Origin of the sequence: Oscillibacter sp. 1-3 (assembly GCF_000403435.2) — a bacterium.
In the GTDB taxonomy this organism is placed as follows: Bacteria; Bacillota; Clostridia; order Oscillospirales; family Oscillospiraceae; genus Oscillibacter.
This window is the reverse complement of sequence record NZ_KE159708.1, coordinates 301,295-358,131: the sequence shown is the minus strand read 5'-3', so window position 1 is coordinate 358,131 and position 56,837 is coordinate 301,295. Positions and strand designations below refer to the sequence as shown.

Below are 56,837 nucleotides of genomic sequence, written 5' to 3'. Positions count from 1 at the left end.
GGTAAGTGGGACCCTCTATAACAGCAATGTCATCTTTGAACCGGATGGAACGTACAAAATACATCGTAAGCTCAAGCCCACCGGAGCCGAAAGGACCGTCTGGGGAGATGCAAATAAAGACTATTTCCCTGTAACGGAGACTCCATGGGGACCAATTGGAAGCATGATCTGTTGGGAGAGCTACATGCCCCTCGCAAGAGTTGCCCTCTATCAAAAGGGTATCACGATATACATCTCGCCAAATACCAATGACAATCCCGAATGGCAGGCGACGATCCAGCATATTGCAATCGAAGGCAAGTGTTATTTTATCAATGCGGATATGATCGTACGAAAATCATCATATCCCTCTAACCTAAATGAATCGGAAACGATCAGTCAGCAGCCGGAGATGGTATGTCGGGGCGGCAGTTGTATCGTTGACCCTTACGGACATTATGTGACCGAGCCAGTCTGGGATCAGGAGTCCATCATCTATGCGGAACTCGATATGAGTTTACCCGCAGCTTGCAAAATGGAGCACGATGCCGTGGGACATTATGCAAGACCAGATGTTCTGGAATTAATCGTTAACGAGAGATAGGCCGGAGTCCATCGCGCTCTCCTGCCGGCGTGCGTTCCTTGATAGTTTCCTAACGGTACACAGTATAAAAGGCAATGCAGGCCATCGCGGTCTGCATTGCCTTTTATTTCTCTATGAGGCCTTGCCCCAGGCGCCGGAGCTCTTACATTGTCTATGCGCTTCCGCAGGCCCATTCCAGCCCGCAGTCATGTCACTCCGCGTCTCCCGCGCTCTTCTGTTCTGCGGCCCCCGGGTTATCCGGCTCCGGCTCCTGGTTGGGAGAGGTGTGGTTCAGCTGATCCCAGAGGAAATTCACATCCTCCATACAGGTAAAGTAGATATTGGTAATCACCTGGTTAGGAATCCCCAGCTCCTCAGCATAGGCGGTGATGGCATTCCAGTTGGCCGTCTCATAGCTCAGGACCAGTTGATAGAGCTTTCCGCACCGCCCCTCCTTGCGGGTCAGGGCCGCCTTGATCTCGTCCGCCACGGGCACCTCTTCCAGAATCTCCTCCAGCGGCGCGTCCACCAGGTAGTTCAGCGTGGAGAACATACCCATCAAGTAGGCCTCCGACCGGCTGATGGGCATATCCTTGGCGTGCTTCATCAGCTCACTGCAGAAGTTGGCCCGGATGAAGGAGAGCTTCAAAAACTCCTCCGTGCCGCTGATATCCGTGTTATCCATATTGCTGGCGCTCAGCAGATAGATCCACTGTTTCAGCTGTCCCATACCCAGGGTCATGATGGCCTGATGGATGGTCGTGGCCCGGTGCCGCAGGGCGAAATAGGCGGAGTTGGCCATCTTCAAAAGGCCGAAGGTCAGGCTGGCGTCCATGGAGATCAACCGCTCGATCTCCTCCACGTCCGGCTCATCCTTTGTCACCGCCACCATCAGCTGGAAGAAGCTGCTCTGGAGATAGGCGCTGTTGTGGACAGCCGTGGTCACACGCTCCGCCACATAAGTTCCCTCCAGGGCGTCCGCCCCCATGTTCACCGCCTGCTGATAGCATGCCTCGTCCTCAATGTTGGTGACGATGCACTTTTTGTTCATGCTGTGGGCGATCTCGATGGTGTTGCGCATGGATGCCGGAGCAATGGCCTCGACGTTAATCTTGATGTAGTCAATGTCGTCCATCAGCGTCAGATAGCGGGGGGCAAACTCAAACTCGTTGACCGCGATTTTGTACCCCTCCTTGGCAAACTGCTCCACAAACCGCATGGAGAGAGGATGGATAATCACGCTGTCGTCGATCTGAATCACCAGCTCCGACCGGTCGAACAGACGGGGCGTCTTCCGCATCAGAAGCGCAGTGGTAAAGGTCATGAAATTCAAGGAGCCTTTCAGGGCCTTGGTGCTGTTCTGTGTCAAAAAGCTGTACACCGTGTCAGCGGAGGCAAAATCGCCGGCGGAGGAATTGTCCGCGCTGAAAGCCTGGTTCTCCCCGTGATACAGAATCTCGTAGCCCAGAATCTTTCCGCTGACATCCTTGATCGGCTGCCTTACAATATATTTACTAGCCATGGGGTTCCCTTCTTTACCGTTGTTACTTGGCCTTTACATCCAGCAAATGGTCAATGACCCGCACCAGATGGCCGATCTCCGGCTTGCTCATCTGCTCGTCCGCGCCCAGCTCCTTGCCCTTGCGGCGCATCTCCTCGGTAATCAGGGAGGAGAAAATAATCAGCGGCAGATGGGTAAACTCCTTGTCGTCCTTGATCAGCTTGGTCAGCCGGTGGCCGTCCATCTGGGGCATCTCAATATCCGTGATAACCAGGGACACATTTTTGTCCAGCTTCTCGCCGCGGATGGTGTTGAGATAGTGCCACAGCTCCTGCCCGTCGGGGAACATCCGGGTGTTGACATATCCGGACTTGTGAAGGGCCTCCTCAATCATCTTGCTCAAAAGCACGGAGTCCTCCGCCACCAGGATGGCTGCGTCGCTGCGCTGGCGCTCGCCCAGCTGGTCGATCTCCGACATCTGGATGGTGGTCTCCGGTGCGATCTCCGCCACGATCTTCTCAAAGTCCAGGATGGTGACAAGGTCGCTGCCGCACTGGGCAATGCCGGTGGCCACACCCTCGTTTCCGCCGGACACCGTCTTGTCGGGCTTTTGGATGTCCTTCCAGGAGATGCGGCTGATGCCCACCACTGTGTGGACCCGGAAGGCAATATTCATCTTGTTGAAATTAGTGACAATGAACAGGTCCTTGGGGCCCTTTTCCGTCTCCACACCCAACAGGTATCTGGGCAGATCCACCACCGTGATCACAAGGTCCCGGGGCTTGAAGATGCCCTCCACCGCCGGGTGGGCGTGAGGCATGCTCTTCACCGGCGCAGAGACGATGATCTCCTTGACCTTTGCGACGTTGATGCCGTACAGGCTGTTGTTGATGGTGAACTGCATGACCTCGATCTCGTTTGTGCCGGACTCCAGCAAAATGCCCCTTTTATCCTCTTCCAACATGTTCCGAACACTCCTTCCAATGGTTGTATTTGGGATAGACGCCGCGTCAGTCCCCGCGTGCGGTCGGCCCTCTCTTTAGAAAATGCGCTCCGGCTTGCCATAGCAGCGGACACAGCCCAGACCAGTGCCCACGTCGAACAGCAGCGTGCGGGCCACTGTGCCGCCCACATCCTCCTGCAAAAGTTTGACGCCCTCCCGTTTCAGGGTGTTGTGTACGCTCTCAATATTTCGCTGTCCGATGTTGGACAGCGACCCGCCTTTAATCTCAAACATCTTGGCGCCGCCCGCGATCTTGGCGGTGATGCGGCTGCGGGAGGCTCCTTTGGCCTCCATCATCTTTAATGTCTCACGGATTCCCGTGTCGGCATACTTCATTGTATTCTTGCGGCCCGGCTCCATGTTCAGCGGCAGCATGATGTGGATCAATGCCCCCAGCTTGATCTTTTGGTCGTACAAACAGATCCCGATACAGGACCCCAGCGCATAGGTGATCAGCATTCCGCTGTTCTGTGCCATTTTCATATCCGCGATGCCGATTGTAATCTTACTCTCCACTGTCTACTCCCAGCTTCCTCAGCAAAAAGTTTAGAGACCGGATGTCCGGTGATAACAACAGGCGGCAGGGAATCTCCTTCCCGTTGCAGATGAAATTCCCGCCAATGGTCATGATATAGTCGGACTGCCCGCCGTACTCCGCCATGGGCACCGCCATGATGGCGCCCTGCATATCCACGGTAAAGGCGGGAACCGTCAGCTCGATGTCAATGCCGGCCAGTCCGCTCAGCGCGTTGATGAAGGTGGAGATCATGATGTTGCCCACCTCGGTCAGGGCCGAGCTCTCCAGCTCCTGGAGCTCCATGTAATCCTCCACAGATCTGTCCAGCACCAGATTCACAAATTCCAGCTGCTGCACAGAGAGCATGATGCCGCTGATCTGCCCGCTCATGCCCACCAGCACGCCGGCGGTAATCTCCTCCGGGCCGCCGATCCACTCGATGGCCTCATTGTAGCCCATGATGCGGACCTCCGGCGTCTGAATGCGCACCGGCTTTCCGATCAGGGCGGACAGGGACGTAGCGGCGTTTCCGGTGCCGATGCTGCCGATTTCCTTTAGCGTGTCCAGCTCCAGGGAACTCAGCTCGTCATAATTTTTAATCGTCATTAGCCCCTCCTATCTCAGCTGCTCAGGCTGTTGATGGTGCTCTCGATCTCGTCGGAGGTCTGCACCATTTTCAATGCCATACCGTAGGCCCGCTGGGTCTCAATCACCTTCGTGAGCTCCTCCGCCAAATCGGCATTGGACTGCTCCACCACGCCCTGAACGACCTGGCTGTCGCTCAGGCGGATTCCGCCGTTCTTGTCCACGGCCAGAAACCGGGTGCCGTCGATATGTTCCATGCCGCTGTAATTGATGTAGTCGAACACACCCACCGGCTGTTCCTCATGCTGGTCGTCCACCTCAATCATGCCGCCGTTGCGGCTGAGGACAAAACGCCCCTGGTTGTCCGAGAGGTAGTAGACCGTCTCCATAATGGGCACGCCCTCATCGTCCAGCTCGCCGCTGGCGCGCTGCAGCTCAGAGACCACAAAGGCGCCGTTTCGGGTGAGGGAGACCTCATTGCTGGCCAAATCAACCACAGCGAAGAATCCGTCTCCCACGATCATATAGTCCTGATCCCGCTCCGTGATGACGGGAGAGCCGGTGGAGAAATCCGTATCCGTGACCCACAGGGCGGAGCCCACGCCGGAGGGCAGCTCATCGTTCTCAACGGCCCGGATATTGTCGTACATCAGAGCGGTGAAGCGGCTTTTCTCCGCCTTGAAGCCGTATGTGTTGACGTTGGCGATGTTGTTGCTGTGAACGGTCAGCCGTTTCAGCTGCTGGTGGGCGCCCACTGCGCCGATGAAAAAAGATTGATTCATATCTTGGCAGCCTCCTCAGTCAAATCAGACTATCCGGCCCACGTCACTGGCGCTTCTGGTCATCAGCTCGTTGTAGATCTTGCTGATCTGGGCAGCGCTCTGGAGCGCCCGCTGGTAGGTAATCATCTCCGTCATCTGCTTAATCATATCCGTGTTGGACCGCTCCAGGTATCCGTTCCAGACCTCGAAGTTCTCCGCGGCCTGGGCGCCCTCGCCGGTGAAAAGGCCCATATCGTTGTGGACCAGCTGCTCGTTGTCCTCGAAGACATAGACGCCCAGTCTGCCGATCAGGCCGCCGCCGTCGTAGTAGATCAGTCCCTGCTCCGTGGCTGTGACCTTATCCGTCCCCAGGTAGATGGGCTGACCCTCCGGGTCCAGGACCTGACCGTAGCCCGGGAGACACAGGTATCCCTCGTTGTTCAAAGTGAAGTTGCCCATTCTGGTATAGGCGATCTCGCCGTCCGCATCCTGCACGGCGAAAAAGCCGTCGCCGTTGATGGCGAAGTCCAGCGGCAGCCCCGTGGGCTCCTGAATGCCCTGGGTGTAATCCGTGTAGATCTGGCTGGGGGCCCGAATATAGCTCTGGCGGCCGATCTCCTCACCAATGTTGTAAATGTTGCCCACCCGGCTGTACATCACGTCGTCAAAGGTGCTGGCCGTGTACCGCTGCTGCTTATAGCCGGCTGTGGAGATGTTCACCATATTGTTGCCGATCACATTGAGGTTCTGCTGGTGAGTCAGCATGGCGGAGGTGAGATTGTAAAAGCCCTTATACATATATGTTACCCCTTCTTCCTCCTGGCGCTGGGGACTTCCCCATCGTCATTCATGTATGCTTCCATATAGCTTCGCAGCTTCTGAATGGCCCGGGTGTGAATCTGGGAGATCCGGGGCTCGCTGAGCTCCATCACTTGGGCAATCTCCTTCAGATGCAGGTTTTTCTCATAGTAGAGGGAGAGGACGATCTGCTCGTTCTTCCGCAGCGTGGCAATCCCCGCCGCCAGGGCCCGCTGCATCTCCCGCTCCTGGAGCGCCGTCTCCGGCTGGCTCTGGCTGTCGCTGGAGGGGATCTCCAGCTGGTAGCCGTCCTCCCGGGTGTCCATCAGCATATCCAGGGAGAGGATATTGCTCAGCGCCACGTTGGCGGCGTCCTTCTGGTACCGCTCCGGCGTCACCCCCAGCCGCTCGGCCATCTCCCCCTCCGTGGGGTAGCGCCCCAGCTCCGAGGAGAGCTCCGCTGCAGCTATGTCGATCTCCCGGGCCCGCTGGCGGACGTTTCGCGGCATCCAGTCCTGCTTTCGGGCCAGGTCGATGACCATGCCCCGAATGCGCTTGGAGACATAGGTCTCAAACTTGACCCCCTTGTCGGGGTCATATTTGTCAATGGCCCACAGCAGCGTCAAAATGCCCTCGTTGATGATGTCGTCAATCTGGGCAAAGCTGCTGTAAACCCCTCGAATCTGCATGGCGGCGTTCTTAATCAGTCCCTCGTACCGCAGAACCAGGGGCCATTTCAGCTCCTCGTTGCCGGTCTCCTTGTAGAGGCGCAGCAGATCCTGGGTCTCCATGGCCTCGATCTCCCGCTCGGTATACTGCCTGACGGCCGCGGCCTCGCTCATGTTCCCACCGCCCTTCTGTCCCGGGCGGGGGCGTCCAGCGTGATGTTGCCCAGGGCCTGGATCTGCACGTTGCTGGTGATCTCATTGAAGGAGAGCACATAGACGTTGGGATAGAACTGGGTAATCATCTTGCTGAAATACCCGCGGATCACCTGGCTCACCAGAATGATGGGAGTCTGGGAGAGGTCGCTGAACTTGTGCATCTGCTCCGCCAGCTGTCCCACAATCTGCTGCATGAGGTCCGGCCCCATAGCCAGATACACGCCCTGCTCGTTTCGGGTCAGGGAGGCAATGATCTTCTTCTCCACCTCCGCGTCCAGGGTGACCACCCGGAGCTGTCCGTCCTCGCAGAAGCGGCGGGTGATGGTGCGGGCCAGGGCGCCGCGGACCTGCTCCGTGGCGGCGTCGATGTCCCGCCCCTGGGAAAGACTGTCCACCAGGGTCTCCAGGATGATGCCCAGGTCCTTGATGGGCACGCCCTCCCGCAGGAGGTTCCGCAAAACCTTTTCCAGCGTGGCGTAGGTAACGACGTTGGGGATGGCCTCCTCCACCAGGTCCGGCTCCGTGCGCTTCAGGTTCTCCACCAACTGCATGGTCTCCGCCCGGTTCAAAAGCTCGTGGGCATACTTGCGGATGGTCTCCGACAGGTGGGTCAGCATGACGGACAGGGGATCGATAACGTTGTAGCCGTAGATCTCCGCCATCTCCTTGTTCTCCGGCAGAATCCACCGGGAGGGGATGCCGTAAGCGGGCTCGATGGTCTCGATGCCGTCCACCTCCCCCAGGGGATTGGCCGGCTCCAGGGCCAGATAATAGTCCACCAGGATTTCGCCCCGGGCAACCTCCTCGCCCCGAATCCGGATGACGTACTGGTTTGTCCCCAGGGACGAGGCGTCATGGAGGCGGATGGAGGGGAACACAAAGCCCATGTCCTGGGCGTACTGCCGCCGGAAGATGACAATGCGGCTGATGAGCTTGCCGCCGTGGCTCTCGTCCACCATAGGGATCAGGCTGTAGCCGAACTCCATCTCCACGGGCTCCACGGACAGCAGGGAGTAGACATTGTTGATGTCCTTGTAGTAATCGGTCTCGCTGGGCGCCGCGGCCTCCGGCTGGACCTCCGCGCTTTGGGCGGCGGCCTCCTCGGCGATCCGCTCCTGCTCCATGCGGCGGCTGATGAACACGCCGCCGCCCACCAGTACGCCGCCGCCCATAGCCAGAGCCAGATGGGGCGTATTGGGAATCACCGCCAAAAACCACAAAATAATGCCGGTGGTTATAATGGCTCTGGGCTGGGCCTTGAACTGCTTGATGACATCCTTGTTCAGGCTGCCCTCGGACACCGACCGGGTGACGATCATGCCGGTGGCGGTGGAGATCATCAGCGCCGGCAGCTGTGATACCAGACCGTCGCCGATGGTGACGATTGAATAGCGGGTCAGAGCGCTGGCAAACTCGCCGTGGTTGATGAGGATCTCAATAATCACGCCGCCCAGGAAGTTGATCATGGTGATCAGCAGCGACATGATGGCATCGCCCTTGACGATCTTGGTGGCGCCGTCCATAGCGCCGTAGAAGTCGGCCTCCTTCTGGATCTTATGGCGCCGCTCCCGGGCGTCCTGCTCGTTGATGAGGCCGGAGCTGAGGTCGGCGTCAATAGCCATCTGCTTGCCGGGCATGGCGTCCAGGGTAAAGCGGGCGGCCACCTCGGCCACGCGCTCGGCGCCCTTGGTAATGACGATGAACTGCACCAGCACGATGATCAGAAAGATGACCACGCCGATGACGATATTGCCGCCGGTGATCAGGTTACCGAAATTCTGAATGACCTCGCCGGCATAACCCTGACGGAGAATCTGCCGGGTGGTGGACACGTTCAGTCCCAATCGGAACAGCGTGGTAACCAGCAGCAGGGACGGGAAGATGGAAAACTCCAGCGCGTCCGAAATGTTCATAGTGATCATGAGGATCATGATCGAAAGGCCGATGTTGATAATCAGCAGAAAGTCCAGCAGCTGGGTCGGCAGCGGGATGATCAAAAACAAAACGATGACCACGACACCGAGGGATATTGCATTGTTCAGTACCCGCTTCACGCGCCGGTCACCTCCCGCTCCGTAGGTTCCTTTCCGCCGCCGGACCGGGCCTCATGCCCGGCCTCTCCGCCCTGCGGCGCAGCGGCCCCGTTATTTTACCAGTCGTTTATCTTTATTCAGCCGGAAGATGTAGACCAGCACCTCCGCCACCGGGCCATAGAGCTCGGGGGGGATCTCCTGATCCAGCTCCGTGGAGGCGTAGAGGGAACGGGCCAGCGGCACGTTCTCGATCACCGCCACCTTATGCTCTTCCGCAACCTTCACAATTCGCAGCGCCAGCTCATCCTGGCCCTTGGCCAGAACGATGGGGGCGGCATCCTGCTCCGGTTTGTACCGCAGCGCCACCGCGAAGTGGGTGGGGTTTCGGATAACCACATCGGCAGAGGGCACCTGCTGCATCATGCGCCGCTGGGCCCGCTCCCGCTGGATCTGCTTGATCTTTCCCTTTACCTGGGGATCGCCTTCCGTCTGCTTATACTCTTCTTTAATCTCCTGCTTGCTCATTTTCAGCTGCCGCTCGTAGTCCCACCACTGGTACATGAAATCCAGTGCAGCCACGGCGATGAAGGCGACGGCGATTCGAATCACCATGCTCTTCGCGCTGTCAAAGAGGTGGCCGCAGGCCGCAGGCAAGTCCGTATAGAGATACTTATAGCTCTCCAGGACCATGTCCTCCAGACTGATGTAGATAATTACCAGCAGCAAGATGATTTTGATAATCCCCTTCAAAGCGTCGATCACACTTTTCAGGGAAAACAGCCGCTTAAGCCCCTGCAGGGGATTGATCCGGCTGAATTTGGGCCGCAGCAGCTCGCCACTGACCAAAAGCCTCGTCTGGGCAAAGGTGGCCGCGACGGCACAGACGGCTGTGACCAGGAGCAGCGGCAGCACGGTTCTTACCAGCAGCAAAATTCCCTGGTACTCCAATTCCGCCACCTGATCTCCCACAGGGAGACCCGCGCCGCAGGCCTCAAGGCACGCGGTCATAAAAGCGGATACCTGCCGAATAATATTTCCGGCCATCAGCCACAGCGCGGCGCAGGAGCCCAGCAGCGTCGTAACCGCCACTGCGTCCTGACTGAGGAAGACGTTGCCTTTCTTTCGCTCGTCCCGTCGTTTTTTAGGTGTCGCCTTTTCGGTCTTGGAACCTTCGGCCAACGCTCATCCCCCCTTGGGCCTGTCGTCAATTCCCGCGGCCTTCCTAAAGGAGGCCCAGCAGAGTGTGCATGCTGTCCAGCATAGTACGCTCCGCCTCTATCAGAAATTCGCTGAAAGGCGCCATCAGCAGCAAAAGCAATGCCAAACCGATTAACACTTTCAGCTCGATATTGATGGAAAACACGTTGATCTGGGGAATCACCTTCATCAAAACGCCCATACCCAGCTGCCCGATCAGCTCCGCCGCCAGAATAGGCATACAAAGCTTTACCGCCAGCAGGGTGCATTCCATAAAGAGCTCCAGCAGGGCGTTAACCGCGTCCGTTCCAAACGTGACGGCGCCGAAGGGCACAACCTCATGGGACGTCAGCATCAGCCGCAGCAGGGTGTGATGACCGCCTGCGGTAAAAAACAGCAGCGTCATCAAGGTGTTGAGCAGTATGCTGGTCACCGACAGGTTTGCCTGCGCGCTGGCGTCGTAGACTTGGTTCATGGTCATGCCCATCTGGGTGTCAATGGCATGCCCTGCCAGCTGAGGGATATAGAAGAAAAAGTTCATCACCAGTCCCAGCAGATACCCCAGCGCCAGCTCCAGCAGAATACGAAACGCCATCTCGATCAGACTGGCGGGAACGCGCACAGTGTCTGGCGCCGCAAAGGAGATCACAAACACCGACAGCACCAGCACAAAACCGCTGCGAAAGATCCCGGGGATATTCCGCCGTCCCAAAACGGGATTGAAGAGCACAAAACCGCTGATACGGACCGTGATATATATAAAGAGCGTGAGCTCAGCCCAATCAATCATATCCCATCTCCGTCAGGAGGCAATCAGGGCGAAGAGCTCCCTGGTATACTCCTGCAGGGATTCCAGCATCCAGCCGCCGCCGATCAGGAGGACGGAGACAATGACCACTACCTTGAGAATGAAACCGATGGTCTGCTCATGAATCTGGGTCACGGCCTGAAAGATGGCCACTACGACGCCCACCAGCATACTCAGCACCAGCATGGGGCCGCCCAGCTTGATGACCAGGCCCACAGCGTCCCGCATCAGATCCGACACAGCAGCCGTATCTATCATCTCTCAGACCTCCCTCCGCTAGCGGAATCCCTGTACCAGGTTGGAAAACAGAAGCTCCCAGCCGTTCAGGGTCACAAACAGCAGCAGCTTGAACGGCGCGGAGATCATGGACGGCGGCAGCATAATCATACCCATGGACATCAGCGTACAGGAAACCACGATGTCGATCAGCATGAAGGGGATATACAGCAGCAGTCCGATGGTAAAGGCCCGCTGGAGCTCCGTGGTCATAAACGAGGGGATGATGATCCGCATAGGCAGCTCCATAGCGGCCGGATCACTGATATCCGGCATATCCACATGGGCCAGGTCACAGAACATCCGCATGGTGTTCTCCCGGGTGTTGCGGAGCATGAACTCTTTCAGCGGCACAGAGGCCAGCTCCAAAAACTCCTCCTGGCTGATTTCCTCCGCCACATAGGGGTCGTAGGCCTCGGTCTTGATTTGGGAAAGGGTGGGCGCCATGGTAAAATAGGTCAGGATCAGCGCCAGTCCCACCAGCACCATGTTGGGCGGTGTCTGCTGGGTGCCCATGGCCGTGCGCAAAAAGGAAAAGGAGATGATATACCGGGCAAAGGAGGTCGTCATCACCAGAAGCGATGGCAAAAGCGTAATCATGGTGGTCAGGAACAAAATTTCCAGCACCTGCACGCTGTCGCCGTTGATACTAATCAAGCCCTCTGGCAGCAATTTCCTCACCTCCGCCCTTTCTGGCGCAAAACCGTGTCCAGCGCCTCGCGGAAGCTGGGCGTCTCTCTCTTTTCCGCTGTTCCGGCCTGCTCCTGCCAAAGGGCGGCCTCCTCCGCTGTGAACTCCGCCAGCATGGAGATCTCCGTGGCGGTAACACCCAGGAGGAAGAACCGACCTCCCGCCTGCGTCACAATCAGCTTTTGATCCCGTCCCAGGGGCAGCTGGGCCAGAACTTTCAGACCCCCGCCCGCCTTCAACGGGCCAAAGGCGCCCAGCCCCCCCCGGCCGGCCACATATTTGGTAAACCAGTAGGCCAGGCCAATGATTACAATGACGCTGACAATCATCCACAGGAGGGAGAAGAAGGGATTCCCTCCCAGCATTTCAGGCTCCTCCCCCAGCATTTCAATCAGGGCTCGCCCAGGATGTTGGTCACGGTTTTCAGCACCCGGTCAGGCTTAAAGGGCTTGACGATGAAATCCTTGGCGCCGGAGCGGACCGCGTCCATGACCATGCTCTCCTGGCCCATGGCGGAGCACATGACCACATTGGCGCCGCCGTCCTTAGCGCGGATGGCTTTGAGGGCCTCCAGGCCGTCCATGTTGGGCATAGTGATGTCCATAATCACCAGATCGGGGCCGATCTCACCGAATTTCTCCACCGCGTCCGCGCCGTCCACAGCCTCGAACAGTTCGGTATACCCGTTCTTGCTCAGGGTATCCTTGATCATCTTCCGCATGAATGCGGCATCGTCGACCAGCAAAATCTTCTTAGCCATTGTCGTATCCATCCTTTTCAATCTTAGTAATTTGCATATTTCGTTTGATTATCCCTGCATTCGTGTCCTATTTCTTCTTGGGAAGCTCGAAACCAGGGTTCTGCACAATCTCTGTGACCCGAACGCCGAAATTATCGTCGATGACCACCACGTCGCCCCGGGCAATGCACTTGCCGTTGACAAACAGGTCCACCTGATCGCCGGCCAGCTTATCCAGCACCACCAGGGAGCCCTTGGAGAAGGCCAGGATCTCCTGCACCTTCCGCTGGGTGCGGCCAATTTCCACCGACACCTGCAAAGGCACCTCCATAATGAGGTCCAGATTCTGAGCCTGTTCCTTGCCAAGAACCTCCGTCACGTCCATCTCCTCCATAGGCATCGGCCTGGTGTTGATGACCTTCGGGTCCGGCTGCTTCGGCACGGCGGCCGGTGCGGGGGCGTTGTTGGCCATAGCCGTTGTCATAGCTGTCATCATAGCCGCCATCATGCTCCCCAGATCCGCCGCCGTCGCGGGCTGGGCCGCCGCGGCAGCGGGCTGAGGCGCTGGAGCAGCTTGAGGCGCAGGAGCGGGCTGAGGCGCAGGGGAGGGTGCGGCGGCTCCGCCGCCTGACAGCATCCGCTCGATCTCCTCCTGGCTCATCATATGGCTGCCGCCGCCGGAGGGCTCCGGCGCAGGGGGCGGTGCGGATTCTCCGCCGCCTGACAGCATCCGCTCGATCTCCTCCTGGCTCATCATACGGCTGCCGCCGCCGGAGGGCTCCGGCGCGGGGGCCGATGCGGATTCTCCGCCGCCTGACAGCATCCGCTCGATCTCCTCCTGGCTCATCATATGGCTGCCGCCGGAGGGTTCCGGCGCTGGGGCCGGAGCGGGGGCCGGAGCCGGCGCTGGGGCCGCCTCCTCTTCTCCGTCGTCACTCAGGCCAAGTCCTTTCAGCAGCTCCTTGGCCAGCTTGACGGTGATGACATTCATAAACTCGCTCTCCAGCGCGTCCTCGATCTTCAAGGCGAACCGCACCACCACCAGGGTGTCCTCCCCCTTGGGCAGGTGGTTTTCCTTAAAGGCCTGGAGATCCTCCAGCTCAAAGGGCTTGGGGGTGGAAATGTCCACCGGGAAGCCCAGAAAATCGCTCATAGCCGTGGCGGCCGCGCCCATCATCTGGTTCATGACCTCGCACACGGCACTGATGGTCAGATCATTGAGCTCGAACTCCTCGTCCGGCGTCTCCGAGCCCATCAGGATGTCAACAATGACCTTGATGTCCCGGCGGCGCAGGAGCATGATGTTGCTTCCCTCCAGGCCCTCCACATATTTGATCTCAACGCCCATGGCGGGCTCCAGGTTGCCGATGGTAAACTCTTCCGTGGGTACCACCGTCACCTTGGGCGTGGTGATGTCAACCCGGTGGTCCAGCAAATTGGAAACCGCTGTCGCAGAGGAGCCGAGGCTGATATTCATCATCTCGCCGAGGGCGTCAATATCCATCGGACTGAATAACTGTTTCTCCATACCGTCTATTCGCTCCTTTGCTCGGCCTGATAGCATACGTCATCTATCTTCACAGCCATATTTTTCTTATGGGTCCCCATGCGGCCCGTAAACCAGTGGTAGCCACCGATCTCCAGATAAATGGGGGAGTCCTTGGAGTACCCCAGATCGATGACGTCGCCCACATTCAAATGGTAAATATCGCTGAGAAACAGCTGTGTATCCGCCATTTCCGCCACGATCTCCAAACTGGAGTCCTGCAAACTGTCAAAGATTTCGTCCGACTTATCCTCAACCGCCACTTTCCGCACGGGGTTCTCCCGGCTGATCTCCGCGAAAACGGCCATCAGCATATCCCCCGGGAAACAGATGCTCATGCGGCCCGAAAGATTGGTGAACTGCATCTTCAAATCCACAATCACCACGGTTTCATCCACGCCCAGCAGCTGGCTCAGCGTGGGGTTTGCATCCGTGTGGTTATAGGTAAATCGAATGGGAACGTAGTTTTCCCAGCTGACGCCCAAAACGGAGATGATGTCCTGCACCAGATCCTCGTACAGCCTGAGCTCCAGCTCCGTGTAGCTGTACTCCGAGTCCAGGTCGTCGTCCACCGCGCCCTCGCCGCCCATCAGGCGGTCCATCATGCTCAGGGCCGTGGCGGTGGAGAGGTAAAACATCACCGGCTGCTCCTGCGGGGCTTCCTTGATGTCCACATCCGCCAGCGCCAGCACGTCTCCCTCAGTCAGCGCGTTGGAGAACTCGTAGTAGTGCTGTTCCTCCACACTCTCCACCGTAATCTCGCAGCTCGCCCGGAGACGGGCGTTCAGGCGGGAGCCGATTACCCGGGAGTAGTTCTCAAAGATGCCGTTCAACATCTTGATCCGGTCCTTGGTAAACTTCCGCGGACTGGCAAAGTCGTATTTTGCGTATTTTTTCTCCTGCTCAGCGGGCGACTTCTCCAAATCCTTCTCGCCGCTGCGGACAGAATTCAGCAAAGCGTCTATTTGAGCTTGTGATAATACATCTGCCATAAGTCCCCCTGCCTGTGCTGGTCTGTAAAACGCCGCGCACCGCCCTGGGGCGGCCCGGCTCCGTACAGACGGATTTACTGGGTCGTGTAGCTCGTTGTGTAATAGGTGGTGACGCCCTCGGCCTCCATCTGGAGGTCCCGGCCGCTGATAATCATCTCCACCCGGCGGTTCTGGGCCCGGCCCTCCGAGGTGTCGTTGGTGGCCACCGGCCGCCACTGGCCAATGCCCTCGCTGATGAGCTTCACCGGATCGATGACGTTCTTCTCCTGAATAAAAATCACCACATTGGTCGCCCGTTCGCTGGACAGTGTCCGGTCTCTTTGGACCGTGTTGGGTTCTCCGGGCGTGCCCTGGGCGGTATGGCCCAAGACACGCACCTCGCTTATGGACTCAGAGGCTGCGCCCAGCATCTCGCTGACCGCGTCCAGCACCGGCTCAGCCTCCGGCCTCAGATACGAGCTCTCACCGGAGAAAAACACTGTGTTGCCAAAGGATATATAGATCTTTCCTCCGTCCATGGCGGCGGTGATGGTGCTTTGCTGGTTGCTCTGCTGGATATAGCCCTGAATGGCCTGAAACAGCTCCTCAATGTCCTCGTCGATCTCCGCCTGCGCCTCCATGACGCCGCCTTCGTCGGCGTCGGCGCTGGGGCCTTCGCCGCCCGGGGTCTCCGTCATATTCTTGGCCGCCATGGGATTGAAGCTCATGACGATGGCCTGCCACTTGGATGAGTCAATGGTGGACATGGAGTAAAGCAGCACGAAGAAGCACAGTAGCAGCGTCACCATGTCGCCGTATGTATCCATCCAGTTGGCGCCGCCGCCTCCGCCGCTTTTTTTCTTTAGGGCCACTGCTTCTCACCTCTCCTCATGTCTGTCACTCTCCGCCGCCCTTGGTGTCGCCCATCTCACGCTCACGCTGAGCCATGTAGGTCAAAAGACGCTCTTTCAGGGCCTTGGGGTTCTCGCCGGCCTGAATGGCCATCACGCCCTCCACAATAATCTGCTTGCAGAGGACCTCCTCCTCGTCCCGGCCGCGCAGCAGCTGGGCCACAGGACCGAAGACCATGTGGGCCATGATACAGCCGTACAGCGTGGTAATCAGAGCGGTACCCATGGCGCCGCCCAGGTCGCCCGCGCCGCCTTCCACGTCCATGGACTTGAGCATGTTGATCAGGCCCACCAGCGTACCCACCATGCCGAAGGCCGGTGCCACGCTGGACGCCTTGTCGTACATGGCTGCCGCGTCCTCATGGCGGGCGTTCATGCACTCGATGTCGTTCTCCAGAATGGCCCGCACCTTATCCTGGTCGTTGGCGTCCACGATCAGCATGATGGCCTGCTTGAAAAACGGGTCCGTCTGCTCGTTGGCCTTCTCCTCCAGGGACAGCAGGCCGTTCTTACGGGCGATCTGCGCCAGCTCCACCAGCTGCTCGATGTAGTGCATGGGATCAAAGACCTTGGTTTTCAGGATGATCCCGAAGTGCTTTGGCATGGCCTTCAGCATGGAGCCGGGGAAGCTGGCTGCCACGATGAACAGCGTACACCCGATGACGATCAGAATACTGGCCGCGTCGAAGAAGTTCCACAGGTTGTCGATGTTGACCGAAAAGCTGAATTCCGGATACACCGTCAACGAGGTAATACAGCCGAATAGGAACACAGCCAAGGCGCCTACCAAACCAATGATATAGTTGATATTCATGTCATGGTACACCCTTTCGCCCGGGCGGTCAAGTCCGGGCCGCAAATTTTCTATCTATTCAACGCTTGTCCGTCACCGAGATCTCCCGGTGAATGTCCTGAACCTTGGCGTTGTAGACGGCGATTTTATCGATGATCTCCTCCACACTTTCGCGGACGAGGTAATAGTCGTGGTTCATCATGGTAATTTTGGACTCGGGGATACACTCGATGTGCTCGATCTGCAGGTGGTTGACCAGGAATTTCTCATGGTTCCTCTTTGTCAGAAGGATCATAGCATACCGTCCTTTCCGGCGTGTCCGCCGGGGCGCCTCACGCGCCCCGGCGGACCGCGCAGTCAAATCTCAGGTCTTGGGATTAGCGCTTCATGTTGACCAGTTCCTCCAGCATGGAGTCGGTCACGGTGATGATACGGGTGTTGGCCTGATAGCCGCGCTGGGTGGTGATAAGCTCGGAGATCTCAGTAGCCAGGTCCACGTTGGGGGCCTCCAGGAAGCCGGTCATCAGCGTGGTGCTGCCGGCGCTGTTGAGCTGGGACTCCTCCGGCAGGTCGTTCTCGCTGACCGGGTCGTTGGCGTTGCCCTGGTTCTCCGTCCGGTAGAGGCTCTGGATGCTGCCGTTGACGTAGTGCATGCCCACAACCTCTTTGCCCTGGGCGTCAATGGTGGTGATCTCCTTGGCCACGCCGCCCAGCATGGTAACGTTCAGGTCGCCGGCGCCGGCGCCTGCGGTATAGTAAGAGCTGCCGATGTGGCTGACGCCGTTGGGGTTGGTTACGCTGCCGATGGCGATATAGCCCAGCACGATCTCCTCTTTGGTGTCCTTGGTGGTGCCGGAGATGCAGCCCGTCTTCTCGTCGATGCTGATGCCGTCGATGGTGGCGGGGGGCAGGGGCTCCGTAGTGGCGGTGTCGCCGGTTCCCACCTTTTTCACGGCGTCCTGGAGCTTGATATTTGTGGTGGTGTTCGTTGTGCCGCCGCCGGTGCCGCCGCCAGTGCCGCCGGCGTTCTCGTTTTTATACTGGGGCCAGCGAATCACGTTGCGGTACTCCCAGTCCGTGCCCTCCACGCCGGCGGTAGCATCCGGCTTGCCGGTAGTGGCGTCCACCGCGACCTCTTCGCCGGTCTTGATATTCACCGGCACCTTCTCCATACGGGGCACCCGCAGGGGCACCAGCTGGTCGCTGATGATGGGCTCGCCGCTCGCGCTGACACCCACGCACAAAAAGCCGTAGACACACTGTCCGGTGCCGTCCACAAAGTAGCCGTTGGCATCCTGGTGGAAATCGCCCACGCGGCTGAGGTTCAGGCTCTTGAAGCTGGTGGGGTTGGTGGGGTCGATGATGTTGGCCACATCCTTGTCGCCCACCAGGAAGAATCCGTCGCCCACGATGGCGCAGTCCGTGGAGTTGCCGGGGTTGTAGGTGGCGGAGGTCATATCCAGGTCGATACTGGCCACCATGGAGCCGTAGCCCAGCTGGGAGGGGTTCTTGCCGCCCACCACCTGCGTGCCGTCGGAACCGCTGCGGTACATGCTGTACACGCTGTCCCGGAACACGGTGCGCTGGGTTTTATAGCCCTGGGTGTTGACGTTTGCCACATTGTTGCCGATGACGCTCAGCTTCTGCATATGCGCCTTCAGGCCTCCAATGGATGCGTACATTGATCCAGTCATAGGGAATAATTGTCTCCTTTCGATTTCTGGCGCCGTCCGCGCCCCGTCAGTCGGGCGGGGTGCAAAGGCCTCCGAAAAACCGGTCCTGCCCTCTGTAGAATTTACAGGAACACGGCGCCGTCAATGTTGGTAAATACGCTGTCTTTCATCTCGTCCTGGGTGATGGCCGTGATGACCTTGGCGTTGGGCACGTTGATGATGAATGCCTTCTCGGAATCCATGGCCAGGATATTCGTGGCGCCCTTGGCCTGAGCCCGCACCATGCTGCCCCGGATCTGGTCCATCAGGCTGGGGGTAATCTCGATGCCCCGCTCCTCAGCGCGGCTCATGGCGTGCTTGGAAAACGCCACCTCCGGGGCCGGGGCCGCCTTTTGCAGCTCCTGCTGGAGAAGGCCCTGGAAACCGGCTCCCTGCCGCGCCCTCTGGGCCGCCGCGGACACCGGCTGCTGGACTTGTCTTGATACCCGTTCGATCATCTCGCATTACACCCCCCGATCGTTGGGTGTGCCGTTCTCGCCGCTGTACTCCGGGTCGCTCCCGTCGGGCTGCTGGGTTTCATCCGGCGGCTGGGTCTCGCCGGGGTTCTCGATCTCGTCCGGCTCCTCTGTTTCATCGGGCTTCTCGGTCCCGTCCGGCTTCTCCGTCCCATCGGGCTTTTCGGTCTCTCCGGGCTTCTCCGTGTCCTCAACCTTGTCGTCGCCCTCCTCCTTCTTGGGAGGCAGCTTGCCCACGGCCAGAATCTCGCTCATCTGGTAGTACTCGTCGTTCACAAAGATCACCTGGTTGCCGTTCATGGTGCCGGTGCCGGTGACGGTGCCGTAGATCTCCTGGAGGTTGCCCTCAGAGTCGAACTTGCCGACGGTAACGTCCTTGCCCACCAGAGATGCCGCGTAGCTCATGACGGAGGCGTCGGTCAGCGTGGCGATGGTCTCCACCATCTGCATCTGGATCATCTGATTCAGCATGTCGGAGGTATCCACCGTCTCGTCAATGCCCTGGTTGGTGAGCTGGGTAATCATCAGCTGGATAAAGTCGGTCATATCCAAATCCAGGTTGGAACCCTTCTTCTGGATATTGAGGTTTTTGTTGGCTACTTGGCTGCTGCCATAGATGCTGCCAAGATCGCTTGATGAAAAATCTGCCATTGTCTCACTTCCTTTCTGGTGTGTCTCATTCCCCGTCCCCGGGGATCAATCCCAGCCGCAGCTGGTGGAGGAAGTCCTCTCCGCCCTGCCGCTCCTGGCGGTGCTCCTGCTGCTGCTGGCGTTCCTGGCGCTCGCGGCCCTGCTGGCCGTCGTAGAAGTTCTGCTGCTGGCTCTCCTGCTGGCGGGGAACCTCCACCTGCACCTCCTGCCGCGCATCTCTGCCCAGCATGGCCATCAGGTTGTCGGCGCTCCGCTCCAAAAGGCCGCGGGTCTGACTGTTCTCGGCGTGAAGGGCCACATGCAGCGTCCCGTCCTCCCGGATGGTCACTTCCACAGTCACCTTGCCCAGGCTGTCAGGGGCCAGCTGAATCTCCACACGGGTATCTCCGGCCTTCAGCGCCTCGGCCAGCTTAGGGCCGATCTGGTCCTCCACAGGGGTCTCCAGGGTCTCCTCCGTCGCGGAGGCCTCGCCCACCTTCACGGGGATCTCCCGCACGTCCTGGAACACCGGGGTCTCCGCCATTCCCTCCTCGGGGGTATCCTGGGTATCGCTCTCCTGTTCGGTTCCGCTGGCCTCACCGGTAGTCACCTTGACCTCCAGCTCCGCGCCGGTATCCTCCGCTGTCCGGGTCTCAACCTCCACGGGCTTCGCCTGCTCCTGGGGCAGCTGCTCCACAGCCGCCTCCGCGCCCTCCTCGGGCACGATCTCCGCCGCGTCAGCCGTCACGGGGGCTGTCACCGACGGGGCGTCCGCTGTCTCAACGACGATCTCCACATCGGATACCTCTGTCACCGCCGTCTCCTCCGGGGCCGTCACCTGCTCCACCGGAACCACCGGGTTCTGCATTACCGCCATAGCCGCCAGGGCCATCTGCTTTTCCAGCTCCTGGGGGTCCTCCGTCACGGCCGGGCCCTCCTGGGTCTGGTCCTGGGCAGCGGTCTCGGTCTTGGTCTCCGTCTTGCCGGAGGCCTGCTCCATCTGCTTCTGGAAGCCGTCCTTCTCCTGGGACTGGGCGGGCTGCTTTACCGCGGGGCGCTCCGCCGGAACCTGCGCCATATACAGCATGCTGTTGTATACCTGATCCATCTCTCTTTCACCTCCTTCCGAATACCATATCTATATTCCAAACGGCGGTTTTATGCGCCGTATTGGACCTTTCATCATAGGAGATCTGCCGGGACAATTCATCAGGCGTTGGCGGCGTTGACCCGCATGGTGCTGACGAACTCCTCGATAAAGGCCTCCTCGCTCTTGGCCTCCGCCTTGTGATAGGCGTCCAGCTTCTTCTCCCGCAGCTTCTCGATGGAGGAGGTGTCCTTCTTGGCCTCCACCACCTTTTCCCGCCGCTTCTCCTCTTCCGCCCGAAGCTCCTCCAGGCGCCGGGTCTCCCGCTGAATCTCCTGCTCGGCGGCCCGCAGGCCGTTTTGGTACATCAGCGCCTCGGTGAGAGGCAGACCCTCCTCCGCCCGCCGGCGGTACTCCGCGTTGTAATCCCGGTACTGTTTCCAGAGATTCTCCAGCAGCGCCTCCTGCTCCCGCACCGCCGCCAGAGCCAGGGCGTGCTCGCCCTGGAGCGCCTCCAGCACCTGCTGCTTGTAGGAGAGGACCGTGTCCAAAGAGAATTTGAACTTCTTCAAACGGTTTCAGCCTCTTTTCTCTTGTTTGGTAAACTCTATTTCAATATGGCCCGCATCCTGGCGATGCACTGGTCATAGCTGAACGCCTCGTTGACATCCTGGGTCAAAAACTCGTTGACTGCGTCAATTTTCGACAACGCGTAGTCAAGGTTGCGGTTGGTCCCCGGCTTGTAGGCGCCGATGGCCACCAGATCTGCGTTTTTCTCATACACGCTCATAATATCCCGAATCCGGGAGGCCAGCTTCCGGTGCTCCGGGTCCACAATCTCCACCATCAGACGGGAGATGCTGGCGGAGACGTCAATGGCCGGGTAGTGGTTGCTGTTGGCCAGGGCGCGGGAGAGGACGATGTGCCCGTCCAGAATGCCCCGGACCGTGTCGGCGATGGGCTCGTTGGTGTCGTCGCCCTCCACCAGTACAGTATATACGCCGGTGATGGAGCCCTTGTCAAAATTTCCGCTGCGCTCCAAAAGCTTGGGCATCTCCGCGTACATGGAGGGGGTGTAGCCTCTGGAGACCGGCGGCTCGCCGATGGCAAGGCCGATCTCCCGCTGGGCCATAGCGAACCGGGTCAGGGAGTCCATCATCAGGAGCACGTCGTACCCCTGGTCCCGGAAGTACTCCGCGATGCCCGTGGCCACGCTGGGGCACTTCATCCGCAGCATGGCGGGCTGGTCGCTGGTGGCAACCACCAGCACAGAGCGGCGCATCCCCTCCTCGCCCAGATCCTTCTGGACGAACTCCAGGACCTCGCGGCCCCGCTCGCCCACCAGGGCGATGACGTTGATGTCCGCCTTCACGTTTTTGGCAATCATGCCCATCAGCGTGGACTTGCCCACGCCGGAGCCGGCGAAGATGCCGATTCTCTGACCCTTGCCGATGGTAATCATGCCGTCTATGGCTTTTACGCCGAACTCCATGCGCTCCCGGATGGGGGGGCGCTGGAGGGGGTTGACATAGGAGCCGCTGACGCAGTAGGGGTCGCCGCCGTCAAAGGGGCCCTTGCCGTCAATGGGCTGGCCCATGGCGTTGATAATGCGGCCCCGGAGGAACTCCCCCACCCGCAGCGTCAGCTGCCGTCCGGTGTTCCGGACGAAATTTCCGGCGGAGATGCCGTTCATGTCCGAGTAGGGCATCAGCAGGATGTGGTCGTTCTTGAAGCCCACTACCTCCGCGGTGACCTGTCCGCCGGAGTCGCCGTTGTAGATCCGGCAGATGTCCCCCACGGCCGCGTGGCCGCCGGAGGCCTCAATGGACATGCCCACGATATTCTCGATCTTTCCTGTCAGGCTGTACGTCTCCGCGTTATAGACCTGGCGGATCATCTGTCGGAACATGAAACCCTCCGCCTAAATTCAGATTGGTGTCCATTCCGCCGGTGGACGTGTCGGACAACATGGTTCGGATATTGTTCAGCTGGGTGGCCGCGCTGGCGTCGATGATCTCGTCCGGCATCTCAATGATGCAGGTGCCGGCCTCGTCATCCGCCATAGGGATGATGCGCACCCGCCCGGACAGGGCGGACAGCGCCGCCGTCAGGGACTGGGGAAGCTTCACCAGCTGCTTTGCGTCGCACTCGGCGATATAGATGTGGACCCACTCCCGCCGCTTGCGCTTGTCGATGGCGGCCTGGATCATCCGGCAGATGACCTCGGAGCTGCTTTTGAGGCTGACGCTCACCACCTTCTCGGCGATGGCCAGGGCCAGATCCCGCAGCTCCTCCACATTGTCATCCATCTGGCGGTCCAGCGCCTGGCCGGCCCGCTCCAGAAATTGGGCCACCTCGGCCCCCTGGGTCTGGGCCTGACGCTCCCGGGCCTCGCGGCCCTCCTCCAGCGCCTGCTGGACGCCCAGGGCGACGCCCTCAGCCCGTCCGGCCTCCAGGCCCGCCCGGCGGCTCTCCTCCAGGATGGACTCGGACTGCTCCCGGGCCTCCCGCCGGGCGTTTTCCAGAATCTCCGCCGCCCGGCGTTCCGCGTCCCGCAGAATCTCATCCGCCTGAATCTGGGCGTAGCTGACGGGGTCCTGGGGCTCTTCCGCCTCCGGCTCCGCAGCCTCCGTCTCGATCTCTGCCTCCGGCTCCGCCGCCTCGCCGGGAGGAGGCGGCTCCAGGATGGGCTCCGCGGTCTGAGGCGTCAGCTCCTCGGCCTCGGGGAAGCGATAGGGCTCTGCCTTTGGGCGGGATATGAATTTCCATACATTAGGCAATGATATCGTCCTTTCCGCCCTTCAGGATAATGATCTCTCCCTTTTCCTCCAGACTGCGGATGATTCCCACGATCCGCTGCTGGGCCTCCTCCACGTCCTTCATGCGGACATTGGATGTAATCTCCAGGTCGTCCTTGATGTTCTGCGCTGTACGGCTGGACATGTTCGTAAACAGCTTGTTGGCGACGTCGGCGTTGGCCGCCTTGAGGGCCAGCACCAGGTCTCTGGGGTCGCAATCCCGCAGAAAGCGCTGGACCGACCGGTCGTCCATGGTGATGATGTCCTCGAAGACGAACATCCGCTTGCGGATCTCGTCCGCCAGCTCCTGGTCGTAGTCGGACAGGCCGTCGAAGATGTTCTTCTCGCTGGTGCGGTCCAGGTTGTTCATGACGCTGGCCACGTAGTCCACGCCGCCGACCTTGATATTGGAGGTGACCATGATATTGTCGAACTGGCCACGCAGCTGGTTTTCGATGATCCTCACGGCGGTGGGGGACACGCCCTCCAGCTTCGCCATGCTCTTGACCACCTGCACCTGCCGGCCCTCGTCCAGGCTGGCCAGCACATCTGCGGCCTTGTCGGGGTCCACGTGGGCCAGCACCAGGGCAATGGTCTGGGGCCGCTCGTTGCGCAGGGTGGATACCATGGATTTCACGTCCACCTTATCCATAAAGGAGAAGGGCCGGTGCTTCAGGGACTTGGTGACCTTGCCCAGCATCTCCTCCGCCGCCTGAGGACCGTAGGCCTTCTCCAGGACCGCTCTGGCATATTCCAGACCGCCCTCGGTGACCGCCTTGTTGCTCAGGCACATCATATAGAACTCGTTGAGAATCTCCTCGGTAATCTCCGAGTCCAGGATTCCCAGCCGGGCCACCTCAAGGGTCAGCTGCTCGACCTCCTCAGGTTCCATAAACCGGTACAGCAGGGACGCCTTCTCCGCGCCCAGGGCGACGACCACTGCCGCGGCCTTCTGTGCGCTGGTGAGCTCCACCTTGGGCTTTTGCTTTTGCTTCGCGGCGGGTTTCGCCTGCGCTGCCGCTGCCGCCTCAGCCATCGTCGTCCCCTCCTCTCAGCCAGTTTCGGACCATCTGCGCCGCAATCTCCGGATTCTCGCTGGCAAACTGCCGGATGTCCTTGCGCAGCTGCATGCTCTGTTCGGTCTGGATCTCCATCACGTCGGCGCCGTTGCCGTCGGTGGCCTGGCCGCCCAGACCCACCGCCGCCAGCAGGGCGTCCACCTCGCTGGCCTGGGCCTCGGCCTCCTCGGCCTCCAGTCTCTTCCGGCGGCGCCGGCGGGCCACCAGAATGACCACCAGCAGGATAATGAACAGCAGCAGTCCGCCCGCCGCCGCGATGAATACCCACATAGGAATGCCGGCGATCTCAATGTCGAAGATACCGGGAACAGGCGCGGGAGGCTCTTCACGGAAGAAGGGATAGGAGATGACGGAGATGCGCCCGTCCAGAATCTCCAGGCCGGTCTCCTCGTCCACCTCGCCGTAGATGCCCGCCGCACGGGCCACGTGCTCCTGCCACTCCGCCGTGTCCACGTTGCCGGCGGTGGTGGAATTGATGCTCACCGCCACCGAGCAGTCCTTCAAATAGCCGGCGGTGGTGACGATATGCTTCTCACTGCGGGAGTTGTCGTAGTCGATCTGTCCGCTGGCGTCCGCCGCAGACTCCGTCCCGTCCAGATTGGGCTTATTCTCCATGTACTGGGAGAAGTCCGGGTTGGGGATGTTGGAGTTGGACTCCGTGCCCACAACGCCGCCGACGGTCTCGTCGCCGTCGCGGTTATAGGACCACTGATAAATCAAAGAACCGATGATGCCCCGGCCGTTGGTCTCGCCGTTCTGGGCGTACTCCGGCAGGTACACGTCCACCCGGTTCTCGGTGACGTTGCCCACCTCTACCACGCAGTTGACGGCCACGTCCACATTTTCCTCGCCGAAGGCGGGCGCCAGCACCTGCATGATCTGAGTGCGGATCTTGTTGGACTGCTCCTCCTCCAGCTGCATTTTCAGGGCGGAGGCGTCGCTGTCGGCGGTGAGGCTTCCGCCGCTGTATGTATTTCCGTAGTCGTCCGTGATGCTGACCCGGCTGATCTCCAGCCCCTGGAGGGAGTTGCTCACAAACTCTCGGATGGCCGCGGCCTGCTGGGTGGTGAGCTTCTTGCCGTCCCGCATGGACACCTTCACGGCGGCGGTCGCATTGACTACGTTGCCGCTGTCCAGGACATAGCCCCGGTCCTCGCCGGGCGTCAGGTTGACAACGGCGTCCTGCACGTTATCAAAGCTGCGAATGGTCGCCCGCAGCTTTTCCTCCAGGTCCATCAGGGTGGCGGCGTTCCGCTCCTGATTGGTGGACAGGGCGCTGAGATTGTCAAAATACTTGGCCTGGCCGGACTGAAACACGTTCTCCATGAGCACCCGGGCCTGCAGCTGACTCTGCTGGCTCTCCGGCACCAGAATCGTGTCCCCGTTCTCCACCTTGTAATCCCGGACGCCCCAGGCGTCCAGGAGCTGCAGCACGCTGGACATCTCGTCCATGCTCACGCCGGTGACCAGCGTGGAGTACGGCTTGTTGTTCAGAACGATTACCAGGATAACGGCGAGAACCACCAGCGCCGCGGCGGCCGCGATGTAAATCTTCTTGGAGATCTTTTTCAGCCGCTCCCAGACCTTGCCCCAAATGGCCTTGGCCTTGTCAACCACCTTGTTCAAACGCCGTCACCTCCTTCTCCTGTCTTGTTTGTCTCATCTCTCCATAATCCTGTGCCGTTTAAGATCCCGTTCAGAATCCGCGGCAACTACTCAAGCACGACAAATAGGGGGAGGCCTTCCCCCTATTCGTTCAATATCAGAGACTGATCCTCGTCAGCTCGGAGTAGGCGTCCAGCGCCTTGTTGCGCAGCTGGATCAAAAGGTCCAGCGCAATGGATTCCTTCTCGGCGGCGATGGTCACCGCGGAAGGGTTATCCAGCTGTCCCGTGGACAGCAGATATTGGGCCTCCCGCACCTCCATATCGGTCTGCTTCACATTGTCAATGGCGGACTGAAACACCGCCCCAAACAAGCTCTGGTCCCCCCGGACCGTCTCTACAGGCTTTGCGCTCTTGACTCCGGAAATCGGCTCCAGCTGTTCAATGGGTGTAATCATAGCTCAATTCCTCCCTGCGCTTACTTTCCGATCTCCAGCCCCTGGGCGATCACAGTTTTTAAGGTATTAAAGGCCGTCACGTTGGAGGCGTAGGCCTGGGCGGCCGCCATGGCGTCCGTCATCTCCTTGACCATGTCCACGTTGGGCATCTCCACATACCCCTCCTCGTTGGCGTCGGGGTGGGTGGGGTCATAGACCAGGGGCAGGTCGGAGGGGTCCTCCAAAATGTTCGTCACCCGCACGCCACCGGCGGTGGTCTTCCCGCTGGCAGGAGCCAGGCCGTAGGCCGCCCGGGCCATGGCGGCCCGGAAGCCGTCCTTGCCCGTCTCGGCCTCAAACACCACCACCTTGCGGCGGTAGGGGCCCTCCCCGTTCTCCACCCGGGTGGTGGTGGAGTTGGTCACGTTCTCCGCAATAATATCCAGCCGCAGCTGCTGGGCCGTCAGGCCGGAGCCCACGATATTCATGGTGCTCAAAAAACCCATAACGCTCTCCATTTCCCGCCGGACGGCAGTCCGGCGTACAATCAACTCGCTTCTATTTTACAGGGCCGCCCTGAAATGTTTCTGAAATCATCCCCGGACCGCCGCATGCAGCAGCTTGAGGTCGCTGTTGATGGCGTTGAGCACATAGCGCATCTGGTAGGCGTTGCGCATGGCCTCCACGCTTTGGGCGGTGACGTTGATGCCGTTCTCGTCCATGCGGGCGGAGTCCAGGTGCTCGGTTACGGCGAACTCCGACTCCTCCAGCACCTGCCGCGCGGTCTGCCGGGGCTTCACGCCGGAGCGGGCCGTCTCCAGCTTGGAGCGGACCGTCTCCTCAAATGTAACCACCTTGGCTTTGTAGTTGGGCGTTTCGGCGTTGGCGATGTTGTCCAGAATGGCCGCCTGCTTCGTCCACAAAAAGCCCAGGGACTTCTCCATCAGCAAAAAGGAGTTGGTCGACAGAAAATCCAATTGAATCCCTCCTAAAAAAGCGATAAAAAGGATGAAAAAGATATAGTGTCCCATCTCGCGGCCGGTTTGGGCCCCTGCCGCATGGTACACTATACAGTACTCTTCCAAATAAGAATGACACCCCCACCGGAGCACCTCGCGCACCGCCGGCTCCAAACAGCCCCCGCGGTGGGAGAATACACATATGTACAGAATGTTTTTCCGTTGTCCATTATAGTACGAACCACCTGGAAAATGCAAGAGGTTTTTCCGCATTTCCGCCTTCCATATTTTTGCTCACCCAAAATTTGAACGCAATATGGTTCTATTTTCAACGTATTTTAATTCTGTTTTTTGTAATTTTCACAAAAAACCTCGCTTTTCCTGCGGCATTTCAGGTCTTTCGCTTTTTCCTCTTATTCATTTTTTGTATACTCCGCCACATATTCGTTTGTCCGCGGCGCATCTTTCGGCAAAACGTCAGTTTCTGGTTCTCGTTTGCCATTTTACCCAAAATGAGCACCGGCTCTCTAATTTTTCACCCTTTCCCCGATACAACTGCTTGCCAGCTTCTGTTTTTTATGCTAAGATAGGAATGGACTTTTATCCTTCCACAACGTCCCGCCGGCGGCGGGCGCCACGCTTATTTAAGGATGTGATCCCACGCGTATGAAAAAGACCCGAAAAGAGAAAATCCTGATTGTTGACGACTCTGAGCTGAACCGGGCGATCCTCGCCGACATGCTGGGAGAGGAATACGACATTGTAGAGGCGGAAAACGGCCTGGAGGGCGTCGGCATTCTTCAAAAGATGGGTACGGAGCTCTCCCTGGTGCTGCTGGACATCGTCATGCCGGAGATGGACGGCTTCGGCGTGCTGGACACCATGCACCAGAACCACTGGATCGACGACATCCCCGTCATCATGATCTCCGCCGAAAGCGGCTCCAGCCACATCGAGCGGGCCTATGAGCTGGGGGTCACGGACTTCATTGCCCGTCCCTTTGACGCGCTGATCGTCCACCGCCGGGTGGTGAACACCCTCCTGCTCTACGCCAAGCAGAAAAAGCTGGTGGGCATGGTTGCGGACCAGATCTATGAGAAGGAGCGCCAGGGCAACCTGATGATCGACATTCTCAGCCACATCGTGGAATTCCGCAACGGCGAGAGCGGCCTCCACGTGCTCCATGTCCGCACACTGACGGAACTGCTGCTGCACAGGCTCTCCCAGAAGACGGACCGCTACCGCCTCACCCCCGGGGATATCTCCATCATCACCACCGCCTCCTCCCTCCACGACATCGGCAAGATCGCCATTGACGAGAACATCCTCAACAAGCCCGGCAAGCTGACGGAGGAGGAGTTCACCGTGATGAAAACCCACACCACCGTAGGCGCGGATATGCTGGAAAACCTTCCCATCCACCAGCATGATCCGCTGGTGAAGGTGGCCTATCAGATCTGCCGCTGGCATCACGAGCGCTATGACGGCCGGGGCTATCCCGACGGGCTGCAGGGAGACGACATCCCCATCTCCGCCCAGGTGGTGGCCCTGGCGGACGTGTACGACGCCCTCACCAGCGTCCGCGTATACAAGCCGCCCTTCCCCCACGACGAGGCTGTCCAGATGATTCTGGACGGCAAGTGCGGAACCTTTAATCCCCTGCTGCTGGAATGTCTCCAGGAGAATTCCGAAATCATCCGCTCCGGCCTTACCGGCGACACGCAGGCCCAGAGGGACCAGAGGGAGATGCGGAATATCTCCCAGGAGATGCACCGCTATGAGGAGCTCACCGCCTCGGAGCGCACCCTGCAGCTGCTGGAGCATGAGCGGATGAAGTACAGCTTCTTCGCCGCCATGACTCAGGAGATTCAGTTTGAGTACACCGCCTCCCCCGCCATGGTAACCATCTCCGCCTGGGGCGCGGAGAAGCTGGGCCTGGGGGAGACCGTCATGGACCCGCTTCACAATGAAGGCGTTCTGGCCCTGATGGACCCCGAGTGGGTCCAGGGCCTGTCCAACGCCCTGCACAGCACCTGCCCGGACCAGCCGGTGGTGTCCTATGACTGCCAGCTGAACCTCAACGGCGAGACGCGCTGGTACAGAATTGTGGCCCGGGCCATCTGGTCCGCCGACGAGCCCGCCCGCTACACCGGCGCCATCGGAAAGGCCATCGACATCCACGACTCCCGGATGAAGCTCCACGCCCTGGAGCAGATGGCCTCCCATGACACGCTCACCGGCCTTTTGAACCACGCCTACGCCAAAAAGCGCATCCTGGAGCGAATCGAAGGCCGGCCCACCGCCAGCTTCGCCCTGGCCATCTTCGATCTGGACCACTTCAAGTCCGCCAACGACACCTACGGCCACTCCTTCGGCGACCATGTTCTGACATATGTGGCGGAGAAGCTGCGCCAGAGCATCCGCGGCGGCGACATTGCCGCCCGTGTGGGCGGGGACGAGTTCCTCATCTTCCTGGAGCACAAGGGGGACGTAGAGCCGGTGGTGTCCCGGATCTTTGAATCCCTCTGCGGTACATACGAGGATTTCACCATCTCCGTCAGCATGGGCATCGCCCCGACGGCCCTGGTGGGCTGCGACTATGACACGCTGTTCCACGCGGCGGACCAGGCCCTGTACACCGTAAAGCGCGGCGGACGCGGCCGGTACCGCTTCTACGACGAAACCATGAAACAAATGCTCTCCGTCATCTCCCCCATCGACGACGGCGGCGGGGATGCGGAGACCGCTTCGGCGGATCAGAAAGGAGACGGGCAGATATGACACTGCAGGAGTGCTACGCCGCCATGGGCGGCAACTATGACGAGGTCCTCGGCCGCCTTCGCAGCGACCGTCTGATTCAGAAATTTGTGCTCAAATTTGTGGACGACGGCAGCTACCAGCTGCTGCTGGACTCCATGTCCTCCCAAAACTACGAGGAGGCCTTCCGGGCCGCCCACACCATCAAGGGCGTGTGCCAGAACCTGGGCCTCACCCGGCTGCTGAACTCCAGCAGCCAGCTCAGCGAGGCCCTGCGCCACGGCTATACTCCGGAGGCGGACGGCCTTGCGGAGCAGGTGGGCCGGGACTATCAGGACACCGTCGGCGCCATTCGGGCCTTTCAGGCCGCCGCCGGGACATGACGCAGGATACCGTCATCCGCGGACACGGAGGTACTGACAGATGAACAACAACAAAAAAACGCTTCGCTTTCTGATGGTGAGCCTGATCGCCGTCTCAATCCTCTGCGTCTGCATCTTCTCCTTTCTGGCTTTCTATATGAACCAGCGGAGCGGGGAGACGATCAACAGTGTGGGCAAGATCTATATGTCCGGCATGAGCCAGCAGATCTCCAAGCACTTTGAGACTACCATGGATCTGCGGCTGAGCCAGTTGGAGGCCCTGGTGGAGACCAACCTCCCCGGCAGCGTAAACCGGGACGCCCTGACGGAAAACCTGGTTTACAGCGCCAGGGCGCGGGGCTTTGAGCACCTGGCCCTCTGTTCCGCAGACGGCGGCTTTGAAACCCTCTACGGCAGCGACCTGACCGTGACCGATCCGGAGCCCTTCCTGAGCTCCCTGAATGCCGGCGAGAAAAAGATCGCCGTAGGCACCGATCCGGCCGGAAACCGCGTGGTCCTGATGGGGGTCCCCTGCGCTTATCCCATGTCCGGCGGAGGGACGTGCGCCGCCCTGGTGGCAGCCCTGCCGGTGGATTACATCAGCGACACCCTCTCCCTTGACGACGAGGACGGCATGATGTACTCCCATATCATCCGGCAGGACGGCTCCTTCGTCATCCGCAACGGCGAGGCCTACCGGGACAACTACTTTGACCGGATCTACGCCATCTATGACGAACTGGGTGGCCGCGACGCCGGTCAGCACGTCCAGGAGCTCCAGGCCGCCATGGATGCGGGGGAGGATTACTCCACCGTGCTGGTCATCGGCAAGGAACGGCGCCACCTGCTGTGCACCAAGCTGTCCTACTCGGAGTGGTATCTGGTGGTGGTCATGCCCTACGGCACTTTGAACGAGGAGATCGCCCATCTCAGCCACCAGTGGAGTTCTATGGCCATCGCCGGGTGCGTGGTGGTGCTGGCGGCGCTGCTGCTGATCTTCTTCCGCTACATTCAGATCACCAAGCAGCAGCTGGCCGAGCTGGAGCAGGCCCGGCAGGACGCAGTCTCCGCCAACAAGGCCAAAAGCGAGTTCCTCTCCAACATGAGCCATGACATCCGCACGCCCATGAACGCCATCGTGGGCATGACGGCCATCGCCACAGCCAATATCGAAAACCAGCAGCAGGTACAGCACTGCCTGAAAAAAATCGCCCTGTCCAGCAAGCACCTGCTGAACCTCATCAACGACGTGCTGGACATGTCCAAGATCGAGAGCGGAAAGATGACGCTGAACATCGACCAGCTCTCTCTGCGGGAGATGATGGACGGCATTGTCAACATCGTCCAGCCCCAAGTGCACGCCAAGCAGCAGCAGTTTGACATCTTCATCCATGACATTGTGTCGGAGAACGTGTGTTGCGACAGCGTGCGGCTGAACCAGGTGGTTCTGAACCTCCTGTCCAATGCCGTGAAGTTCACGCCGGTGGAGGGCCGCATCCACATCGCCCTGTACCAGGAGCCCTCCCCCAAGGGAGAGGACTTCATCCGCACCCATCTGCTGGTGAAGGACAGCGGCATCGGCATGTCCCCGGAGTTCCAGGCAAAGATCTTCGACTCCTTCTCCCGGGAGGACAGCCGCCGCGTCCAGCGGACCGAGGGCACCGGCCTGGGCATGGCCATCACCAAATTCATTGTGGACGCCATGGGCGGCACCATCCAGCTCCACAGCGAACAGGGCAAGGGCTCTGAGTTCCACGTGACGCTGGACCTGGAGAAATCCACCGTGCAGGAGGCGGACATGGTCCTGCCGAACTGGAACATGCTGGTAGTGGACGACGACAGGGAGCTGTGCGAGAGCACGGTGGCCTCCCTGAAATCCATCGGCCTCCACGCCGAGTGGACCCTGGACGGCGAGAGCGCCGTCCGCATGGCGGAGGAGCGCTTCCTGCGGCACGACGGCTATCACATCATACTGTTGGACTGGAAGCTGCCCAGAATGGACGGCATCGAAACCGCCCGGGAGCTGCGCCGCCGTTTGGGGGAGAATATCCCCATCCTGCTGATCTCCGCCTATGACTGGGGGGACATTGAAGCAGAGGCCAAGAGCGTCGGCATCAACGGCTTTATCTCCAAGCCCCTGTTCAAATCCACCCTCTTCTACGGCCTGCGTCCCTTTGTGGATACCGGCGAGACCGTGCCGGAGAACCTGCCCCAGGAGCATGTGGCGGATTTCAGCGGCAGGCGCATCCTGCTGGCGGAGGACAACGAGCTCAACTGGGAGATCGCCGACGAGCTGCTCACCAGCCTGGGGCTGGAGCTGGACTGGGCGGAAAACGGCAAGATCTGTGTGGAGAAGTTCAGCGCCGCCGCTCCAGGCTATTACGACGCGGTCCTCATGGACCTGCGGATGCCCATCATGACAGGCTACGAGGCCACCCAGGCCATCCGAGCCCTGGACCGCCCCGACGCCTCCCTCCCCATCATCGCCATGACCGCCGACGCCTTCTCCGAGGACATCCAGCGGTGCCTGGACGCGGGCATGAACGCCCATATCTCCAAGCCCATCGACCTGCGGGAGGTCTCCCGGCTGCTGGAAAAATATCTGGACCAATAAGCGCCGCAGGGCGGACAGAAATCTTTTCTACATATGGAGTTTTCCGACAAACTGAGGCGGCGGGCATTGCCCGCCGTCCTTCCTCATGCGCTTCTTTCCGACAAATTTTGATAAAATTCGACAAAAACTTGTTTTTCTTCTCTTTTTTTGCTATTCTGTTACCGTCGCAGGCAGTGTTTTCCATGGTTTTTCATTCCGTCCCCGGCAAATGCTACTGCCAACGCCCAGACCGTGTCTCAGCCGCCTGAAAGGAGCTTGCCATGGAATCACGTCAAATACAGCCTGAATCCCTGTTTCCCGCCATTGCCGCCCAAATCCGGGGGGCTCTCAGCACCTTTCATCTCGCGGCCGTACAGGCGGTTCCGCCGGAGGCCCGGGAGAAAGATCCGGACCTGGACCGCAAAGCCGCCGTTATGGACCAGAGCTATTACAGGCTGCTGCGGCTGGTAAACCTCCTCTCTGCCGCCGCCCTTCCGGAGGACGCACCCCTGTCCCTCCAGAACCGGGATCTGACGGAGCTCGTGGGGGAGATCTGCGACCGGGCCGGAGATCTGGCCCAATCTCTGGGGCTGGAGGTTCGGTTTTCCTGCGCCCTTTCCCGCCATGTCTGCGCGGTGGACCCCCAGATGCTGGAGCAGCTGCTGTTTCATCTGCTCTCCAACGCCTTCAAGTTCACCCCGCCCGGCGGCTCCGTCACCGTAGAGCTGCGGGTTCAGGCCAGGCGGGTGCTTCTCTCCGTCACTGACACCGGCCAGGGCATTCCCCCGGAACGCCTGGCCTCTCTGTTTGACGGCTATCTCCACATGGAGCGGCAGGCGCCCGCCCCCTGCGGCATGGGGCTGGGACTGTCCCTGTGCCGCAAAATCGCAGAGCGCCACGGCGGCATGCTGATGGCGGAATCCCAGGTGGACAAGGGCAGCCGCTTTACGCTCTCTCTGCCGGACCGGCGGGTGGAGGGCTCCGTATCCGACGTCCCCTTCGACTATGCCGGAGGCTTTAACCGCACCCTGCTGGCCCTGGCGGACGCCCTGCCCGTTCAGGCGTTTCGTATCCGCAGCCAAAGCTGACTCTCCTTCCCACAGCGGCGAGCGGCCTCTTTTCCCGAGCGGAGCTGGCACAGCGGAACATATACAATTATATATACGCTTATAGCAAACGTCAAAGTTCCTGACAAACGGACTGCCCCCTACAGGCAATGCGCAGGGGCGGCCGCCCGTTGTCAGCAATTTTGAAGATTGCTGCAGGCCCTGTTTGATAAATGGCAAAATCCTCAGCGGCGAGAGATTGATTTGCCGATAAGGCGATTTGACGCCGTCATACTCTTGTATGGCAAGGAAACCCAGCGCGGAGCGGGGGGGGGAAATCCATCGCTTGGGCGTTGTGGCATATTTCAAACAAGGCTTGGTCTGTGACTGAGCAGGCCCCATATTTTAGAAGCTGTACCAATAGGCGGCACATATTTTGGCACCGCTTCTCAACATTTTCAAGCAGAACCCACATTCCGGCTCCTCTGCCGCGGACCGGAATGTTTTTCTTTTCTTTTTTTCCATTATGGACTACAATATTTCTATACCCTGATTGAGAGGAGCGACCATATGTCTTTTAAGCGTGTCTGCGTGGCGATGAGCGGCGGTGTGGACAGCACCGGCGCCGCCCTTTTGCTGCTGCGGCAGGGATACGACGTCTTCGGCGTCACTCTGCGCCTGCGGTCGGACGATCCCCGCGCCCAGGAACCGGAGATTGAGGCCGCCCGGGCCGCCGCCGGCGTGCTGGGCATCTCCCACACGGTGCTGGACCTGCGGGACCTGTTCCGGACGGCGGTCATAGACCGCTTCGTCTCCGAGTACGCCCAAGGGCGCACCCCCAACCCCTGCCTGGACTGCAACCGGGCCGTCAAATTCGGCGCCATGCTGGACTGGGCGCTGGAGCAGGGGGCCGACGCCCTGGCCACCGGCCACTACGCAGGCGTCGCCTTTGACGACGTCTCCGGCCGCTGGCAGCTTCTGCGGGGCCGGGACCGCAGGAAGGACCAGAGCTACTTCCTCTACCAGCTGACCCAGCGCCAGCTCTCCCATCTGCTTCTGCCGGTGGGAGAATACGAAAAGCCCGCCTTGCGGGCCCTGGCGGAGAAGGCGGGCCTTGCCAACGCCCACCGGGCGGACAGTCAGGACATCTGCTTCATCCCGGAGGGGGAGTATGTGGCGTTTCTGGAGCGTCACAGCGGTGCGGAACTGGTCCCCGGCGACTTCGTGGATCAGGCGGGCCGCGTTCTGGGCCGTCACAGGGGGCTGCCCTGCTACACCACCGGCCAGCGGAAGGGCCTGGGCGTCAGCGCAGACACGCCGCTGTACGTGCTGGATAAGGACCCCGCCACCAACACCGTGACCCTGGGACCCGACAGCGCCCTGTACACCCGGGAGCTGAGGGCAAAGCGGCTGAACTGGATCTCCATTCCCGCCCTGGAGGCGCCCATGGCCGTCACCGCCAGAACCCGGCACAGCCAGCGGGAGGCCGCCGCCGTGGCGGAGCCCCTGCCGGACGGCCATGTTCTAGTGACCTTCCAGGAGCCCCAGCGGGCCGTCACACCAGGCCAGGCCGTGGTGTTCTACAGCGGCGAGTCGGTGGTGGGCGGCGGTACCATCGTAAAATGAAAAGGGACGCCTCATAGAGGCGTCCCTTTTACCGGTCGCTGGTCAGCCAGCAGTCCTGAAAGATCAGATCATCCACGTCTCCGGGGATGTCATTCCGCAAAAAAATCACAATCATATCCTCCCTTGCATTTGCGCTTCCCGCCAGTATATGCTCCTGGGAGAAAAAAGATACACGAAATCTGGGACGCCGGAAAAATAATTCCCAGCCTTTCGCAAAAGATACTCGGCAGGCCAGGACAGGCGGCCCCGGTGCGGGGCCGCCTGTCTCTTTGCTTATAGGAACTCCTCTATGGTCTTCTGCACCTCCGCCACGTCCATAGGCTTTGCCAGATGGGCATTCATCCCGCTCTCGGCGGATCTGCGCAGGTCGCTCTCAAACACATTGGCTGACAGCGCAATGATGGGGATCTTCGCCAGCGCCGGGTCTGACAGGCCGCGGATCGCCCGGGCCGCCTCCCAGCCGTTCATCACCGGCATTTGAATATCCATCAAAATCACATCGTAGTCCCCGGGCCGGGCCTGCTGCATCTTCTCCACAGCCACACTGCCATCCGGCGCGGTGTCGATGACATATCCCAGCTCCTGGAGCAGCTCCGTTGCGATCTCACGATTGATCTCATTGTCCTCCACCAGCAGGATTTTCCTGGGCTGGACGGACGCCTCCTCCTCTTCCGCGGCAGGCTGCGCCTGATCCGGCTGAATGCGGAAATCGAGGGTGGCGGTAAAAATACTGCCCCTGTTCACCTCGCTGCGCACGGAGATGGTTCCGCCCATTTTGTCCACAATGCTCTTGGCGATGGACATCCCCAGCCCTATGCCGTGGACGCCGCTGTGGGTGGTGTCCCGCTCCCGGGAGAAGGGCTCGAAGATCCGGGCCAGAAACTCCTGGCTGATGCCGATGCCGGTATCCGCCACCTCTAGCTGGTAAACCGCGTACTGCTCCGACATCAGCCCCCGCTCCGTAAGAGTCACTTCCACCCTGCCGCCAGGCTTCGTATAGGTTATGGCGTTGTTGGTCAGGTACGTCGCCAGCTGCCGCACCTTCTCCTCATCGCCGTAAATGCCGCTGTGATGCACGCCGGAGCAGTCCAGGGTGAAGTCGATGTTCTTCTCCGCCGCCTGGGGGGCCATGAAGTCATAGACCTGCCGGATGATGCCGCACAGGTCGCAGGCCTCCTCCTGGGTGCGGGCGTCCCCGGTCACCGCCGCAGAGATCTCCAGCACCCGCTCGATCATACCCATCAGCTGCCGGGCGGAGGACTCCATCCGGCCGATGTAGCTCCGGGCCGCATCCGGCTCCCGCAGATGTTTCCTCGCCAGGGCCGCGAAGCCAAAGATGGCGTTCATGGGCGTGCGCATATCGTGGGACATGTTGGAGAGAAAGGTGTCCTTGGCCGCTATCGCCTGGTTCGCCTTTTCCAGGGCCTCCGCCAGCAGCTGCTTTTGCTCCATCTCGTGGTGGATCTCCTCATCCATCCGCCGGGAACCCATGACAAGCTGGGAGGCCCGCCGCTCACCGCCCACATCCACCAGCTGGAGCTGGAGATACTTCTCTTCGCCGTCCTCCACCACCCGGTAATTCACATAGAAGCTCCCGTCCGTCAGCAGCTTTCTGCGGATGGCCTCTACGTTGAGCGCCGCCCCCACGGCCTCCCGCTCCTCCGGGTGAACCCAGATGCTCACATAGTCCGCCAGATAACCGCTGAAGGAGCGGAGCCCCCGGTCCTCCCCAAACATCCGGCTGGTCCGGCTGCTGAGGCGGTAGGGCCGGATCTGGTCGCAGTCCAGCTCTCCGTAGAGAATCGTCTCGTAATTCGCGCTGAGCCCCTCAATTACTTTCAGCCGCCGCAGGTACTCCTGGTTGAGCTGGGACCGCTCCTTGTCATACTCCTCGGTCAGAAGCGCAAGCTGACGTTCCCTCTCCCGCTTCTCGCTGAGCAGAAGCGTCCGCTCAATAATCCGCCGGTTCCGCTTTCCTGTGGCGTCGCTTAAAAACACATAGAAGATGTCCCGGCCGGAGCCGCCCCGGACAAAGTGGCCGTAGTCCTCAATCCACCGGATCTGTCCATCTCTCCGGCGCACCCGGTACTCCACATAGTCCAGATCATACTTGCTCCTGGCCACCTGCTCCCGGATGCTCCGCTCCACCTCGTCCAGATCCTCAGGACACACGATTCCCCGGAAGGAGTTCCCCGTCAGCGTCCGCAACTCCTCCATGGAGCCACACTGAAAAATCCTCAGCAGAGCGCGGTTGGCGTAGATGATCTCCTCGCCGCCGTCGGCGTAGTAGATCAGCACGCCGCCGGGCATCTCCTCCATAAACCGGAGATTCTCCAGGGCCGCCTGAAATTCCGGTCCCTGGGGCAGAGTGCGCAGAAGCTCCCCGCCGGCATCGCCCAGCAGCTGGTCAAGCTCCACATGGCCGGCCTGGAGGACGCTCAATAGCTCCGCAATACGGCCTATCAGATGGTTGTTCCGGCTCCGCTCTTCCATAGCGCCCTCCTCCGGTTAAATTCACCCTGGATTCCCCTGTATTCGCAGCCGCCATGCGCTTTGCGCGGCGGCAGGCCTTCGGCCTGCCGCCTTTCAGCTCTGCTTACTATACCACAGAATCACTCATTTGTCATTATTTTTATTATCTCCCGGACCGGCAAAAAGAGACGCGCCTGCGGCGCGTCTCTTTTTGCTCAAACACTATGATTCCAGGTCCTGCCCGCCGGCGCCGCTCTCCTCCGGCGGCGGCTCCGTTCCGGCTGAAGCCGCTCCCTCCTCCGCCGGGGCGGACTCCCCGCCCGGGGCCTCGATCTTCCGGGAGATCATGTGGACCTTTTTGGCGGGGGCCTCGATCCCCTCCGGCGCAGAGGGACGGAAGCCGCCCTCCGCCGGCTTGGTGGACGCGTAGGGATTCTCCACCAGCTCCGGGTCCCGGCCCTCGATGATGGCCACCATCTCGCCGCCGGTGATGGTCTCCTTCTCCAGCAGGTATGCCACCACCTTGTCCATGTCCTCCCGATTCTCCCGGATGACCTCCACGGCGGTCTTGTAGCACTGGTCCAGGATCTCCTTCACCGCCGTGTCCATGCGGGCGGCGGTGTCCTGGGCGCAGTCCATGCCGTAGCCGCCGTCCAGGTACTGATTTCTTCGGGAGGCCAGGGCCATCATGCCGAACTCGTCGCTCATGCCGAACATAGCCACCATGTTCCGCGCCACATTGGTAGCGTCCTGAATGTCCTGGGACGCGCCGTTGGTCATGGTGTCCATCACCACCTCCTCGGCGGCCCGGCCGCCCATGGAGACGGTGATCTTGGCCATCAGCTCCTCCCGGGTCCGCAGCTCCGTTTTGTCCTCCTCGGGCATCAGCAGCGTGTAGCCCAGGGACCCCTGGGTGTGGGGGACAATGGTGATCTTCTGCACCGGCTCGGTGTTCTTCTGCTTATAGGCCACCATGGCGTGGCCCACCTCGTGGTACGCCACCAGCTTCTTCTCAAACTCCGTCAGGACGCTGCCCTTTTTCTCTGTGCCGGCAATGACCAGTTCAAAGGCGGCCAGCATATCCTCCTGGGTCACCAGCTTCCGCCCCTTGCGCACGGCCCGCAGAGCGGCCTCGTTCACAAGGTTGGCCAGGTCCGCGCCCACGCAGCCGGCGGTGGCCAGGGCCACCTTTTTGAGGTTCACGTCCTCCGCCAGCTTGATGTTCCGGGTATGGACCTGGAGGGTGGAGATGCGCCCCGCCAGGTTGGGCCGGTCGATAGTGATCCGGCGGTCAAACCGCCCGGGCCGCAGCAGGGCCTGGTCCAGCACCTCCGGGCGGTTGGTGGCCGCCAGGAGGATGACGCCCTTGGTGGGGTCAAAGCCGTCCATCTCGGCAAGGAGCTGGTTCAGCGTCTGCTCCCGCTCGTCGTTGCCGCCCATGCGGTTGTCACGGGATTTGCCGATGGTGTCCACCTCGTCGATAAACACGATGCAGGGGGCCACCTTGCTGGCCTCCTTGAAGAGATCCCGCACGCGGCTTGCGCCCACGCCCACGAACATCTCCACGAAATCGGAGCCGGAGATGGAGAAGAAGGGCACGCTGGCCTCTCCGGCCACGGCCTTTGCAAGCAGCGTCTTGCCGGTGCCCGGGGGACCCACCAGCAGCGCACCCTTGGGGAGCTTCGCGCCGATCTCAGTGTATTTTCCGGGGTTGTGGAGGAAGTCGATGATCTCCGTCAGGGATTCCTTGGCCTCGTCCTGGCCCGCCACGTCGGCGAAGGTGACGCCGGTCTGCTTTTCCATGTAGACCTTGGCGTTGGACTTGCCCACGCCGCCGATGCCGCCCATGCCCCCCATGCCGCTCTTGCCGGCCACCCAGCGCATCACCAGCATGAACACCAGCATCAGGATGACAAAGGGCAGAATGTACTCCACCAGGAAGAGCATAATGGGGCTGACCTGGGCCTGATAGTCCTTGTTGACGCGGATGACGGCGTCTCTCCCGTGCTCCAGCTCCATATCCGCTTTCTCCGTGCGCTCAATCACCTTCTCGTAGGACTCCAGCTGCACGGTGAAAAGCCGCAGGGAAACCTGCTGCTCCTGCCCCTGTTCATCGGTGACGGTATAGGCAGGGGTCCCATCCTCCAGGGTGACCTTGGTATATTCCCTGCCCTCCTTGTCGGTGTAGACGTACCCGTCCACCGGCGTGATAATCAGGATGGCCTCGCTGTTGTCGAAGTCTATGGCCGCGACATCGCCATATTCCAGCATCTCCAAAAAGTCTTTTTTGTACTCCAGCTCCACGGAGGAGGACTGACGCCCGGCGCTGGTCATGTAGGTGGAGGCGTAGCTGATGACGATGGTCAGCAGCAGCGCCCAGCACACCAGCTGGACGACGCCCCGCCAGCTGCCGCTGTTCTTGCCGCCGCCGCGTTTGTTCTTGTTGTCGTTTTGATCCATTTATTGGAACTCCTTTCAGAGGAAAAATAGCCGAAAAAACCGGTAATCCTCCATATACCTATATGACAGGCAGTATATCGCAGTATACCACACAACCCGAAAAGCTACAAGAACCAGGAATGCTTTTTCTATGAAATTTCTGTGAATTCCACTTTATTGTCTCCCGCTTGTATGGTATACTTGCTTTTGAATACGACAAAATTTTCTGCAAGGAGACACTATGGACGAAAAGAGAAGAGACGGCCTCACCGCCGAAGCCGACGGCATCATTGAGGGCCGCAACGCCGTCATCGAGGCGCTGCGGGCGGGAACCGCTGTTGATAAGATCTATCTCCAAAGGGGAGAGACGGACCGCACCCTGGGCCACATCGCCTCCAAGGCCCGGGCGGCGGGCGTGGTGGTGGTGGAGGCGGACCGGCGGAAGCTGGACGCCATGAGCCGCACCCATGCCCACCAGGGCGTCATCGCCCTGGCCGCCGTGCGGGAGTACGCCGGCGTGGAGGACATCCTCCGCGCCGCGGCGGAGAAGGGGGAGCCCCCCCTGATCGTGGTCTGCGACGAGATCTCCGACCCCCAGAACCTGGGGGCCATCATCCGCACCGCCGAGTGCGCCGGGGCCCACGGGGTCGTCATCCCCAAGCGCCGCAGCGCGGGACTGACGGCCATCGTGGCCAAGACCTCCGCCGGGGCGGTGGCCCATGTGCCGGTGGCCCGGGTGCCCAACATCCCCTCCCTCTTGAAGAACCTGAAAAAGCAAGGCGTGTGGGTCTTCGGCACGGCGGCGGACGGAACCACCGCCCTCTATGACGCCGATTTGAAGGGCCCCGCCGCCATTGTCATCGGCAGCGAGGGCGCGGGCATGACCCGTCTGGCGTCGGAGAACTGCGACTTTCTGGTCAGCATCCCCATGCGGGGAAAGCTCTCCTCCCTGAACGCCTCCGCCGCCGCGGCCATTTTGCTGTATGAGGCCGTCCGCCAGCGGATCGGCTGAGGAGAGAAAATCTATGGACCCCAAGAACAACAAAAATCCATACGGCCTGGAAAACGCCACAGACGTGCCCGCCGACCAGGAGGACTACTCCCTGGAGGAGATTCTGGCGGAGTTCGGCGGCAGTTTGGAGCAGATGCTCCTCAAGGGCACGGAGGCGGCTGAGGAAGCGTCCCCGCCTCCGCCTCAGCCCCCGGTGCCCCCTCCGCCTCAGCCGGTGCCCCCCAGGGCGCGGCCCCTGCCGCCGGAAAAGGAGCCGCCCAAGCCGGCCCCCGTCCCGCCTCCCCCGCCGGAGGAGGCGCCCGAACCGGCGGAGAAACCTGCTCTGGAGGAGGCGCCTGCGCCGAAAGAGACGCCCGCGCCGGAGGAGGAACCCAGACTTGAGGACATCCTGGCAGACCCCTCTTTGCGGGAGCCCGCCTCCCCCACCGTAGAGCTGGATATTCTGGACATGGCCCTGCCCAAGGCTCCCCGCCCCGTGTCCCTGGAGGACATGGTGGGCAGTACCGTGGATGCGGTGATGGAGGAGTCGTCGGAGCCCCTGCTGCCCCCCAAGCGGCGGGGCCTGTTCTCCCGGAAGCCTCTGGAGGAGACGGAGCAGCTCTACGCTCCCCCGGAGCCGGAGCCCGAGCCGGACCCGGAGCCCATCGGCCCGGAACCGGAGCTGTTCCGGGAGGCGGCGGAGCACCGGACGGCGTACCGCCGCTGCAGACGCCTTCTGCCCGCGGCGGCCGTGGTCTCCCTGGTTCCCACGCTGCTGCTGGCGCTGGAGCGTTTCGGCATTGCCGTCCCCGGCTGGAGCGGCGACCCCAGGCGGCAGACCTATGTCCTGCTGGCCTGCCTGGCTGTAACGGCCCTGCTGTGCCGCCACGTCTTTTTCAAGGGGGCAAGGCTGCTGGTCCGGGGCCGCTGCACCGGGGAGCTGCTGATCGCTCTCTCCGCCCTGGTCTCGGCGGCGGACTGCGTCTGCTGCCTGATGGAAAACCAGCGGACGGAGACCCTGCCCTACGCCTCCGTCAGCTGTCTGGCCCTGACCTTTGCCCTGTGGGGCTGCCAGCGGGAGAGCGGCGGAATGTACGACACCTTCCGCTCCGCCTCGCTGGACGACGATCCCCCCTATCTTGTGACGGATACCCCCCAGGGGGCCTGCAAGCAGCGGGGCGACGTCCCCGGCTTCTACACCGCCGCCATACGGGACAATGGCGCGGTTTTGTGGCAGACGGCCTTTCTGCCCCTGGTGCTGGCGGCCTCCATGGTCTTCGCGGGCCTCAGCTCCCTGGGCCAGAAGCGGGTGGACGATTTCTTTTTGAACTGGTCCGCCATCCTGGCGGCGGGTGCCTCGTTTGCCCTGCCCCTGGGCTGGGGACTGGCCTACGGCAACCTGGCCCGGCACCTGCAAAAAGCGGGCTGCGCCGTGGCGGGGTGGTTCGGCGCGGAGCGGATCAGCCGGAGAAAAAAGATGATCCTGACGGACGCGGACCTCTTTCCCCCCGGCACCATGCAGCTGGGAGGCGTGAAGGTCTTTGGCGAGGTGCTCTCCGTAGCGCTGTCTTACGCCGCCTCCATGGCCCGGGCCGCCGGCAGCGGGCTGGAGCGGCTGTTTGACGAGCTGCTGCGCGCGGAGCTTGGCAGCTATGAGGAGGTCTCCGGCTTCGCCTTCTACGAGGAGGGAGGCTGGTCCGCCACCATCCGCGGGGAGTCCATCCTTATGGGCACCGCCTCCTTTATGCGCAAAATGGACGTGCGCCTTCCCGGGGACATCAACCTGAAAACCGGGCTGTTCCTCTCCGTGGATCACCATCTGATCGCCGTGTTCGCCATCAAATACAACGCCTCGGAAAACGTGGACTTCGCCCTGCGGATGATGACCCGCAGCCGCGTCTGCCCCATTCTGGCCTCCCGGGACCCCAATATCGTCCCGGAGCTGCTGCGCCGGAAATTTCACAAGGGCGTGAAGGTGGAGTTTCCGGACCTGACCACCCGGGTGGCCCTCAGCGAGGCGGAGCTGGATCGGGGCCTCCCCCGGGCGCTGATCTTCCGGGAGGGCCTGCTGCCCTATGCCGAGGCGGTGGTGGGCAGCCGCCGGATGTGCAAAGCGGTGCGCCGCTCCACCGTCTTCTCCCTGCTGGGCAGCGCGGCGGGGACGCTGCTGACGTTCTATCTGGTGTTTTTGCAGCAGTACGCCCTGCTGACCCCCCTGGCCCTGGAGCTCTTTTTGCTGCTGTGGACTCTTCCGGTGCTGCTGATGGTGGACTGGGCCGGCCGGTACTGAGGGAATCATCTATGACGGATTTTCAAAAATATGAGAAGCTGAATATTGACGGGTCCTGGATCAACCTGGAAAAGGGAGACGCCAAGGGCGGCTGTTTCTGCACGCCCAAAGGCGCAAAGGTCATCGGCTGGGAGAACGGCATCCACTACTGCTTCATCCGCGGCTATGGAGAGACGGTCTTTGCCGTGAACCCGGAGAGCTGCGCGGAGGAGAACGTCTACCCCCTGGCGGCGAATTTCCGGGACTTCCTCCGCCTTCTCCTGGCCTGCGGAACCACCACCGCCATGGAGCAGATCGTCTGGTGGAGCGAGGCGCAGTTTCAGGCGTTTCTGGCGGAGGAGGCGCCGCCGCCGGAGCGGACGGCGGTCCTGGCGCAAATCCGGGAGGCCTTTCAGCTGCAGCCCATGGAAAACCCCTTCCAGTACGTCAAGGCCCTCCAGGCGGGTTTTGACCGCGGAAAACTCCGCTACACGGACGAATATTACGAGGTCACAGGCCGCGCCCGGCCCGACGGGTCGCACCCGGAATCGGGAGGCTTTGAATTTCCCCCGGTCCTCTTTACTTTTTTCCGCCGGGATCAGGACAGCGGAACATGATGGAAGCCTGAAAAGTGCGCAGAGAGCCCTTTCCGGGTGATCTCCGGCCTGAGAGCCGCCCTGCGGACGGCTGGCCTGCGAAACGCGCCTGCGGGCACAGCCCGCACACACCCTTCTTTCCGTTGACGAAATCTCCAGCCTCTTTTGACAGTCTGAGGCGGCATGGATTCACCATGCCGCCTCTTTTTGTCTCTCACGCCAGCTCTGCCTGGCCGGTGTACAGCTGGTAGTATCTTCCCTTCTGCGCAATCAGATCCTCATGGTCGCCCCGCTCGATGATCTTTCCCTGCTCCAGCACCATGATGGCCTTGGCGTTGCGGACCGTGGAGAGCCGGTGGGCGATGACAAACACCGTCCGTCCCGCCATCAGCCGGTCCATGCCCTGCTCGATGAGCTTCTCTGTCCGGGTATCGATGGAGCTGGTGGCCTCGTCCAGGATCAGTACCGGCGGATTGGCGCAGGCCGCCCGGGCGATGTTCAGAAGCTGCCGCTCCCCCTGGCTCAGACTGCCGCCGTCGCCGGAGAGCACGGTGTCGTACCCCTTGGGCAGGTGGCGGATGAAGGCGTCCGCCCCCGCCAGCCTGGCGGCGGCCTCCACCTCCTCATCCGTGGCGTCCAGGCGGCCGTAGCGGATGTTGTCCGCCACGGTGCCGGTAAAGAGATGGGTGTCCTGAAGGACCACTCCCAGGGAGCGGCGCAGGGCGTCCTTGGAGATGTCCCGCACGTCGATGCCGTCATAGGTGATGGCGCCGCTCTGGATCTCATAGAAGCGGTTGATGAGACTGGTGATGGTGGTCTTGCCCGCGCCGGTGGAGCCCACAAAGGCGATCTTCTGCCCAGGCTTTGCAAAGAGGGAGACGTCGTTCAAAACGATGTGATCCTCGTTGTAGCCGAATACCACGCGGTCGAACCGGACATCCCCCCGGAGGGGGACCAGCGTCCCGTCGGGCTTCAGCCAGGCCCAGGCGTTGTTGTCGTAGTGGACCCGGGTGACGCCGCCGGACTCGTCCTCCGCCGCCCGCACCAGCTGCACCTCGCCCCGGTCTGTCTCCGGCTGGGCCTCCATCACCTCAAAGACCCGCTCCGCGCCGGCTATGGCGGAGAGGATGGTGTTCATCTGCTGGGAGATCTGGGTGACGGGCTGGCCCACCTGCCGGGTATACTGGAGGAAGGCCCCCAGGTCCCCCAGCCGGAAGGCCCCGCCGCTGTGGATGGCGAACACAGCGCCCAGACAGCAGCTGAGAGCGTAGTTGATATAGTTCAGGTTGCCCATGGCGGGCATCATGGCCCCGGCGTAGGCGTGGGCCCGGGAGGCCGCCTGCCGGTAGGCCTCGTTCCGGGCATAAAAGCCCTCCTTCGCGGCAGCCTCATGGTTGAAGACCTTGATGACCTTCTGCCCCTCGATCATCTCCTCAATATAGCCGTTGACCGCTCCCAGGGCGCTCTGCTGGGCGGCGAAGTACCGCCGGCTGCGGCCGCCGATGGCTCTGACCACCAGCAGCATCACCGCCAGCACGGCGAAGGTAATCAGCGTCAGCACAGGGCTGAGGACCAGCATCATGACGATGGTGCCCGTGAAGTTCAGCGTGCAGGAGACCACGCTGCCAAAGCTGTTGTTCAGCGCCTCGGAGACGGTCTCAATGTCGTTGGTGTAGCGGCTCATAAGCTCGCCGTGGGTGTGGGCGTCGAAGTATTTCAGCGGCAGCTTCTGCATCCGCTCAAACAGGTCCGCCCGGATCCTCGCCACGCAGGTCTGGGAGATGTGCACCATGATCCTGGCGTATCCAAAGGAGCAGGCCGCCCCCGTGATGTACACCGCCGCCATGAGGCACAGCATCCTGGCAAGCCCCGGGAAGTCCCCGGGCAGAATATAGTCGTTAATCAGGGGCTTAATGAGATAGGAGCCCCCCACGGTGCAGGCGGAGCTGACGCACAGCAGCACCACTACCACCGCCAGCAGCGCCTTGTAGCGCCCCAGGTAGGCCATCAGCTTCCCCAGGGTGGCGCGGATATTTTTCGGCTTCTGGAAGCCGCCTCTGGGGCCGTGGCGGCCCGGGCCTCCCGGCCCCATGGGTCTTTTGCTCTCAGCCACCGATGCTCACCCCCTCCTGCTGGGACTGGTACACGTCCCGGTAGATCTCACAGTTTTCCATCAGCTCCTCATGGGTTCCCTGGGCGGCGATGCGGCCGGCGTCCATCACCAGGATCATGTCCGCGTCCCGCACGGAGGCCACCCGCTGCGCAATAATCAGCTTGGTGGCGTCCTTCAATTCATTGGCAAAGGCCGCCCGTATTTTGGCGTCCGTGGCCGTGTCCACGGCGCTGGTGGAGTCGTCTAAAATCAGCACCCTGGGCTTTTTCAAAATCGCCCGGGCAATGCACAGCCGCTGCTTCTGCCCGCCGGAGACGTTGACGCCCCCCTGGCCCAGGTCGGTGTCCAAGCCGTCGGGCATCCGCTCCAGAAACTCGTCGGCGCAGGCGGCGCGGCAGGCCGCCCACAGCTCCTCCTCCGATGCGTCCGGATCTCCCCACAGGAGGTTCTCCCGGATGGTGCCGGAGAAGAGGGTGTTCTTCTGCAGCACCATGCTCACCGCGTCCCGCAGGTGCTCCATGGTGTAGGCCGCCACAGGCCGTCCGCCCACGGACACGGTGCCCTCTCCCGCCTCGTAGAGCCGGGGGATCAGGGACACCAGGGTGGTCTTGGCGCTGCCGGTGCCGCCCAGAATGCCCACGGTGGACCCGGCGGGGATGTGGAGGCTCACGTCCCGGAGAATCCACTCCGTGTTCCCCGGATTGTACTTGAAGGAGACGTGGTCAAAGTCAATGCTGCCGTCCTTCACGGCGGCGGGGACCTGCGCACCGCTTTCGTCCGTGTCCGTCTCCGCGGCCCCGTCGGTGATGGCGGGCTGTTCCTCCAGCACCTCCACAATCCGGCGGGCGCAGGCCACCGAGCGGCTGAGCATCATGAAGATCATGGAAACCATCATGAGGGACATCATGATCTGGGTGATGTAGGTAAAGTAGGTCATCAGCTTCCCCGCCTCCAGGGTCCCGGCGTAGACCATCTGTCCGCCAAACCACATGACGGCGATGATGGTGCCGTAGACAATCAGCATCATGACGGGCATATTGATAACCACCATGCCGAAGGCCCGGAGGGAGGTGTCCTTCAAGTCGTGGTTGCGGGCGGCGAACTTCTCCTTCTCATGCTCCTCCCGGACGAAGGACTTCACCACCCGGATGCCCGCCAGATTCTCCTGCACCACCAGGTTCAGCGCGTCCGTCTTCTCCTGGAGGGAGCGGAACATGGGCCCCACCCGGGTCAGAATCAGCGCCACGGCGATAATCAAAAGGGGCAGGGCCGCCAGAAATACGCTGCTCAGCCGTAAACTGATGCGCACGGACAGCACCAGGGCCGACACCAGCATCACCGGAGCCCGCACCAGCAGCCGCATGCCCATCATCAGCGTCATCTGCATGGCGTTGACGTCGTTGGTGAGCCTTGTCACCAGGGAGGCGGTGGAAAACTTCTCGATATTGGAGAAGGCAAAATTCTGAATGTGGTCGTACTCCGCCCGGCGGAGATTTGCGCCGAAGCCCTGGCCTGCCACGGAGGACAGCACCGCCGCCCCCAGCCCCAGGGCCAGGGACACCATGGCCATGGCCACCATGACGCCGCCCCGGCGCAGAATGTAGCCCTGATCGGCGTTTTTGATGCCGATGTCCACAATGTCGCTCATCACCAGGGGAATCAGCAACTCAAACACCGCCTCCAGGGCGCTGCACGCAACGCCGGCGGCGATCCACTTTCCGTATGGCCGCGCATGGGGCCACAGTTTTTTTATCATGTATGCAGTTCCTCCTTCAAATTCTCAACGATCCGGTCCAGCAGCCGCAGCAGCGTCTCCCGCTCCTCTGCGGAAAAGCCCCGGACCATGGCCTCCTCGCTGGCCAGAAAGCTCTCCGTAAACCGGGTCTGCCGCTCCCTGCCCTTGTCCGTCAGGGTGATGAGCCGCTGCCGGGCGTCCGTATCGCTGACGGTCCGCCGCACCAGCCCCTTCTCCTCCATCCGGTCCAGGATGCCGTTGACGGTGGAGGGCTTCGCCCGCATGAACTCGGTGAGCTCCCGCTGGGGGACCCGGCCGCCGTGCTGGTGGAGATACATCAGGACATGGGTCTGGACCGGCGTCACGTCATAGCATGAAACCCTTGCGTCCATGGCGCATCTGGCCATCTGCGCCGCCCAGCCCAGGGTGGGCCCCAGGCGGCGGGAATCATCGTGCCGCATCCCCGCGCCTCCTTTCACTGGCATGGCAAAATATTTAGCTGGCTAAATATTAGCAGACTAAATATTAGCACATGGCCCCCTGTCCTGTCAATGTGCAAAATGACAATCTTTTTTGAACGATTTGTAAACGAAAAGTGCCGAAATTCGTCTGGTTGTAAACAAATTGTGAAGGATCGCAAAAGGCGGTTGACTTTTCCCGCGGCCTCGGATATGATGAACCCATCAAGCGGAAAGCTTGAGCTACACACACCATTTTCCCTCTCCTTTCTCTATAATCATACGGGGAACCGGGCAGTCTGCGAGGACTGCCCGGTTCCCCGTTTTCCGCCGGACTGCGGCGGGAGGGGACCTTTGGGGGCGGGTTTTGGGGAGATGAACCTTTTGAAGTGAACCCTTTTTAGAGAGGAGATGGCCCGCTGAAGGCAGCGGACCCCACTAAGGGGCTGCCATTTCCTATTGGACAGATCCCGCTGTGTGAGGGGTCCTCCCATTGCAGTATGAAAAACTGCTGACAGCGGGCCGCCTGTTGAGAATCTTGGCGTTTCCTGTCAAACAAAGCGGCAGTACTTCCCCCAAAAACCGGCACACATTTGTGGGGCCCGCACCCCTGTGCGGGCTAATCCCTCCTTCAGCCTCCCGCCGCTCACTTTTGAATATCAATTTATTTTTATCGAAAAACAATAAATTTTTGTTGACATTCGGTGGAGTCCATGGTAGGATACCAGAAAAAGGAGGTGTCCCGCCATGTGCTTAACTGCTTTTCTGATACCCACCGGGCTGGCGCTGCTCATCCTGGCCGCGGTACTGCTGGTACAGGGGGTGCGGCAGAATCACAGGGGGAAGATGTTCTCCTCCGTGGGAATTCTGGCGATTTTGGCGGCCGGGTGCGCAGTGATGATGGAGTTCATCACCCGGCCTCTGTAAGGGGGCAGACAGATGGAAAAGGTCTCTGTTCAAAAAATCGCCCGGGTGCTGAACCTGCTGATTCTGGCGGCCCTGGCCTGCAACCTGATTATTTTGTATCTGGTGCCCGCTGCCGTGTTGATGGATCAGCACAGTCTGCTGGGCGGAGTCGGAGAGTACCTCTCCGGGATCTTTCACCCAGGGGAGGATGGCATCGTAGCGGCAAGTCTTGCCGCCAGCTTTATCTCCTGGTTTTGGTTCTGGCGGGACGCCTATACGCTGGTGCTGACGCTATTTCTGGTCATCTCCGGCATCTGCACCGCCGTCATCCTCTGGCAGGCCCACCGTGTCCTTGGCTCCATCACGGAAGGGCGCCCCTTCTCCATGGAGAACGCCGCCAGCCTCCGCCGGGCCGCCGTGTGCTGTTTCTTCATCGCCGGAGCGGCCCTGGCAAGGGTGATTTTCAGCGTCTGCTGGTACCGCTCCCCCCTGCCCCTGGCCACGTACAACGCCCTCTTTGTCCCCATGTTCGCCATGGGCGGGCTGCTGTGTCTGGTCATGTCCGCCCTCTTCCGCCAGGCGGCGGAGCTGAAGGCGGAAAACGACCTGACGATTTGAGGTGGGCCATGATCGTAGTAAATCTGGATGTGATGATGGCAAAACGGAAGATGACCCTCTCCCAACTCTCGGAGAAGGTGGATGTGACATTGGCAAACCTGTCCATCCTGAAAAACAACAAGGCCAAGGCGGTGCGCTTTTCCACCCTGGAGGCCATCTGCGCCGCCTTGGACTGCCAGCCGGGGGACATTTTGGAATTTGTGCCGGACTAAGTACAGTTTCGCGGGTCCAGGGGCGCGGCGCCCCTGGCGGGGTGCAGGGGCGGAGCCCCTGCCAAAGCCCTCAGCAGAGCCTGTGCGGCGCAGCGGCTCCCATATTGAGAGCCCCTTACGCGCCTGCGTAAAAAGAAACCCAAAAGAACTTTCATAACGCTGTCTGCAGTTTGCGGACAGCCCGAACAGGAGAATGGATATGAACAATATGGAAAACGCCCTCGTTCCGGAGGGCGCGGCGAAGCCTGCCCAAAACGTGCGAAAAATCTATGAGACCACCCCCCGCAGCCGCCTCTTTCTGGCGGGAACGCTGGCCCTGTGTCTCCTGCTGGTAAACGCCGTCACGTGGCCCTGGGGCATGGGGAACACAGTGACCGTCTTCGCCTGGTATGCCCTTCTGCTGCCGGCCATGGGCCGGGAGGCCCTGCTCCGCCGCCGGGAGAGCAGGGTGCTGCTGGCGGCAAATCTGCTGCTGGCCGCCTCCTTCGCCCTGACCTCCAACCCCTGGTTCCGGCTCTGGAATTTCCTGGCCCTGGCGCTTCTGGTCCCCATCCACACCGCCTCCCTCACGGCCGGGGACCTGCTGCCCTGGTGGCGGCCCGCCATGGTGGAGGAGCGGCTGGGACTGCTGTGCCGCGGCGTCTTCTGCCACCTGGGGACGGCCCCCGCAGCCCTCTCCGCCGGACGGGAAAAGAAAAGCGTGAGTCTCACCGTGGTGCTGGGCGCGGCCGCCGCCCTGGGGCTGGTGTCCGTCCTGCTGCCCATCCTGGCCTCCGCAGACGCGCTGTTCGCCGCCGCCACCCGGGGGCTGACGGAATTTATCCGCCTCCACTTCGCCCGGGGTCTCTGGAAGCTCCTGTGGGCCCTGGCGCTGACGCCCTTCCTCTTCGGCCTGCTGTACTGCCTCCGCCGCGTGCCCGCCAGGACGAGGACGCATACGCTCTACACCGTGGACAGCGCCCTCTTCGCCATCATTCTGGGGGCTCTGGATGTGCTGTACCTGCTGTTCCTGGCAGTGCAGTCCGCCGGGCTCTTCGGCGGAGCGGAGTACCTGGCCCAGAGGGGCATCTCCTACGCCGAGTGGGCCCGCAGCGGCTTTTTCCAGATGGTGGGCGTCACCGTCATCAATCTAGCGGCGGTCATGGCATCCATGACCTTCTCCCAGCAGGAGAGCCGGGGCTGGCGGGCCGTCCGGGTACTGTCCACGGCGCTGATAGGGGAGAGCCTGGTCCTTCTGGCCTCCGCCGCCTGGCGGATGACGCTGTACGTCTCCGCCTACGGCCTCAGCTTCAAGCGCTTTATGACCTACTGGGGCATGGTAATGATGGCGCTGTTCCTGCTCTCGGCCCTGGAGAAGGTCCGGAGGCCGGACCGCTCCTTCTGCCGCCGGGCCCTCCCCCTGGCCCTGGCGGGGTGGCTGGCGGTCAACTGCATCCCCGTGGACTACCTGGTGGCGAAAAACCAGGTGGACCGGTATCTCTCAGGGGAGAGCCCCATTCTCAGCGTCCACTATCTGGCCTACTCCCTGTCCTACGACACCCTCTCCCAGCTGGAGCGGCTGGGCCCCGCGCTGCCCCTGGCGATCTGCGAGGGGGACTGGTGGAACATGCAGGATACCGCGGGCAGTCTGGTGGAAAGGCGGCGCGCGGCGGCCCGGGAGGACTGCGCCGACTGGCGCAGCTGGAACCTCTCCGCCTGCCTTGCCGCCGGCGGGAGGTAACCCTCCCGGTTACAGAAAAAAGAAAGGCCCGCTCCGAGAGCGGGTCTTTCTCAAGCTCCTCATTTCTGATCTCCCACGCTGTGCGTCCGCAGATACTCCAGCCAGATCCTGCACCCTGCCGGGTTCAGATGCACCCCGTCAAAGTTCAGGTTCTGCGGCAGGCATCCGTCCTCTCCGGCCAGGGCCTCCGCCACGTCCACCAGGGCGCAGTCCTTCTCCTCCGCCAGGGCCCGAATCACCCCGTTGTACACGCCGATGCGCTCGTTGCTCACATAGCTGCCCTTGGCGTCCTGCTTGGCGCTGACCGGCAGAATGGTCTGGAGGACGATCTCGGCGTCCGGGTGGTCCTCCCGGATGCGGTCGATGACCTTGGCGTACTGGTCGTGGAAGGTCTCCTTTTTGCTCCAGCCCAGCTCGTTGATCCCCAGCATCAGATAGACCTTGCCGCACTCAATCTCCTTCAGGGCGTCCAGCAGGGGGACCTTCCCGTCCTCCGCGGGCCAGGCCTTCTTGGTGAACACGGACTCCACCGTGGCCCCCACGCCGTAGAGATAGGTGCCGGTTTTCAGCCCGCTGTACAGGTGAAAGCCCTCCGTGCGGGAATCCCCCAGAAAGACGGCGTCCTCGAAATATGTATCCTCCACGGCCTCGCTCTCCGGCACCGGGCCGAAGGAATCCTCCAAACCTGCCGTCTTTGCCTGCACCCGCTTTGCCTCCACGGCAGCGTCCTGCTTTGCACCGCCGGCAAACCGCACGACGGACACGGCTTCTCCCGCCTTCGCCGGCGCCGGCTCCTGAACGGCGCCCGCCGGTCCCCCCGGTGTCAGCAGCTCCGCGGACACCAGAAGCATCGCCAGAATCGCCGGCATCTTCTTCCGATTTTGTCTCTTCTCCCGCTTTCCCGCCATGTGTCTCCCCCGCTCCCGCAATTTTCCGCGCCTGTTTTCCTGGCTCCTATTATACATCGTTTTGTCGAAAAATGTCGAAACAAATCGATAAAATTTTGATGACAAATTCTTTACAATTCTTACAAAAGCCGGGGGTTTTTTACCGTTTTCGCCTCCCGCCCCACAATCGAACGCCCGCGGCCAGTACGGCCGCGGGCGCTTCGGCATTATTTCCGCAAATTTTCAGGATAGGCCCCCGCCTGGTGGAGCGTCCGCAGCTCCTCCGCCACGGTCTCCCGGTCCTCCCGGTAGGTCATGCCGAACCACTTGTCGGCGGACCGCAGGACGGAGACCTCCAGCTCTCCTGCACGCAGCAGATCGTCCACCATAATGGGCAGCAGACACTCCGATTGGGGGTCCCGGCCCCCCTCTCCCTGCAGGAATCGGGCAAAATAGTCCTCCAGCACCGGGAAGACGGAGGGCATGAAGCCCCAGTAGTTCATGGACACCGTGGACTCCGGGTCCAGCAGGCGGTCCGCCGCCAGGTCCCGCAGGGTCCCGTCGGAAAAGAGCTGAATCTTCTTCGTCTCCCGGACGGACCGCAGCCGCCCGTCCTCCACGGTGCAGATACCCCGGGACACAGTGCCGTGGAGGCTGGCGGTGTTTTTCAGAAGGTACCCCACCATGGCGGCCTTCCCCGCCGCCGGGAGGCCCGTCAGCTCCTTGTACATCGCCCGGTAGGCGTCGATGCCGTAGTAGTCGTCAGCGTTGATGACGCAGCAGGGCTCATGGACCACATCCGCCGCGCACAGCAGGGCGTGGACGGTGCCGAAGGGCTTGGTCCGCTCCGGCGGGGGCGCGTAAAACGCGGGCAGGGAAGAAAAATCCTGGAAGGCGTAGGCCACCTCCACAGGAGCGCCGTCCCCGGCGGTCTTCCGCTCCAGGTAGTCCCCGCAGAGACGGCGCACCAGCCCCTCCATCTCCGGCTTGATGATAAACACCACCTTGCCAAAGCCCGCCCGCAGGGCGTCATAGATGGAGTATTCCATCAAAATCTCTCCGCCGGGGCCGATGCCGTCCACCTGCTTGCTGCCGCCGTAGCGGGACCCCAGGCCCGCCGCCATGATGACCAGGGAAACCTTCATAACATCCTCCGAATCCGGTCCGCCGCCGCATATGGCGCTGCGCAGACCGTCTTTTGTACATTTATAACACTACTATACCCCATCCTGCCCCGCTTTTCAACCGCCCTTGACTTTTTCTCGAAAGGATTTATAATAGGAGACACAAAACTGAGAACAATTTTCAAATTGGAGATGCCATATGCCCTACAACACAAGACAACGACAGGCCGTCCTCCGCTGTCTGGAGCGGCGGCCGGAGGAGGCCCTCACCGCCTGCGAGATCGCGGCGGCCCTGCGGCGGGACCAGTGCCCGGTGGGACTGGCCACCGTATACCGCCAGCTGGAGCGGCTGGAGGAGACGGGCCGCGTTCACCGGGTGGACACCGGGGAGGGGGCGCTGTACCAGTTCTGCGTCCACGGCGGCGCCCGGGCATGCTTTCTGCTCCGGTGCGAAACCTGCGGCCGCATGGTCCATCTGGACTGCTCCCACCTGGAGGAGCTCTGCCGGCACCTGGCGGCGGACCACCGCTTCCGGGTGGACCCCCGCCGGACCATTCTGACCGGGCTGTGCGATGCCTGCGGCAGAGAGGAGGCGTCCCATGGAGCGACCTGAGCTGCTGGCCTGCCGGGACGTGTCTCTTGGCTACGAGGGGCAGACCGTCCTGGCCCATCTGAACCTCTCCATCCGGGCGGGGGACTACCTCTGCGTGGTGGGAGACAACGGCTCCGGGAAGTCCACCCTTCTGCGGGGCCTGCTGGGCCTGCTGGCGCCCCAGTCCGGGGAGATCTGGCGGGCGCCGGAGCTGCGGCGGGGGGCCATCGGCTATCTGCCCCAGCAGACCCAGGCCCAGCGGGACTTTCCCGCCACAGTGTACGAGGTGGTGCTCTCCGGCTGTCTCAACCAGCGGGGAAACCGCTTTTTCTACTCCGCCGCCCAGAAGTCGGCGGCGCTGATGAACATGGGCAAGCTGGGCATCCTGGAGCTGAAGGGCGAGAGCTACCGCAGCCTCTCCGGCGGCCAGCAGCAGCGGGTGCTGCTGGCCCGGGCGCTGTGCGCCGCCGGCCGCCTGCTGATTTTGGACGAGCCCATCACCGGCCTGGACCCAGCCGCCGCACAGGATCTGTACAAGACCCTGTCCTATCTCAACGAGAAAGAGGGCATGGCCGTGGTCATGGTGACCCACGACCTGCGGCCCGCCCTGCGCCAGGCCCGCACGGTGCTGCACATCGGGCGCAGCGGTCTGTTTTACGGCACCGCAGAGGCGTATCTGCGTTCCCCGCAGGGGCGGCGGTTCGGAGATGCGGCCCCGTGACGCAGCGGATCCAGCCGCCGGGTCCAGGGGCGGCTCGCCCCTGCCGTCTCTCCCTTGCTCCCCGCCGTGCGGGGAGCGCAACGCAGGCGAATCTCCGCGCAGGCTGGGATGCTGGATGTATTTCAAAAAACATAACGAAGAACAACGCGAAAAGATCCGTCCAGACGGCGTTCTGCGCCTGTGAATGCCGCTTCTTACTGCGCAGAGCCTCCGCCCCTGCAATTGCGGGAGCTTTTGTCACTTTTTCAGCAAAGAAAAAATAACCAAAAAGAATTTCATACGCTTCGCTCCCCTCTCATCCGCCTTCCTGCGGCAGCAGCAAACCACTTTTATATACAGGAGTTTTTATGAACCTTCTTCAAATGTTCTCCTTCCCCTTCATGCAGCGGGCGCTGATCGCCGGGGTACTGGTGTCCCTCTGCTGCGCCCTGCTGGGGGTGCCCCTGGTGCTGAAACGGTACTCCATGATCGGCGACGGGCTGAGCCACGTCTCCTTCGGAGCTCTGGCCATCGCCGTGGCCCTGGGATTCACGCCGCTGTACTTCTCCATCCCCGTGGTGGTGCTGGCGGCGTTCTTCCTGCTGCGCATGGCGGGAAGCCCCCGCTGGAACAGCGACGCGGCCATCGCCGCCGTCAGCGCCTCGTCCCTGGCCGTCGGCATCATGGTCATCTCCCGCACCACCGGCATGACCACCGACGTGGACAGCTACATGTTCGGCAGCGTCCTGGCCATGTCCCGGGCGGACGTGGCGTTGTCGGCGCTGGTGTCCGCCGCGGTGCTGGCGCTGTTTGTACTGTTTTACCATAAGCTGTTCGCCGTCACCTTTGACGAGAGTTTCTCCCGGGCCGCGGGGCTGAACGTGGACCGTTACAATACCCTGCTGGCCGTTCTCACTGCTCTGACCATCGTGCTGGGGATGCGGATGATGGGGGCCATGCTGATCTCCTCCCTGGTCATCTTCCCCGCCCTGACGGCCATGCGGCTCTTCAAGAGCTTCCGGGGCGTGATTCTCTGCGCCGCCGCCGCCTCGGTGACCTGCTTCTGCACGGGACTGACGGTATCCTTCGCCTGTTCCACCCCGGTGGGGGCCACGGTGGTGTGCGCCAATCTGGCGCTGTTCCTCCTCGCCTGCGCCGTCAGCGCCCTGCGGCGCTGACAGCAAAAAAGTTTCCCCGTATTTCTGGCCTGTGTCATGCAGGAGATGCTTCTAGGCGCCCGATTCCCGCCGCTGCGCGGCGGGAA

At 61.2% G+C, this 56,837-nt stretch carries 54 protein-coding genes (1 of these 54 cut by a window edge); 16 read left to right on the top strand and 38 right to left on the bottom strand.

Going from position 1 to position 56,837, the window contains the following annotated elements:
• Window positions 1–583, top strand: the 3' portion of a protein-coding gene (locus C816_RS12075) for a carbon-nitrogen hydrolase family protein (RefSeq protein ID WP_016322673.1). Its footprint begins 338 nt before the window's first position; 583 of the gene's 921 nt are visible here — the last part of the coding sequence; its start codon lies beyond the left edge, outside the window; its stop codon occupies window positions 581–583.
• Between the two features lie 190 nt (window positions 584–773).
• Here C816_RS12075 and C816_RS12070 read toward each other — a convergent pair whose 3' ends face one another.
• From C816_RS12070 to C816_RS11920, 31 genes are all read right to left on the bottom strand, one after another.
• Window positions 774–2,084 (bottom strand): EAL and HDOD domain-containing protein, encoded by a 1,311-nt coding sequence (locus C816_RS12070; protein ID WP_016322672.1) that lies wholly within the window; start codon window positions 2,082–2,084, stop codon window positions 774–776.
• Between the two features lie 22 nt (window positions 2,085–2,106).
• Entirely contained in the window at window positions 2,107–3,027 is a 921-nt protein-coding gene (locus C816_RS12065) for a chemotaxis protein (protein ID WP_016322671.1), read from the bottom strand.
• 75 nt (window positions 3,028–3,102) lie between these two features.
• The gene (locus tag C816_RS12060) at window positions 3,103–3,582 is read right to left on the bottom strand and encodes a chemotaxis protein CheD (RefSeq protein ID WP_016322670.1); all 480 of its coding nucleotides are present in this window, start codon (window positions 3,580–3,582) and stop codon (window positions 3,103–3,105) included.
• The gene (locus C816_RS12055) at window positions 3,572–4,189 is read right to left on the bottom strand and encodes a chemotaxis protein CheC (protein ID WP_016322669.1); all 618 of its coding nucleotides are present in this window, start codon (window positions 4,187–4,189) and stop codon (window positions 3,572–3,574) included. The genes C816_RS12060 and C816_RS12055 overlap by 11 nt, the downstream gene beginning before the upstream one ends.
• 14 nt (window positions 4,190–4,203) lie before the next feature.
• On the bottom strand, window positions 4,204–4,950 hold the full coding sequence (locus C816_RS12050; protein ID WP_016322668.1) for a flagellar hook-basal body protein: 747 nt from the start codon (window positions 4,948–4,950) through the stop codon (window positions 4,204–4,206).
• A gap of 24 nt (window positions 4,951–4,974) precedes the next feature.
• Entirely contained in the window at window positions 4,975–5,727 is a 753-nt protein-coding gene (locus C816_RS12045) for a flagellar hook-basal body protein (RefSeq protein ID WP_016322667.1), read from the bottom strand.
• 5 nt (window positions 5,728–5,732) lie between these two features.
• Window positions 5,733–6,569 (bottom strand): sigma-70 family RNA polymerase sigma factor, encoded by an 837-nt coding sequence (locus C816_RS12040; RefSeq protein WP_016322666.1) that lies wholly within the window; start codon window positions 6,567–6,569, stop codon window positions 5,733–5,735.
• Window positions 6,566–8,665 (bottom strand): flagellar biosynthesis protein FlhA, encoded by a 2,100-nt coding sequence (flhA, locus tag C816_RS12035; protein WP_016322665.1) that lies wholly within the window; start codon window positions 8,663–8,665, stop codon window positions 6,566–6,568. Before flhA ends, C816_RS12040 begins: the two co-directional genes overlap by 4 nt.
• Before the next feature lie 90 nt (window positions 8,666–8,755).
• Window positions 8,756–9,823: a flagellar biosynthesis protein FlhB gene (gene flhB / locus C816_RS12030; RefSeq protein WP_016322664.1), complete on the bottom strand. Its 1,068-nt coding sequence runs from the start codon at window positions 9,821–9,823 to the stop codon at window positions 8,756–8,758.
• Window positions 9,824–9,866: 43 nt separating this feature from the next.
• Window positions 9,867–10,631 carry a flagellar biosynthetic protein FliR gene (locus C816_RS12025; protein WP_016322663.1) on the bottom strand — a complete coding sequence of 255 codons (765 nt, stop codon included), beginning with the start codon at window positions 10,629–10,631 and terminating at the stop codon, window positions 9,867–9,869.
• Window positions 10,632–10,643: 12 nt separating this feature from the next.
• The gene (locus tag C816_RS12020) at window positions 10,644–10,907 is read right to left on the bottom strand and encodes a flagellar biosynthetic protein FliQ (RefSeq protein WP_016322662.1); all 264 of its coding nucleotides are present in this window, start codon (window positions 10,905–10,907) and stop codon (window positions 10,644–10,646) included.
• A gap of 18 nt (window positions 10,908–10,925) precedes the next feature.
• Window positions 10,926–11,582 carry a flagellar type III secretion system pore protein FliP gene (fliP, locus tag C816_RS12015; RefSeq protein WP_371254372.1) on the bottom strand — a complete coding sequence of 219 codons (657 nt, stop codon included), beginning with the start codon at window positions 11,580–11,582 and terminating at the stop codon, window positions 10,926–10,928.
• Between the two features lie 20 nt (window positions 11,583–11,602).
• The gene (locus C816_RS12010) at window positions 11,603–11,980 is read right to left on the bottom strand and encodes a FliO/MopB family protein (RefSeq protein WP_016322660.1); all 378 of its coding nucleotides are present in this window, start codon (window positions 11,978–11,980) and stop codon (window positions 11,603–11,605) included.
• Window positions 11,981–12,006: 26 nt separating this feature from the next.
• Window positions 12,007–12,375: a response regulator gene (locus tag C816_RS12005; RefSeq protein WP_016322659.1), complete on the bottom strand. Its 369-nt coding sequence runs from the start codon at window positions 12,373–12,375 to the stop codon at window positions 12,007–12,009.
• 67 nt (window positions 12,376–12,442) lie between these two features.
• Window positions 12,443–13,882, bottom strand: coding sequence for a flagellar motor switch protein FliN (fliN, locus tag C816_RS12000; protein ID WP_016322658.1), 1,440 nt, complete (start codon window positions 13,880–13,882; stop codon window positions 12,443–12,445).
• 5 nt (window positions 13,883–13,887) lie between these two features.
• Entirely contained in the window at window positions 13,888–14,892 is a 1,005-nt protein-coding gene (locus C816_RS11995; RefSeq protein WP_016322657.1) for a flagellar motor switch protein FliM, read from the bottom strand.
• Between the two features lie 74 nt (window positions 14,893–14,966).
• Window positions 14,967–15,743, bottom strand: coding sequence for a flagellar motor protein MotB (locus tag C816_RS11990; RefSeq protein ID WP_016322656.1), 777 nt, complete (start codon window positions 15,741–15,743; stop codon window positions 14,967–14,969).
• 25 nt (window positions 15,744–15,768) lie between these two features.
• Window positions 15,769–16,596: a motility protein A gene (locus tag C816_RS11985; protein WP_016322655.1), complete on the bottom strand. Its 828-nt coding sequence runs from the start codon at window positions 16,594–16,596 to the stop codon at window positions 15,769–15,771.
• A gap of 58 nt (window positions 16,597–16,654) precedes the next feature.
• Window positions 16,655–16,870 (bottom strand): flagellar FlbD family protein, encoded by a 216-nt coding sequence (locus tag C816_RS11980; protein WP_016322654.1) that lies wholly within the window; start codon window positions 16,868–16,870, stop codon window positions 16,655–16,657.
• Between the two features lie 82 nt (window positions 16,871–16,952).
• Window positions 16,953–18,269, bottom strand: coding sequence for a flagellar hook-basal body complex protein (locus C816_RS11975; protein ID WP_016322653.1), 1,317 nt, complete (start codon window positions 18,267–18,269; stop codon window positions 16,953–16,955).
• 101 nt (window positions 18,270–18,370) lie between these two features.
• Window positions 18,371–18,745: a TIGR02530 family flagellar biosynthesis protein gene (locus C816_RS11970; protein WP_016322652.1), complete on the bottom strand. Its 375-nt coding sequence runs from the start codon at window positions 18,743–18,745 to the stop codon at window positions 18,371–18,373.
• 6 nt (window positions 18,746–18,751) lie between these two features.
• The gene (locus C816_RS21855; RefSeq protein ID WP_016322651.1) at window positions 18,752–19,414 is read right to left on the bottom strand and encodes a flagellar hook capping FlgD N-terminal domain-containing protein; all 663 of its coding nucleotides are present in this window, start codon (window positions 19,412–19,414) and stop codon (window positions 18,752–18,754) included.
• Window positions 19,415–19,439: 25 nt separating this feature from the next.
• Window positions 19,440–20,501, bottom strand: a complete 1,062-nt coding sequence (locus C816_RS11960) for a flagellar hook-length control protein FliK (protein WP_016322650.1) — start codon at window positions 20,499–20,501, stop codon at window positions 19,440–19,442.
• 101 nt (window positions 20,502–20,602) lie between these two features.
• A complete protein-coding gene (gene fliJ / locus C816_RS11955; RefSeq protein ID WP_016322649.1) occupies window positions 20,603–21,052 on the bottom strand; it encodes a flagellar export protein FliJ in 450 nt (149 codons plus the stop codon).
• Window positions 21,053–21,087: 35 nt separating this feature from the next.
• Window positions 21,088–22,389: a flagellar protein export ATPase FliI gene (gene fliI / locus C816_RS11950; protein WP_016322648.1), complete on the bottom strand. Its 1,302-nt coding sequence runs from the start codon at window positions 22,387–22,389 to the stop codon at window positions 21,088–21,090.
• Window positions 22,358–23,260: a FliH/SctL family protein gene (locus tag C816_RS11945; protein WP_016322647.1), complete on the bottom strand. Its 903-nt coding sequence runs from the start codon at window positions 23,258–23,260 to the stop codon at window positions 22,358–22,360. Before C816_RS11945 ends, fliI begins: the two co-directional genes overlap by 32 nt.
• Window positions 23,253–24,314: a flagellar motor switch protein FliG gene (gene fliG / locus C816_RS11940; RefSeq protein WP_016322646.1), complete on the bottom strand. Its 1,062-nt coding sequence runs from the start codon at window positions 24,312–24,314 to the stop codon at window positions 23,253–23,255. Before fliG ends, C816_RS11945 begins: the two co-directional genes overlap by 8 nt.
• Complete coding sequence (locus C816_RS11935; RefSeq protein ID WP_040655561.1) at window positions 24,307–25,974, bottom strand: flagellar M-ring protein FliF C-terminal domain-containing protein; 1,668 nt, start codon at window positions 25,972–25,974, stop codon at window positions 24,307–24,309. Before C816_RS11935 ends, fliG begins: the two co-directional genes overlap by 8 nt.
• A gap of 145 nt (window positions 25,975–26,119) precedes the next feature.
• Window positions 26,120–26,419, bottom strand: coding sequence for a flagellar hook-basal body complex protein FliE (locus C816_RS11930; protein ID WP_016322644.1), 300 nt, complete (start codon window positions 26,417–26,419; stop codon window positions 26,120–26,122).
• Between the two features lie 20 nt (window positions 26,420–26,439).
• Window positions 26,440–26,904: a flagellar basal body rod protein FlgC gene (gene flgC / locus C816_RS11925; protein ID WP_016322643.1), complete on the bottom strand. Its 465-nt coding sequence runs from the start codon at window positions 26,902–26,904 to the stop codon at window positions 26,440–26,442.
• Window positions 26,905–26,991: 87 nt separating this feature from the next.
• The gene (locus tag C816_RS11920; RefSeq protein ID WP_040655560.1) at window positions 26,992–27,375 is read right to left on the bottom strand and encodes a flagellar basal body rod protein FlgB; all 384 of its coding nucleotides are present in this window, start codon (window positions 27,373–27,375) and stop codon (window positions 26,992–26,994) included.
• Window positions 27,376–28,023: 648 nt separating this feature from the next.
• Here C816_RS11920 and C816_RS11910 point away from each other — a divergent pair.
• The 5 genes from C816_RS11910 (at window position 28,024) to mnmA (ending at window position 35,741) form a co-directional block, all read left to right on the top strand.
• Entirely contained in the window at window positions 28,024–30,138 is a 2,115-nt protein-coding gene (locus C816_RS11910) for a diguanylate cyclase (RefSeq protein ID WP_016322641.1), read from the top strand.
• On the top strand, window positions 30,135–30,497 hold the full coding sequence (locus C816_RS11905) for an Hpt domain-containing protein (RefSeq protein ID WP_016322640.1): 363 nt from the start codon (window positions 30,135–30,137) through the stop codon (window positions 30,495–30,497). Before C816_RS11910 ends, C816_RS11905 begins: the two co-directional genes overlap by 4 nt.
• 40 nt (window positions 30,498–30,537) lie before the next feature.
• Entirely contained in the window at window positions 30,538–33,090 is a 2,553-nt protein-coding gene (locus tag C816_RS11900) for a hybrid sensor histidine kinase/response regulator (RefSeq protein WP_016322639.1), read from the top strand.
• A 260-nt stretch (window positions 33,091–33,350) separates the two neighbouring features.
• Window positions 33,351–34,157 carry a sensor histidine kinase gene (locus C816_RS11895; RefSeq protein WP_016322638.1) on the top strand — a complete coding sequence of 269 codons (807 nt, stop codon included), beginning with the start codon at window positions 33,351–33,353 and terminating at the stop codon, window positions 34,155–34,157.
• Window positions 34,158–34,685: 528 nt separating this feature from the next.
• A complete protein-coding gene (mnmA, locus tag C816_RS11890; RefSeq protein ID WP_016322637.1) occupies window positions 34,686–35,741 on the top strand; it encodes a tRNA 2-thiouridine(34) synthase MnmA in 1,056 nt (351 codons plus the stop codon).
• A 273-nt stretch (window positions 35,742–36,014) separates the two neighbouring features.
• On the opposite strand, the gene C816_RS11885 is transcribed toward mnmA, so the two are convergent.
• Both C816_RS11885 and ftsH read right to left on the bottom strand, forming a co-directional pair.
• A complete protein-coding gene (locus C816_RS11885; protein ID WP_016322636.1) occupies window positions 36,015–38,234 on the bottom strand; it encodes a hybrid sensor histidine kinase/response regulator in 2,220 nt (739 codons plus the stop codon).
• 201 nt (window positions 38,235–38,435) lie between these two features.
• Window positions 38,436–40,673, bottom strand: coding sequence for an ATP-dependent zinc metalloprotease FtsH (ftsH, locus tag C816_RS11880; protein ID WP_016322635.1), 2,238 nt, complete (start codon window positions 40,671–40,673; stop codon window positions 38,436–38,438).
• A 220-nt stretch (window positions 40,674–40,893) separates the two neighbouring features.
• On the opposite strand from ftsH, the gene rlmB reads away from it, so the two are divergent.
• The 3 genes from rlmB to C816_RS11865 are packed head-to-tail and all read left to right on the top strand — an operon-like array spanning window position 40,894 to window position 44,529.
• Window positions 40,894–41,664 carry a 23S rRNA (guanosine(2251)-2'-O)-methyltransferase RlmB gene (rlmB, locus tag C816_RS11875; protein ID WP_016322634.1) on the top strand — a complete coding sequence of 257 codons (771 nt, stop codon included), beginning with the start codon at window positions 40,894–40,896 and terminating at the stop codon, window positions 41,662–41,664.
• 13 nt (window positions 41,665–41,677) lie between these two features.
• Window positions 41,678–43,933, top strand: coding sequence for a hypothetical protein (locus C816_RS11870; protein ID WP_016322633.1), 2,256 nt, complete (start codon window positions 41,678–41,680; stop codon window positions 43,931–43,933).
• Window positions 43,934–43,944: 11 nt separating this feature from the next.
• Window positions 43,945–44,529 carry a hypothetical protein gene (locus C816_RS11865; RefSeq protein ID WP_016322632.1) on the top strand — a complete coding sequence of 195 codons (585 nt, stop codon included), beginning with the start codon at window positions 43,945–43,947 and terminating at the stop codon, window positions 44,527–44,529.
• A 193-nt stretch (window positions 44,530–44,722) separates the two neighbouring features.
• Here C816_RS11865 and C816_RS11860 read toward each other — a convergent pair whose 3' ends face one another.
• From C816_RS11860 to C816_RS11850, 3 genes are read right to left on the bottom strand one after another with little or no spacing between them, the layout of a single operon-like run.
• Window positions 44,723–46,600, bottom strand: a complete 1,878-nt coding sequence (locus tag C816_RS11860) for an ABC transporter ATP-binding protein (RefSeq protein ID WP_040655486.1) — start codon at window positions 46,598–46,600, stop codon at window positions 44,723–44,725.
• Window positions 46,601–46,613: 13 nt separating this feature from the next.
• Window positions 46,614–48,377, bottom strand: a complete 1,764-nt coding sequence (locus tag C816_RS11855) for an ABC transporter ATP-binding protein (RefSeq protein WP_016322630.1) — start codon at window positions 48,375–48,377, stop codon at window positions 46,614–46,616.
• The gene (locus tag C816_RS11850; protein WP_016322629.1) at window positions 48,374–48,817 is read right to left on the bottom strand and encodes a MarR family winged helix-turn-helix transcriptional regulator; all 444 of its coding nucleotides are present in this window, start codon (window positions 48,815–48,817) and stop codon (window positions 48,374–48,376) included. The genes C816_RS11855 and C816_RS11850 overlap by 4 nt, the downstream gene beginning before the upstream one ends.
• Window positions 48,818–49,561: 744 nt before the next feature.
• Here C816_RS11850 and C816_RS11845 point away from each other — a divergent pair.
• The 4 genes from C816_RS11845 (at window position 49,562) to C816_RS11830 (ending at window position 52,270) form a co-directional block, all read left to right on the top strand.
• Entirely contained in the window at window positions 49,562–49,741 is a 180-nt protein-coding gene (locus C816_RS11845; protein ID WP_016322628.1) for a hypothetical protein, read from the top strand.
• Window positions 49,742–49,753: 12 nt separating this feature from the next.
• Complete coding sequence (locus tag C816_RS11840; RefSeq protein WP_016322627.1) at window positions 49,754–50,338, top strand: DUF2975 domain-containing protein; 585 nt, start codon at window positions 49,754–49,756, stop codon at window positions 50,336–50,338.
• 8 nt (window positions 50,339–50,346) lie between these two features.
• On the top strand, window positions 50,347–50,550 hold the full coding sequence (locus tag C816_RS11835; protein WP_016322626.1) for a helix-turn-helix domain-containing protein: 204 nt from the start codon (window positions 50,347–50,349) through the stop codon (window positions 50,548–50,550).
• Window positions 50,551–50,749: 199 nt separating this feature from the next.
• On the top strand, window positions 50,750–52,270 hold the full coding sequence (locus C816_RS11830; RefSeq protein ID WP_016322625.1) for a DUF4153 domain-containing protein: 1,521 nt from the start codon (window positions 50,750–50,752) through the stop codon (window positions 52,268–52,270).
• A 59-nt stretch (window positions 52,271–52,329) separates the two neighbouring features.
• Here C816_RS11830 and C816_RS11825 read toward each other — a convergent pair whose 3' ends face one another.
• Together C816_RS11825 and C816_RS11820 are read right to left on the bottom strand one after the other, a co-directional pair.
• Entirely contained in the window at window positions 52,330–53,178 is an 849-nt protein-coding gene (locus C816_RS11825) for a GDSL-type esterase/lipase family protein (RefSeq protein ID WP_016322624.1), read from the bottom strand.
• 206 nt (window positions 53,179–53,384) lie between these two features.
• On the bottom strand, window positions 53,385–54,302 hold the full coding sequence (locus C816_RS11820; protein ID WP_016322623.1) for a sugar phosphate nucleotidyltransferase: 918 nt from the start codon (window positions 54,300–54,302) through the stop codon (window positions 53,385–53,387).
• Between the two features lie 178 nt (window positions 54,303–54,480).
• On the opposite strand from C816_RS11820, the gene C816_RS11815 reads away from it, so the two are divergent.
• The 3 genes from C816_RS11815 to C816_RS11805 all read left to right on the top strand — a co-directional run bounded on the left by C816_RS11815 (window position 54,481) and on the right by C816_RS11805 (window position 56,751).
• On the top strand, window positions 54,481–54,894 hold the full coding sequence (locus C816_RS11815) for a Fur family transcriptional regulator (RefSeq protein WP_016322622.1): 414 nt from the start codon (window positions 54,481–54,483) through the stop codon (window positions 54,892–54,894).
• The gene (locus tag C816_RS11810; RefSeq protein WP_016322621.1) at window positions 54,881–55,594 is read left to right on the top strand and encodes a metal ABC transporter ATP-binding protein; all 714 of its coding nucleotides are present in this window, start codon (window positions 54,881–54,883) and stop codon (window positions 55,592–55,594) included. Before C816_RS11815 ends, C816_RS11810 begins: the two co-directional genes overlap by 14 nt.
• 347 nt (window positions 55,595–55,941) lie before the next feature.
• The gene (locus C816_RS11805; protein WP_016322620.1) at window positions 55,942–56,751 is read left to right on the top strand and encodes a metal ABC transporter permease; all 810 of its coding nucleotides are present in this window, start codon (window positions 55,942–55,944) and stop codon (window positions 56,749–56,751) included.
• Window positions 56,752–56,837: the final 86 nt, after the last annotated feature.

What these genes read in the sequence shown, in the direction of transcription:
- C816_RS12070 (WP_016322672.1), bottom strand. Translation starts at nt 2,084, where the DNA reads ATGGCTAGTAAATATATTGTAAGGCAGCCGATCAAGGATGTCAGCGGA.
- C816_RS12065 (WP_016322671.1), bottom strand. Translation starts at nt 3,027, where the DNA reads ATGTTGGAAGAGGATAAAAGGGGCATTTTGCTGGAGTCCGGCACAAAC.
- C816_RS12055 (WP_016322669.1), bottom strand. Translation starts at nt 4,189, where the DNA reads ATGACGATTAAAAATTATGACGAGCTGAGTTCCCTGGAGCTGGACACG.
- C816_RS12050 (WP_016322668.1), bottom strand. Translation starts at nt 4,950, where the DNA reads ATGAATCAATCTTTTTTCATCGGCGCAGTGGGCGCCCACCAGCAGCTG.
- C816_RS12045 (WP_016322667.1), bottom strand. Translation starts at nt 5,727, where the DNA reads ATGTATAAGGGCTTTTACAATCTCACCTCCGCCATGCTGACTCACCAG.
- C816_RS12040 (WP_016322666.1), bottom strand. Translation starts at nt 6,569, where the DNA reads ATGAGCGAGGCCGCGGCCGTCAGGCAGTATACCGAGCGGGAGATCGAG.
- C816_RS12025 (WP_016322663.1), bottom strand. Translation starts at nt 10,631, where the DNA reads ATGATTGATTGGGCTGAGCTCACGCTCTTTATATATATCACGGTCCGT.
- C816_RS12020 (WP_016322662.1), bottom strand. Translation starts at nt 10,907, where the DNA reads ATGATAGATACGGCTGCTGTGTCGGATCTGATGCGGGACGCTGTGGGC.
- C816_RS12010 (WP_016322660.1), bottom strand. Translation starts at nt 11,980, where the DNA reads ATGCTGGGAGGGAATCCCTTCTTCTCCCTCCTGTGGATGATTGTCAGC.
- C816_RS12005 (WP_016322659.1), bottom strand. Translation starts at nt 12,375, where the DNA reads ATGGCTAAGAAGATTTTGCTGGTCGACGATGCCGCATTCATGCGGAAG.
- fliN (WP_016322658.1), bottom strand. Translation starts at nt 13,882, where the DNA reads ATGGAGAAACAGTTATTCAGTCCGATGGATATTGACGCCCTCGGCGAG.
- C816_RS11995 (WP_016322657.1), bottom strand. Translation starts at nt 14,892, where the DNA reads ATGGCAGATGTATTATCACAAGCTCAAATAGACGCTTTGCTGAATTCT.
- C816_RS11985 (WP_016322655.1), bottom strand. Translation starts at nt 16,596, where the DNA reads ATGAATATCAACTATATCATTGGTTTGGTAGGCGCCTTGGCTGTGTTC.
- C816_RS11980 (WP_016322654.1), bottom strand. Translation starts at nt 16,870, where the DNA reads ATGATCCTTCTGACAAAGAGGAACCATGAGAAATTCCTGGTCAACCAC.
- C816_RS11975 (WP_016322653.1), bottom strand. Translation starts at nt 18,269, where the DNA reads ATGACTGGATCAATGTACGCATCCATTGGAGGCCTGAAGGCGCATATG.
- C816_RS11970 (WP_016322652.1), bottom strand. Translation starts at nt 18,745, where the DNA reads ATGATCGAACGGGTATCAAGACAAGTCCAGCAGCCGGTGTCCGCGGCG.
- C816_RS21855 (WP_016322651.1), bottom strand. Translation starts at nt 19,414, where the DNA reads ATGGCAGATTTTTCATCAAGCGATCTTGGCAGCATCTATGGCAGCAGC.
- C816_RS11960 (WP_016322650.1), bottom strand. Translation starts at nt 20,501, where the DNA reads ATGGATCAGGTATACAACAGCATGCTGTATATGGCGCAGGTTCCGGCG.
- fliI (WP_016322648.1), bottom strand. Translation starts at nt 22,389, where the DNA reads ATGTTCCGACAGATGATCCGCCAGGTCTATAACGCGGAGACGTACAGC.
- fliG (WP_016322646.1), bottom strand. Translation starts at nt 24,314, where the DNA reads ATGGCTGAGGCGGCAGCGGCAGCGCAGGCGAAACCCGCCGCGAAGCAA.
- C816_RS11930 (WP_016322644.1), bottom strand. Translation starts at nt 26,419, where the DNA reads ATGATTACACCCATTGAACAGCTGGAGCCGATTTCCGGAGTCAAGAGC.
- flgC (WP_016322643.1), bottom strand. Translation starts at nt 26,904, where the DNA reads ATGGGTTTTTTGAGCACCATGAATATCGTGGGCTCCGGCCTGACGGCC.
- C816_RS11910 (WP_016322641.1), top strand. Translation starts at nt 28,024, where the DNA reads ATGAAAAAGACCCGAAAAGAGAAAATCCTGATTGTTGACGACTCTGAG.
- C816_RS11905 (WP_016322640.1), top strand. Translation starts at nt 30,135, where the DNA reads ATGACACTGCAGGAGTGCTACGCCGCCATGGGCGGCAACTATGACGAG.
- C816_RS11900 (WP_016322639.1), top strand. Translation starts at nt 30,538, where the DNA reads ATGAACAACAACAAAAAAACGCTTCGCTTTCTGATGGTGAGCCTGATC.
- C816_RS11895 (WP_016322638.1), top strand. Translation starts at nt 33,351, where the DNA reads ATGGAATCACGTCAAATACAGCCTGAATCCCTGTTTCCCGCCATTGCC.
- mnmA (WP_016322637.1), top strand. Translation starts at nt 34,686, where the DNA reads ATGTCTTTTAAGCGTGTCTGCGTGGCGATGAGCGGCGGTGTGGACAGC.
- C816_RS11885 (WP_016322636.1), bottom strand. Translation starts at nt 38,234, where the DNA reads ATGGAAGAGCGGAGCCGGAACAACCATCTGATAGGCCGTATTGCGGAG.
- ftsH (WP_016322635.1), bottom strand. Translation starts at nt 40,673, where the DNA reads ATGGATCAAAACGACAACAAGAACAAACGCGGCGGCGGCAAGAACAGC.
- rlmB (WP_016322634.1), top strand. Translation starts at nt 40,894, where the DNA reads ATGGACGAAAAGAGAAGAGACGGCCTCACCGCCGAAGCCGACGGCATC.
- C816_RS11870 (WP_016322633.1), top strand. Translation starts at nt 41,678, where the DNA reads ATGGACCCCAAGAACAACAAAAATCCATACGGCCTGGAAAACGCCACA.
- C816_RS11865 (WP_016322632.1), top strand. Translation starts at nt 43,945, where the DNA reads ATGACGGATTTTCAAAAATATGAGAAGCTGAATATTGACGGGTCCTGG.
- C816_RS11860 (WP_040655486.1), bottom strand. Translation starts at nt 46,600, where the DNA reads ATGGGGCCGGGAGGCCCGGGCCGCCACGGCCCCAGAGGCGGCTTCCAG.
- C816_RS11855 (WP_016322630.1), bottom strand. Translation starts at nt 48,377, where the DNA reads ATGATAAAAAAACTGTGGCCCCATGCGCGGCCATACGGAAAGTGGATC.
- C816_RS11850 (WP_016322629.1), bottom strand. Translation starts at nt 48,817, where the DNA reads ATGCGGCACGATGATTCCCGCCGCCTGGGGCCCACCCTGGGCTGGGCG.
- C816_RS11845 (WP_016322628.1), top strand. Translation starts at nt 49,562, where the DNA reads ATGTGCTTAACTGCTTTTCTGATACCCACCGGGCTGGCGCTGCTCATC.
- C816_RS11840 (WP_016322627.1), top strand. Translation starts at nt 49,754, where the DNA reads ATGGAAAAGGTCTCTGTTCAAAAAATCGCCCGGGTGCTGAACCTGCTG.
- C816_RS11835 (WP_016322626.1), top strand. Translation starts at nt 50,347, where the DNA reads ATGATCGTAGTAAATCTGGATGTGATGATGGCAAAACGGAAGATGACC.
- C816_RS11830 (WP_016322625.1), top strand. Translation starts at nt 50,750, where the DNA reads ATGAACAATATGGAAAACGCCCTCGTTCCGGAGGGCGCGGCGAAGCCT.
- C816_RS11825 (WP_016322624.1), bottom strand. Translation starts at nt 53,178, where the DNA reads ATGGCGGGAAAGCGGGAGAAGAGACAAAATCGGAAGAAGATGCCGGCG.
- C816_RS11820 (WP_016322623.1), bottom strand. Translation starts at nt 54,302, where the DNA reads ATGAAGGTTTCCCTGGTCATCATGGCGGCGGGCCTGGGGTCCCGCTAC.
- C816_RS11815 (WP_016322622.1), top strand. Translation starts at nt 54,481, where the DNA reads ATGCCCTACAACACAAGACAACGACAGGCCGTCCTCCGCTGTCTGGAG.
- C816_RS11810 (WP_016322621.1), top strand. Translation starts at nt 54,881, where the DNA reads ATGGAGCGACCTGAGCTGCTGGCCTGCCGGGACGTGTCTCTTGGCTAC.
- C816_RS11805 (WP_016322620.1), top strand. Translation starts at nt 55,942, where the DNA reads ATGAACCTTCTTCAAATGTTCTCCTTCCCCTTCATGCAGCGGGCGCTG.